This window comes from Micromonospora sp. RTGN7, from assembly GCF_033804645.1.
Classification (GTDB): domain Bacteria; phylum Actinomycetota; class Actinomycetes; order Mycobacteriales; family Micromonosporaceae; genus Micromonospora.
This window is the reverse complement of record NZ_JAPZLF010000001.1, coordinates 286885-344555: the sequence shown is the minus strand read 5'-3', so window position 1 is coordinate 344555 and position 57671 is coordinate 286885. Positions and strand designations below refer to the sequence as shown.

Genomic DNA, 57671 nt, shown 5'->3' with positions numbered 1-57671 from the left:
GAGGACGGGATTGCGGATCAACCGGGCGGCGGTCGCCACGTCAGCGGTCTCGGTCGACACGTCAGCTCCTCTGGTGCGGCTTTCGGCAAACTTCCGGACGTTCGGCCCGGATGCTCGGGAAGTCTCGACCACGGTAACCGTTTATGTCGCCATAGGACAGACCCCTTGACCGGGGCGGAAACAACGTCGTAGCGTGCCGGCCAGCACATCGGTAATTTCGGTGGATCACCGAAACTTCCGAAGATCCAGGTTGGAGCACCGCCGGCTCGATCGGCATCCGAGCCCCCCGTGAGTCCCCGAAGGGATGGATCATGACAGCGCACCTCTCCCGCAGAACGCTGCTCGGCCTCGTCGGCGCCGGTGCCGGCGCCCACCTGCTCGGCGCCTGTAGCGACGACGGGTCCGACGACCCGGGCGGCCCGCAGTCCATCAACTGGTGGCACATCCAGAACACCGAGCCGATGCTGCCGGTGTGGGCGGCGATGGCCACGGAGTACCAGGCCGCCCACCCCGGCGTCACCGTCGACATCCAGCCGCTGGAGAACGAGGCGTTCAAGGCCAAGCTGACCACCGCCACCCAGGCCGGCTCCCCGCCCGACCTGTTCCAGTCCTGGGGTGGGGGAGTGCTCAAGCAGCAGGTCGACGCGGGCCTGGTCAAGGACCTCACCGACGCCGTGCGGCCCTGGATCGGCGGGCTGCTGCCCGCCGCTGTGCAGCCGTTCACCATCGACGGCAAGATCTACGGTGTTCCGTTCGACGTCGGCATGGTCGGTTTCTGGTACAACAAGGACCTCTTTGCCCGGGCCGGCGTCGCCGCCGCACCCACGAGCTGGGCCGGTGTCCTCGACGCGGTCGGCAAGCTCAAGGCCGCCGGCACCGTTCCGATCGCGCTGGGCGGCAAGGAGAAGTGGCCGGCCCACTACTACTGGGCCTACCTGGCGATGCGCATCGGTGGGCTCGGTGCCCTCCAGCAGGCCGCCAAGGACAACAACTTCGACACCCCCGACTTCGTCGCGGCCGGTGACCGACTCAAGGAACTGGTCGATCTGCAACCGTTCCAGAAGGGCTTCCTCGGCGCGGACTACAGCTCCCCGGACGGGCAGGCCGCCACGATGGGCAACGGACGCGCGGCCATGGAGCTGATGGGCCAGTGGGCCCCGTCGGTGCAGGCGTCGAGCTCCACCGGCAAGAAGGGCCTCGGCGACAAGCTCGGCTTCTTCCCGTTCCCCATCGTCGATGGCGGCAAGGGCTCCGCCTCGGAGGCGTTCGGCGGCGGCAACGGTTTCGCCGTCGGCAAGGACGCCCCCGACGCGGCCGTCGACTTCCTCAAGACCCTGCTCACCGTCGACAACCAGGGCAGGGCAGCCAAGACCGGCGCGGTGCTGCCCACGGTCAAGGACGCCGCCACGGCCATCACCGATCCCAACAACAAGATCGTCGCGCAGAACCTGGCCAGCGCCACCGGCTTCCAGCTCTACCTCGACCAGGCGTACCCGCCCGCCGTCGGTCAGCAGGTCAACGACAGCGTCGCCGAGCTGATCGCCGGCACCAAGACGCCCGCGCAGATCGTCAAGGACATCACCGCGGTGGCGAAGAGCCAGTAGCCATGGCCCACCCACACCGATCCGCAGGGCGGCCCGGCCGACGGCGCCGACCGGGCCACCGCGGCACCCTCGCCGCCCTCCTGACACCCTCCCTGGCGCTGTTCCTGCTGCTGGTCGTCGCTCCCATCGTGGTGGCCGGCTACGCCAGCCTCCACAAGTGGAACGGCTTCGGCCTGCCGGAGAACTTCGTCGGGCTGGACAACTACACCCGGGCCTTCGGCGACCCGACCTTCCGCGGCGACCTGTGGCGCGGACTGCTGCTGATCGTGCTGTCACTGGTGATCCAGCTGCCCGCTGCGCTGGGCCTGGCCATGCTCCTGCACCAGCCGTTGAAGGGCCGAAGCGTCTACCGGCTGGTCTTCTTCGCCCCGTACGTGCTCTCCGAGGTCACCACCGCCGTCCTGTTCACCCTGGTGTTCTCACCGAACCGGGGGCTGGGCGACGCGATCTCGCGGTGGCTGGGCGCCGACGCCGGAGCCGTCTTCGCCGATCCGGACACCGTGCTCTTCGCCGTCTTCCTGGTCGTCTCCTGGAAGTACTTCGGTCTCCACCTGATGCTCTACCTGGCCGCCCGGCAGGGCATCCCCAAGGAGCTCCACGAGGCCGCCACCACCGACGGCGCCAGCGGTTGGCAGGCATTCCGGCACGTCACCCTGCCGCTGCTGGGGCCGACGATCCGCATCAGCGTGTTCCTGTCGGTCATCGGCACCGTGCAACTGTTCGACATGGTCTGGGTCCTCACCGGCGGCGGCCCGATCCACGCCTCGGAAACCATGGCCGTGACGATGTACCGGTACGGCTTCGGCCGCTTCGAGGTCGGCTACGCCAGCGCGATCAGCATCATCATGTTCGTCCTGAGCCTCGTCTTCGCCCTCTTCTACCAGCGCGTCGTCCTGCGTCGCGACACCGAAGGCGCGCTCACCAACCAAGGAGTCCAGGGATGACCGGCACGGCGAATCCCGCTCTGCGGACCCGCCGCCTCGTGCTGCACCTCGTCTGCGTCACTGTCGGCGCGCTCATCGTCGTGCCGGTCTGGTTCGGGGTGCTCGGCGGGTTCAAGGACAACGGGCAACTCTCCACCAACCCCCTCGGCTGGCCCGACCCCTGGGTCACCGACAACTACACCGGCATCCTTGCCTCCGAGGTGTTCTGGCGACAACTGGGCAACAGCCTCCTCATCGCCGCGACCAGCACGCTCGTCGTCGTCGGTGCGTCGGCGATGGCCTCGTTCGTCTTCGCCCGCTTCGCGTTCCGCGGCCGGGAACTAGTGTTCACCGTCTTCGCGGTGGGGCTGATGTTCCCGTTCGCGGTCGCCATCCTGCCGCTCTTCGTGCTGCTGCGCGGCATGGGCCTGCTGGACAATCCGCTCGGGGTGATCCTGCCCCAGGCCGCCTTCGGGCTGCCGATCACCATTGTCATCCTGCGTCAGTTCTTCCGCACCATCCCCGGCGAGGTGGAGGAGGCCGCGATCCTCGACGGGTGCACCCCGTTCGGGTTCTTCTGGCGGATCCTGTTGCCGATGGCCCGTCCCGCGCTGGCCACCGTCTCGGTCCTGGCCATCGTCACCAGCTGGAACAACTTCATGCTTCCGTTGGTCGTCTTCACCGACCAGAGCTGGTGGACCCTCCCGGTGGGGGTCCAGGCGTTCCAGGGGCAGTACGCCGACGACACCGCCCGGGTGCTCGCCTACGTGGTGCTCTCCATGATTCCCGCCCTGGGCTTCTACGCCGTCGCCGAACGCCAGCTCATCGGCGGTCTGGCCGGCAGCGTCAAGGGATGACGGATACCCGCTGCGGTAGCCTTCTGCGACCGCAGCCCCAGGCAGGACGAAAGGGCGGACCGTGGACGCCGACAACAGCCGGAACGTCACCATCGCGATGATCGCGCGTCTGGCCGGCGTTTCCGTGCCCACGGTCTCCCGGGTCATCAACGGACGCTCCGACGTCGCCCCCCGGACCCGTGAACGCGTCGAGGAGCTGCTCACCCGGCACGGCTACCGCCGCCGCCCGCCGAGCAGGCGCTCCGATTCCGCCCTGATCGACCTGGTCTTCAATGACCTCGACAGCCCCTGGGCGGTGGAGATCATCCGCGGGGTGGAGGACGTCGCGCACAGCGGTGGCGTGGGCACCGTCGTCTCGGCGATCCACCAGCGCACCTCCTCGGCCAAGCAGTGGCTCGACAACATGCGGACCCGCTCCACCCGGGGGGTCATCTTCGTGACCTCGATGGTGGCGCCACCGTTGCAGGCCGAGCTGCGCCGGCTCAACCTTCCCGTGGTCATCGTCGACCCCGCCGGGGTGGCCCCGCAGGCGGCGTCCACGATCGGCGCCACCAACTGGGCGGGCAGTCTGGGCGCCAACCAGTACCTGCTCGGCCTCGGCCACCGCCGCATCGGGTTCATCGCCGGCCCCCCGCAGCTGATGTGCAGCCGGGCGCGGCTGGACGGCTACCGGGCCGCGCTCGAGGGCGCCGGCGTCGCCGTCGACGACGCACTGATCTTCCCCGGCAACTTCTATCACGAGGCCGGCTACGCCGCCGGCACGCAGCTGCTGGCGCTGCCCGACCCACCCACCGCCATCTTCGCCTCCAGCGACCAGATGGCGCTCGGCGTCTACGAGGCGGTCCGCAAACGGGGCCTGCGGGTGCCCGACGACATCAGCGTGGTCGGCTTCGACGACCTGCCCGAGGTCCGCTGGTGCTCCCCGCCGCTGACCACGGTGCGTCAACCCCTGGTCGAGATGGGCATGCTGGCGGCGCGGACCGTGCTGCGGCTGGCTCAGGGCGAGAAGATCGAAAGCCCTCGTGTCGAGCTTGCCACCGAGCTCGTCGTCCGCGACAGCGCCGCGGCCCCCCGGCGACGCTGACCCCCCATCGCCCCACCGTGCCCGGCGGATCAGCGCGGGTGTGCGGTGGCCGGCGGGCCGAACCCGACGGGGACGCCGGGGGAGTAGAGCACGCTGGCGGGCGCTTCGGTCGGTGCCGGCAGCCCGGCGGCGGTGACCAGTTCGTCGTCCAGGTGCAGCAGCTCGGCCCGGTGTAAGGGCCAGCGCGGATGCCAGTTCGGCAGGTGCAGCGTGCGCCCGTACGCCCGGGTGTGCAACCCCCAGCGGGCGGTGACGAAGTGTTCCAGTGGGGTCGGGTCGGCGATCGGCTCACCCACCCGGACCACCATCCGGCTCGTCGCGCCGGCCGGGCCGGGCCAGCGGCGCCGGCACCGGTAGGTGCGGCGGTCGCCGTCGTGGTCCAGCCGCATCGCCGACCAGAGGTACGGCAGTCGCAGGGTCGCGCGGGCGACCAGCACCGGGATCAGCCGGGACGCGTCGAGCGAGCGGAACACCACGGCCCGCCGGCCGGTGTCGTCGACCGAGTAGAGCCGGACGTTGGTCTCCCAGAAGCTGCCGAGGTACGGCACGGCGGGCCCCCGCCCGAGGCCCACCCCGACCATCCGGAAGCCGATCAGGCCGACGTAGGTCGTTCCGTCGAGGGTGTCCGGGCGGGTGCCGGCGGGCAGCAGCGGCGCGACGAGCTCCGGCGCGACCGCCCAGTGCAGGAAGGTGAGGTGCTCCCAGCGCTGCCGCAGGATGTGCCGGCGGAACCCCTGCCGGGGCGCGGGGTCGAGGGGCTCGATGTGCACGTGCCCATCCTGCCCGCAGGGGAGGCCCGCAACACGCCCCGTCACCTGTCGTCACAGCCGCATCGCCCACCGTCGTGGCGGGTCGTCCGTGCCGGGCCGGACGTGGCGTGGGCAATCGGTCCGTTTTGCTCGCTCTGGCGGGGGTACGGGACGGATACGCATGTAACCACCCATGGAGGTATTCGTCCAGATGAATTCCAGCAAGCCCGCCAAGGCGGTCAAGGATGTCGTGGAGGCCGCTGCGGAGAAGGTGACCGAGGCCCTGACCCCGGACGTTCCCGGTGCGCCGGGCAGCGCCACGCCGACCGTCGAGGAACCGACGACGACGCACGACCCGTTGCCGCCAAGGAAGGAGCAGGGCGCCCCGGAGACCCGTACGCCGACCGGCGCACCGACCGGCGCACCGACGATCGCGAACGGTCAGCAGGGCGCCTTCCTCACCACCTCCCAGGGTGCGCGGCTGCGCGACACGGACCACTCGCTGAAGGCCGGGCCGCGCGGTCCGACCCTGCTCCAGGACCACCACCTGCGCGAGAAGATCACCCACTTCGACCACGAGCGCATCCCCGAGCGTGTCGTGCACGCGCGTGGGGCCGGAGCGCACGGCGTGTTCACCGGCTACGGCACCGCCGAGGAGATCACGAAGGCCGGCTTCCTCAGGAAGGGCAAGGAGACCGACGTCTTCGTCCGGTTCTCCACCGTCCTCGGCTCGCGCGGCTCGGCCGACACCGTCCGCGACACCCGCGGCTTCGCGACGAAGTTCTACACCGACGAGGGCACCTTCGACCTTGTCGGCAACAACATGCCGGTCTTCTTCATCCAGGACGCGATCAAGTTCCCCGACGTCATCCACGCCGGCAAGCCGCATCCGGATCGGGAGATCCCGCAGGCCCAGAGCGCGCACGACACCTTCTGGGACTTCGTCTCGCTGCACACCGAGGCGCAGCACCACACGATGTGGAACATGTCCGACCGGGGCATCCCGCGTTCGTACCGGACGATGGAGGGCTTCGGTGTGCACACCTTCCGGCTGGTGAACGCCGCCGGGGAGACCGTGCTGGTCAAGTTCCACTGGAAGCCCAAGCTGGGCGTGCACTCCCTGGCCTGGGAGGAGGCACAGCTGCTGGCCGGTGTGGACCCCGACTTCCACCGCCGGGACCTCTACGACGCGATCGAGGCCGGCGCGTACCCCGAGTGGGAACTCGGCATCCAGATTTTCCCCGACACCCCGGAGGAGACGTTCTCCGGCATCGACCTGCTCGATCCGACGAAGATCGTGCCGGAGGAGCTTGCGCCGGTGCAGCCCGTCGGGCGGCTGACGCTCAACCGGACGCCGAGGAACTTCTTCGCCGAGACCGAGCAGGTCGCCTTCCACCTCGGCCACCTGCCCCCGGGGATCGACGTCACCAACGACCCGCTGCTGCAGGGCCGGCTCTTCTCGTACGTCGACACGCAGCTCACCCGGCTGGGCGGGCCGAACTTCTCGCAGCTCCCGATCAACCGGCCGCACGCCCCGGTCAACGACATGCTGCGCGACGGCTTTCACCAGCAGGCCGTGCACGCGGGGGTCGCGCCGTACCGGCCGAACTCGCTCGACGGCGGCAATCCCTTCCCGGCGGGCGACGCCGACAACGCGTTCGTCGACGTGCCGGTGACGGTGGCGGAGGCGACCAAGGTACGCGCGAACCCGGTCTCGTTCGACGACCACTTCAGCCAGGTCCGCCTCTTCTGGCTGAGCATGTCGCCGGTCGAGAAGGAGCACATCGTCCGCGCCTACGCCTTCGAGCTCGGCAAGTGCTACCACCAGGCGATCAAGGAACGCCAGCTCCAGAGCCTCGCCAACATCGACCCGGTGCTGTGCGCGCAGGTCGCCACGGGGCTGGGCCTTCCCGCGCCGGAGCCGACCGTGCCGCTCGCCGACGTCGCGCCGAGCCCCGCCCTGTCGCAGGTCGGCCGGGGGTGGCCGACCGACGGTCGCACGATCGGGATCGTCGTGGACGCCGACAGCGACCTCGACGGGGTCGACGCGGTGCGCCGTGCGGTGTTCGCCGCCGGAATGGTGCCGCTGTTGATCGCCCCGCACGGCGGGACGGTGGGTGGCAGGCCCGTGCAGCGGACCTTCGCCACCGCGCGGTCGGTCGAGTTCGACGCGCTGCTGCTGGCCGGGGCGCCGGCACCGGCGCCGGGCGCGATTCCCGCCCGCGACGCGAAGGCCGGCGCGGCGGACTCGGCGGCCGTGGATCCGCGCGTGCTGCTGCTGGTGCAGGAGTGCTGGCGGCACGCGAAGGCGATCGGTGCGTGGGGCGCCGGCGTCGGCGTGTTGGAGCAGGCCGGGGCCGCCGGGACGCTCGGCGTCGTCGCGGGCGACTCCGGAGCCGACGTGTTCACCGGCGTGCGGCAGCTGATGGCCGCCCACCGGGTGTGGGACCGGTTCCCCGCCTCCGTCGCCTGACGGGGCCCATCCGTTGCGTTGTCGAGGGGCCGTCCTCCGCGTTCGCCGGAGGATGGCCCCTCGGCCGTCCCGCCAGCCGCGTCCACCGGAGAGCGGCCTGCTGGCCGACCCTCCGTATTACCGGATTGTTACCTCTCTGCGCCTGCCCGTGCCTTGCGATCGCCTCTCGTGCGGAATACGTTGCCTCCAACAACAAAACTAAGTGAAGATTCTTCCCTTCCGGAGGCATCGATGACGTTGGTGAGGTGGTGCGAACGATGAGCGACGTACCCATCCTCCTGGAGATGCGCTCCATCACCAAGGAGTTCCCCGGAGTCAAGGCCCTCGCCGACGTCAACCTGGTGGTGCGCGCCGGCGAGATCCACGCCATCTGCGGCGAGAACGGCGCCGGCAAGTCCACCCTGATGAAGGTCCTCAGCGGGGTCTATCCGTACGGCACGTACGAGGGCCAGATCTTCTACCAGGGCGCGGAGACCCGCTTCTCCGACATCCGCGCGAGCGAGAACGCGGGCATCGTGATCATCCATCAGGAGCTCGCGCTCATCCCGGGCATGTCGATCGCCGAGAACATCTTCCTCGGCAACGAGCCGCGCAAGCGGGGTGCGATCGACTGGAAGGCCGCGAACCGGATGGCGCTGGAGCTGCTGGCCCGGGTCGGCCTGACGGAGGACCCGGACACCCTGATCAAGGACATCGGAGTCGGCAAGCAGCAGCTGGTGGAGATCGCCAAGGCGTTCGCCAAGGACGTGAAGCTGCTCATCCTCGACGAGCCGACCGCCGCGCTGAACGAGGCAGATTCCCGGCACCTGCTGGACCTGCTGCGCGGCTTCCGCTCCCGGGGCATCACCTCGATCATGATCTCGCACAAGCTGAACGAGATCGAGGCGATCGCCGACCAGATCACCATCCTGCGCGACGGCAGGACGGTGGAGACGCTGGACGTCCAGGCCGGCGGCGTCGATGAGGACCGGATCGTTCGCGGCATGGTCGGCCGCGAGCTCAGCAGCCGGTTCCCGGAGCACACGCCGAAGATCGGCGAGGTCTTCTTCGAGGTCCGCGACTGGAACGTCCGACACCCGATCTCCGCCGAGCGCCAGGTCTGCAAGAACGAGAACTTCGTCGTACGGCGGGGCGAGATCGTCGGCTTCGCCGGGCTGATGGGCGCGGGGCGCACCGAGCTGGCGATGAGCGTCTTCGGCCGCTCCTACGGGGTGTACGAGTCGGGCACGATCATCAAGGACGGCAAGCAGATCGTGCTGAAGTCGGTGGCGGACGCGATCGCCCACGGGCTCGCGTACGTCAGCGAGGACCGCAAGGCGATCGGCCTCAACCTGCTCGACGACATCAAGACCTCGACGGTGGCCGCCAAGCTGTCCAAGATCTCGCGCCGGGGCGTGCTCGACGAGGTCGCCCAGTACCGGGCCGCCGAGGCGTACCGCAGGGAACTGCGGACCAAGGCCCCGACGGTCGACGAGGGCGTCTCCAAGCTCTCCGGCGGCAACCAGCAGAAGGTCGTGCTGGCGAAGTGGATGTTCACGGACCCGGACCTGCTGATCCTCGACGAGCCGACCCGCGGCATCGACGTGGGCGCCAAGTACGAGATCTACGGCATCATCCAGCGGCTCGCCGACCAGGGGAAGGGCGTCGTCGTCATCTCCTCGGAACTGCCGGAGCTGATCGGGCTCTGCGACCGCATCTACACCGTGTTCGAAGGCGCCATCACGGGCGAGATCGCCCGGGCGGACGCAAACCCGGAGATCCTCATGAAGCAGATGACCTCGACGAAGAAGATGCAGACACGATGAGCCGTATCAAGGACCTTCAGAAGAACCTGTTCGGAGGCACGACCTCCAACGCCCGCCAGTTCGGGATGATCTTCACACTGGTCGCGATCGTCGTCCTGTTCCAGATCCTCACCGACGGCCTGACCCTGCGATCGGACAACCTGATCGCGCTGTTCCAGCAGAACTCGTACATCCTCATCCTGGCCATCGGCATGCTGATGGTGATCGTCGCCGGGCACATCGACCTGTCGGTCGGCTCGGTCGCCGCGTTCGCCGGCATCCTGGTGGCCAAGTCGATGTCCGACTGGTCGCTGCCCTGGCCCGCCGCCATCGCCTTCGGCCTGATCATCGGCGCGGCGATCGGTGCCTGGCAGGGCTTCTGGGTGGCCTACATCGGGGTGCCGGCGTTCATCGTCACCCTGGCGGGCATGTTGCTCTTCCGGGGTGGCAACCAGTTCATCGGCAACGCGGACACGATCCCGGTGCCCGAGAGCTTCCGGGTGATCGGCTCCGGGTTCCTGCCCGAGGTCGGCCCGAGCACCGGCTACAACAACCTGACGTTGCTACTGGGCCTGGTCGCGTGCGCGGCCGTGGTGTGGCGGGAGTTCCAGGCACGCCGGACGCGCCACGAGATGAACGCCGACCCGACCCCGATGTGGGTGTCGATCCTGCGGCTGGCCGTGATGATCGGCGTGATCGTCTTCGCCTCGCTGCGCTTCGCCAGCGGCCGGGTCGGCACCAGCTTCCCGATCTCCGGCATCATCCTGCTGGCGCTGGTGCTCGTGTACTCCTTCTACACCCGCAACACCGCCGGCGGCCGGCACATCTACGCGGTGGGCGGCAACTCCCGGGCCGCCGAGCTTTCCGGCGTGAAGCTCAAGCGGGTCAACTTCTTCGTCATGATGAACATGTCCGTGCTGGCCGCGCTGGCCGGGATGATCTTCGTGGCCCGTTCGGCGGCCTCCGGGCCGCAGGACGGCAACGGCTGGGAACTGGACGCGATCGCCGCGGTCTTCATCGGTGGGGCGGCCGTCTCCGGCGGCATCGGGACCATCAGCGGCTCGATCGTCGGTGGTCTGGTCATGGCCGTGCTCAACAACGGCCTGCAACTGATGGGCGTGGGCACCGACCGCGTCCAGATCATCAAGGGTCTGGTCCTGCTGCTGGCCGTCGCGATCGACGTCTACAACAAGAGCCAGGGGCGGTTCTCCGTCATCGGAAGCCTCACGCGTGCGTTCCGCCGTGACGGTTCCGGCCCCCCCACCGCAACACCCAAGGTGGACGGCAAGCCGGCCCCCGTCAAGGTGTCCGGCTGACGCCCACCGACCTTCTCTTCCCGTATCACCTCCGTAGAAGGGCACTACTTCATGCGTAACTTCCTCGGCAAGTCGGTGGCCATCGGCGCCATCGCGGCGCTGGCTCTGACCGCCTGCGGCTCCGGCCGTGACGAGGAGTCCGGCGGCGGCTCCGAGGCCGCCAAGGGCTTCGCGGCCAACTCCCTGATCGGCGTGGCCCTGCCCGCCAAGACCTCGGAGAACTGGGTCCTCGCCGGTGACCTGTTCACCAGCGGCCTCAAGGAGGCCGGCTTCACCAGCGACGTGCAGTACGCGGGTGCGTCGACCACGGTCGCCGACCAGCAGGCGCAGATCACCGCCATGGTGACCAAGGGCGCCAAGGCCATCGTCATCGGCGCGACCGACGCCGCGCAGCTGTCGACCCAGGTCGCCGCGGCGCACCAGGCGGGCGTGAAGGTCATCGCCTACGACCGGCTGATCACCAACACCCCGGACCTCGACTACTACGTCGCGTTCGACAACTTCAAGGTCGGCCAGCTCCAGGGCCAGGCCCTGCTGGACGGCATGAAGGCCAAGAAGCCGAACGGCCCGTACAACATCGAGCTCTTCTCCGGCTCGCCGGACGACAACAACGCCGGTGTCTTCTTCAACGGCGCGATGGACGTGCTCAAGCCGGAGATCGACAAGGGTAACGTGGTCGTCGCCTCGAAGCAGGTCGACGTCAAGCAGACCGCCATCCAGGGCTGGAAGGCCGAGGGTGCGCAGGCCCGCATGGACCAGCTGCTGACCTCGACCTACGGCAGCAAGCAACTGGACGGCGTCCTCTCCCCGAACGACACCCTGGGCCGCGCGATCATCACCTCGATCAAGGGTGCCGGCAAGTCCGTCCCGATCGTCACCGGTCAGGACTCCGAGGTCGAGTCGATCAAGTCGATCATGGCCGGCGAGCAGTACATGACGATCAACAAGGACACCCGGAACCTGGTCAAGCAGACCATCACCATGGTGAAGGCCCTCCAGGCCGGCGATGCCCCCGAGGTGAACGACACCAAGTCCTACAACAACGGCAGCAAGGTCGTCGAGACGTACCTGCTCCCGCCGATGGCCGTCACCAAGGCCAACGCGGCCGAGGCCTACGCCAACGACCCGAAGCTCGCGCCGCTCACCAAGTGAGCACCGTGAGGTAACACCGACGAGGGGTCCCGGAGTCCGTTCTCCGGGGCCCCTTCGTCGTGAACGGCAGTCCCGCACGACGCCGAGCCGATCCGCCGGAGGGAGACCCGACCGTGGCGACACCCACCCGGTCCGGGCGGTCCGGGTTCGCTCGCGACCCGGAGCCCTCCCGGCCCGCGGGGCCCGGCGTCACCCAGGAGGAGACCCGCCGACGCAACCTCGGTGCCGTGCTACGTCACATACACGTGCACGGCCCGACGTCCCGCGCCGAACTGACCAGCTGGCTCGGACTCAACCGCAGCACGATCGGAGCGCTCGCGGCCGACCTGGCCTCCGCCGGTCTGGTCACCGAGGAGGCACCGTCCAGCGGCCGCCGCGCCGGCCGGCCGTCGCTGGTGGTGAGCCCCCGCTCCGACCACGTGTACGCCCACGCGCTGAGCGTCGAGGCGGACCGGCTGCGGGCCGCCCGCGTCGGCCTCGGCGGCCGCATCCTCGACCTGCGGGAGGTCGACCGGCCCGACGGTATGTCGGCCGTCGACGCCCTCGGCCCGCTGATCGGCCTCATCCACGACATGGAGCGCTCCGTGGCCTCCGGCGCGCTGTTGGTGGGCGGCGCGGTCGCGGTGACCGACACCGCCCGCGACCGCGACGGCCGGATCCGGATCGGCGGACCCGACGAGACGCTGCGCGCCGCGATCGAGGCCGAGCTCACCGTGGGCCCCGGCTTCGTCGCCGGCGACCTGGCCGACATCGCCGCCGTGGCCGAACACGTCCGGGGCGCGGCGGCGGGCGTGGACAGTCTCGTGTACCTGCACGGCGGCCTCGGGGTCAGCGCCGGGATCATCATCGGCGGCCGATCGGTGGCGGGCCACCGGGGACACGGCGGCAAGGTCGGCCACATGGTGGTCAACCGGGACGGGCTGCTCTGCGGGTGTGGCTCACACGGCTGCTGGGAGACCGAGATCGGCGAGGCCGCGCTGCTGCGCCACGCCGGCCGGGAGTCGGGCGGGCCCGCGGCGGTCGTCGAGGTCCTGCGCGCGGCGGGCAGCGGCGAGCCCACCGCCGGTGCGGCGGTCCGGCAGGTCGCCGACTGGCTCGGCTTCGGCGTGGCCAACCTGGTCAACGTCGTCAATCCGGACGCCGTCGTGTTCGGCGGCTCACTGCGCGACCTCTACACCGTCGGGGCGGACACCGTTCGACGCCGCCTGGACGCGATGGTGCTGCCCGCCTTCCGCGAGCACGTGCGGCTACGGGTGGCGGCGCTCGGCCGCGACGCGGTCCTGGTCGGCGCCGCCGAACTGGCCTTCGGCAGACTGCTGGCGGACCCGCTGAACGTCGGGGTGGCCGCCCCGACGGGGGACGGTGTCGTACCGGCGCGCTAGCTATCGGCGTCGGTGGGGGCAGCCCGGGGGAGCGCGGTCCGGTGCGCGGGGGCCGCCTGGTCGAGCGCGGTCCGGATCGTGTGCAGCAGCGGACCGGCCGGATCCTCGATCCAGTGTTGGACCGCCACGCGCAGGGTGACCAGGAAGGTGGCCGCCAGGACCCGGGACCGCAGCGGCGCGTCCGGGTCGGTCAGCCGGAGCGCGAGTGCCGTCGACAGCTCGCGTTCGACCGTCGTGTAGGCCGCCATCTGATGGGTCAGCAGGTCCGGGCGCCCGCGCAGCTGCCGACGTTGGGCCAGCCAGGACGGTGTCGGGTCGCCGTACATCTCGGTGGTGAGTCGTTCGGCCGCCCGGCTGAGCACCGTCCACGGCTCCTCCTCGACGGGCTGGTCCCGGATCAGCTCCAGCAGCCGGCGCAGCCGCACGATGTCGCCGTGGAAGAACGCCTCCTCCTTGCTGGAGAAGTAATTCGAGAACGTCCGTCGGGAGACGTTCGCGGCGTCGGCGATGGCTTCGACCGTCACCCGGTCGAGCCCCTCTGCGGCGGCGAGGCGCAGGGCCGCCTCGTGCAGGGCGAGACGGGTGGCCGCCTTCTTGCGTTCCCGCAGCCCAGTGGGTTCGGCCATGGGGCAACGGTACGCGGTGGTGATCCACTTCTCAATGCGCAAACTTGCTCGGCGGGCAAGATTGTCGGATAGTTGCGTGCGGCAACCATCACCCCGCCGGGAGGCACGCGTGGAAACCACCGCCCGTGAGCTCGGGGCGCGGCTGTACGACCTGCTCAAGAGCGTGCGGCTGATCAAGCAACGCCGGGTCGACGACCGGCCGGCGGTGCCGATCGGCCTGTTCGGCATGCTCATGCAGATCGAGCAGCAGCCCACCGGCTGTCACGCCCGGGAGTTGGCCGTCCGCACCGGGCTCGACCCGTCGACCGTCAGCCGCGCCGTCGCATCGCTGGTCGCGCACGGCATGGTCGAGCGGGACGCGGACCCCGCCGACCGGCGGGCGAACTGTCTGACAGTCACCCCGGCCGGGGTGGTCGCGCTGACCGACACCTACGACTGGTACGCCGAACTGCTCGACCGGGCGCTCGCCGACTGGAGCCCCGACGAGGTGGCGACGCTCTGCGCTGCCCTCGGCCGGTTCACCCGCGACGTCGAGAACGCCCTAGAAACCCACGACAATCTGGAGGACGCGCGATGAGCGCACCCACCACCACGGCCGAACCCGCGCCGATGACCCACCGGCAGACGCTCGAGGCGCTCAGCGGTCTGCTGCTGGTGCTCTTCGTCGCCATGCTGAGCAGCACCGTCGTCTCGACGGCGCTTCCGAAGATCATGGGGTCGCTGAACGGCTCGCAGATCCAGTACACCTGGGTGGTCACCGCCACCCTGCTCACCGCGACGGCGACCACCCCGATCTGGGGCAAGCTCGCCGACCTGTTCAACAAGAAGACGCTGGTGCAGGTCGCCATCATCGTCTTCCTGGTCGGCTCGGTGGTCGCCGGCTTCTCGCAGAGCGCCGGCCAGCTCATCGCCGCCCGTGCGTTCCAGGGCATCGGCATCGGCGGCCTCCAGGCCCTCGTCCAGGTCGCCATCGCGGCGATGATCCCGCCGCGTGAGCGTGGCCGCTACAACGGCTACCTCGGCGGCGTGATGGCCTTCGCCACTGTCGGCGGCCCCCTGCTCGGCGGCCTCATCGTCGACACGTCCTGGCTCGGCTGGCGCTGGTGCTTCTTCGTCGGCGTGCCCATCGCCGCCATCGCGCTGGTTCTGCTCCAGATCACCCTGCGCCTGCCCACCGTCCGCCGGGAGAACGTCAAGATCGACTATCTGGGCGCGAGCCTGATCGCCGCCGGCGTCAGCCTGCTGCTGATCTGGATCTCGTTCGTCGACAGCTCGTTCGCCTGGTTCTCCTGGCAGAGCGTCGCCATGGTCGGCGGCGCGGTGCTCCTGCTCGCCCTGGCGACCTGGGTCGAGTCGCGGGCGGCCGAACCGGTCGTTCCGCTCGGCATCCTCCGCGAGCGCACCACCGCCCTCGCGATCCTCGGCAGCCTCGCGGTCGGTATGGCCATGTTCGGCGGCGCCGTCTTCCTGGGCCAGTACTTCCAGATCGGGCGCGGCTACAGCCCGACCGAGGCCGGCCTGCTCACCATCCCGATGATGGCCGGCGTCCTCCTTTCGTCGATCGTCGCCGGCCGCATGATCACCAAGAGCGGCAAGATCAAGCCGTACATCCTCGCCGGCTCGATCACCCTCGTGGTCGGGTTCAGCCTGCTCGGCACGATCGACCACCAGACGTCGCTGGTCCTGGTCGGCGTGGCCATGTTCATCGTCGGCACCGGCGTCGGCATGACCATGCAGAACCTCGTCCTCGCCGTGCAGAACACCGTCTCGCTCAAGGACATCGGGGCGGCCAGCTCCACTGTCGCGTTCTTCCGCTCCCTCGGCGGCACCATCGGCGTCTCGGTGCTCGGCGCCATCCTCGCCCGTCGGGTCGGCGATCGGATCACCCACGACCTGACCGCCGCGGGGATCCCCACCTCGGGCGGCTCTGGAAGCAGCACCCTCAACCTCGATGCGCTGCCCGAGCCCGTGAAGAACATCGTCCGCGCCGCGTACGGTGACGCGACCGGGCACATCTTCTTCATCTCCGCCGCCATCGCCGTCGTCGGCGTCATCGCGGCACTCCTGCTCAAGCCGACCACACTGCGCAGCAGCCTCGACCTGCCCGACCCGGCCAGGTCGGCGGCCGGCGCCGCCGACACGATCGACGACGCCCCCGCCTTCGACCAGGTGAGCGTCGGCAGCGAAGGGACGAGGCGCCCGCCCACCGGCGTTTGAGGCAGGGAACCCGGGGCCGCCGACGGCCCCGGGGTGCCCTGCGCCGGCACGGGCCGCGTACGAGGGATCCGTCCCAGCGAGGCCGTCACCAGCGGCCGTGACCGAGTCGAGGATCTGTGCAGACTGCCGAGGCCACACCGGTCCGGCTGGCGGCTCCCGGCCGACGGCCCGGCCCGCTGCGCCGGGCCATCCGCGAGCTGGCGCTCGTCGCCGTGCTCTTCGGGGCGTACAAGTTGGGGCGCCTCGCGGTGGTCGGCCGGGCCGGAACCGCGGTGGCGAACGGGGAATTCGTCTGGCACCTGGAGCGGCTGCTCCGCCTGCCCAGCGAGGTCGCCCTCCAGCACCCCGTGCTCTCCGCCGAGCTGCTGGCGCGCCTGGCCAACAGCTACTACGCCTACGTGCATTTCCCGGCGACGATCGGGTGTCTGCTCTGGCTGTACCTGCGCCGCCCGGCGCACTACCGCTGGACGCGTCGGGGGCTCGCCGCGCTCACCGCGGCGGCGCTGGCACTGCACCTCCTCGTTCCGCTGGCACCGCCACGGCTGACCCCGCTGACCGGCATGGTGGACACCGGCAGCCGGTACGGGCCCGCCGTCTACGGCCCGCCCGGCACCGACGAGGTGAGCAACCAGTACGCTGCCATGCCTTCCCTGCACGTCGGCTGGGCCATCGCCGTCGGCGTCGCGCTCGTCGCGACCACCGCCGGACGGCGGCGCTGGCTGTGGTTGGCGCACCCGATCGTCACGGCGCTGGTCGTCGTCGTCACCGGCAACCACTACTGGCTAGACGGCATCGTGGCCACCGCGATGCTCGCAATCGTCCTGATGCTGCTGCCCGCGCCCGCCGACGGCGACCGGCCGTCCGGTCGCTCGTGGGGCTGTCCCCGAGGCCGTCCGGATCGGCCACCCGGGTCGACCCGGTGTCGGGTGGGGGCGCCGGCCGGCGGGTGGCGGCGGGCCCGTGAGCGACGGCGCGTCGTGAGGGGGGCCGCCGCCACCCGCCGGCGATGAGACGAGTAATGTTCATCACAAATCGAACCTCATTCACCTCGGTCTCGCAAGGAACGCGCTCGCGAGGCGGATTCCCTTTTCCGGTAGCCCCCGCCGGGCCGCCGGCACCCCCGAGACACCGTCCTCATCGGATACGCATCGCTCCCGGATTTGTACGGAGGGTGATGATTGTTGGCTGGTTGTGATCGGTGAAGGACCGTTCCGGGCACCGTTCGGGCTCCGGGCTTTGTGCCGATCACTACCCTGTTCGATGACCCTGTGCCTGGGGGCACCCAACGACAGCGATAAGGGCTTCAGATGACCGACAGTCACTCTCCGTACGGTGGGCAGCCGAACCCGAACGTCACCCCGTGGAGCGGGCCACCGGCGCCGCCGGCGCCGCCGGCCGGTTACCCCGCATACGGGCAGCCAGGCCAGCCGCCGCAGTACGGCGCCCCCGTCCCGCCGCAGAAGTCGAACCGGGGCTTGGTGATCGGGCTGGCCGTGGGTGCCGCCGTGATCGTCCTCCTCGCGCTCTGCGGCACCGGCGTCGGGCTCTTCCTCGTCGGCGGGGACGACAAGGACCCGCAGCCGATCGTCTCCGCGCCCGTGAACCCCACCACCGCCAACCCCCAACCGAGCACGGACACCTCGACCGCCCCGGAGCAGTCCCAGTCGCCGGAGCAGCCGAACAACGACAACGCGGTGACCGCCCGGTACTCCAGCGACCTGTCCTCGGTCTGCGACGGCAGCCCGATCCTGAACGCGACGCCGTACAGCGGCCCGTCCGGTGCCAAGGCCTACGCCTTCGCCAACTCCCCCGAGCGGCCGTCGTACTGGTCGTCGAAGTCGGTCAGCTCGAACAAGCCGTACTACGCCAAGTCGGCCGATTTCGAGAAGGTGTCCGTGGTCGGCTGCCTGAAGGTCATCGAGGGCAGCGAGGGCACGCCCAAGAGCTGCGAATACAAGGACAGCGCGGGTAAGGTCGTGACGGTCTCCCTCATCTCGTCGCGCTACACGATGACCTTCTACGCGGCGAAGACCGGCGAGAAGATCGGCGACGGCGGCACCGTGAACGCCCCGGCGAACCGTTGCCCGAGCTTCATCTCGTACAACAAGACCACCATGAAGTCGTACGCCGCACCGGACAGCGGCACCATCGAGGCGGCCGTGGACAAGTTCCTGTCCTGAGTCGACGGGTGCGCAACGGGGAGGGACGGAACACCGTCCCTCCCCGTTGCGCGGTCAGCCGCAGCTCGGTGTGCGTCATGCCGTCGGTGAAGCCGAGCGCGGCGTGGGTGTCGCGCAGCACGGCGAGCAGCTGCGGATCGGTCAGCAACGGGTCGGCGCCGTCGACGAGGTGGCCGACCTCCTCGCAGTACGGTGCGAAGCCGAGCTGCTTGTGGCCCACACAGATCGGCAATACCTCGCCCCGGAACACCGCCGCGTCGACGCTGATCTCCGGCCCGTCGGCGTACTCCTCCCAGAGGATTCCCCAGTCGTCGGCGGGGACCTCGGGCAGCGCGGCGTGGCCGGTGTCGGCGATGGCGAACCCGGCGGCCACCTCCCCCGGCGAGCGCACCACCGTGACCCCGATGCTGCCGCCCAGCGCGCGGGGCTTCAGCACGGCCGGGTAGCCGGTCGACCGGCCGGCGGCCAGCGCCGCCTCGACGTCGGCGACCGGCAGCGAGCGGGGCTGCGGCACGTTCCGGGCGGCCAGCGCCAGCCGGGTGCGGTGCTTGTCCCGACAGCGGGCCACCACCTCGGGATCGCCGCCCGGCAGCCCGAGCGCCTCGGCCACCCGCGAGGCGCCCAGGATCCGGGTCTCGTCCCAGCAGACCACCCCGTCGATGCGGTTCTCGGCCGACACGGCGTGGGCGGCGGCGGTCATGGCAGCCACGTCGAGGGTGTTCAGCACCGTCCAGCCGTGCAGGTACCCCGTTCCCAGGCCGGTTCCCGGTCGCAGAACAGGTGCACCCGGTATTCCTGGCTGATGCTGTTGAGCAGGTACTCCCGGAACCACTGGCCGCCGGGGGTCACCACCAGAAGCTGGGGTCTCATGCCGGTTCTCCTTCGTCGTGGCGGGGGCCGGTGGCGCAAGCGGCCGGGCCCGCCCCGCGCGGCCGCGCGGCGAAGGGACTGTCGGCAGGCCGGTCACTCATGGCGGATCCTCGAGGCCAGGGCGGCTCCGGGCGGGCCGCCAGCAGGTGCGTCAGTAACTGGGGGAGCGCCGAACCACGGGGACACCGTGCACGTTAGCGGCTCCGGTCCGGCCGCGCTGTCCGCTGTCTCGCAGTCACGGCAGCTCCCGACAGGACCGTCGTCGGCGACGGCCGTCCCACCGTTCTGCCGATGGCCGTCCCACCGTTCTGCCGGCGGCCGTCCCACCGTTTCTGCCGGCGGCACCCGGCGGTCGGGGACGGCACCGGTCCCGGGTGGCTACCCTGACCCCAGCTCATCGAAGTTCGTCCGTGCGTCGGGGAGGTGGGACGTGGGGGAGCCCGGTCGGGATGCGCTCGTGGCGTTCGTCGACGAGCTCGCCCGGCTCCGGACGTTGGCCGGGGGACCGTCGTTGAACACGCTGGTCGCGGTCGCCGCCGGGCTGGGGCGGCCGCTCGCCCGGTCCACCCTCAGCGACAAGCTCAACGCCAAGTCCCTGCCCGAGTGGGACTTCGTCGTCGCGTACGTCGGCGCCTGCCGCGCCCACGCCGAGCAGGTCGGCGCCCGGCTGCCGACGGAGCTGACGGAACTCCCCCGGTGGGAGGACGCGTACTGGTGCCTGTTGCGGGCGGCGGACGCCGCGCGGGCCGGCGACCGGATCGGCGGCGCGGCCCGGGCCGAACTTGGCCGCCGGGCCCGGGCCCCCCCGGCCGCGCCGCCCGCCGAGTCGGCCGGCGGGGACCGGCGCACGGCCGGCCAGTGGGTCGTGCCCCGGCAGTTGCCCGCAACGGCGCCGCACTTCGTGGGGCGCACGCCCCAGCTCGCCGCGCTGACCGCGCTGCTGGCCGACCCGGCCGCCGCGCCGGGCACGATGCTGATCTGCGCGATCGGCGGAACGGCGGGGGTCGGCAAGACGGCCCTCGCCGTGCACTGGGCACACCAGGTGGCCGACCGGTTCGCGGACGGGCAGCTCTACGTCAACCTGCGCGGGTTCGACCCCGGCGGGACGACGACGAGCCCGGCGGAGGCGCTGGATGGCTTCCTGGAGGCGCTCGCGGTGCCGCCCGAGCGGATCCCGACCGGGCTCGCCGCCCAGGCCGGGCTCTTCCGCAGCCTGCTGGCCGGCCGGCGGATGCTCGTGCTGCTGGACAACGCGCGCGACGCCGACCAGGTGCGACCGCTGTTGCCCGGCTCGCCGGGCTGCCTGGTGCTGGTGACCAGCCGGCACCGGCTGCCGGGCCTCGTCGCGGTCCAGGGCGCCCACCCGCTCGCCCTGGAACTGCTCTCCGCCGCCGAGGCCCGCGAGCTGCTGTCCCGCCGACTCGGCGCGGCCCGGGTCGTCGACGAGCCGGACGCGGTGGACCGGATCGTCGGGGCGTCGGCGGGACTGCCGCTGGCCCTGGCCGTCGTCGCCGCGCGGGCCGCCACCCAGCCGGAGTTCCGCCTTGCCCGGCTCGCCGACGAGTTGGACGACACCCGGGGCAGCCTCGACGGGTTCTCCGGCGGGGAGGCCGCCGTCGATGTGCGGTCGGTGCTGTCCTGGTCGTACCAGGGTCTGGAGCCTGCGGCGTCGGCGCTGTTCCGGCTGCTCGGGCTGCACCCCGGCCCGGACCTCTCCGTCGCGGCCGCCGCCGCCCTCGCGGCCACCACCGTCGCGCGGGTGCGGGGGCCGCTGGCGACCCTGACCCGGGCGAACCTGCTCGCCGAGCCCACCCCCGGCCGGTACGCCCTGCACGACCTCCTCGCCGTGTACGCCGCCGAGCTGGCCTGGAGCACCGACCCCGAACCCGGGCGTCGGGCCGCGCTGGGCCGGCTGCTCGACCACTACCTGCATACCACCCACGCCGCTGACCTGCTGCTGCACCGGCATCGCGACCACATCGACCTGCCGGCGGCGGCCCCCGGCGCGGCGCTGCCGCAGCTGCGCGACCGCGACGAGGCGTGGGCCTGGCTCACCGCCGAGCACCGAGTGCTGCTCGCCGCCGTCGCCCTAGCCGCCGGCAACGGCTTCGAGCTCCATGCCTGGCAACTCGCCTGGAGCGTCAACACCTACCTCGACCGGGTGGGGGCCTGGCAGGACCAGTCGACCGCGCAGCAGTTGGCGCTGCGCGCCGCCGCGCAGGCGGGCGACCGCAACGGCCAGGCCCGGGCGCACCGCAACCGCGCCGTGGCGTGCCTGCGGCTCGGCGCCCACGACGAGGCCCGGGCACACCTGGAGCAGGCCCTCGCCCTGCACGGTGCGCTCGGCGACCACGTCGGCGGCGCCCGAACCCAGCTCAACCTCGGCATCCTGGCCGAACGGCAGGGCGACCACCGGCAGGCCCTCGGGCACGCGCAACGCGCCTTCGATCTGTTCGAGACTGCGGGTCACGTCGATGGTCAGGGCAACGCGCTCAACAACATCGGCTGGTACCACATCCAGCTCGGGGATCACCGGCGCGCGCTCGACTACTGCCGGCGGGCCCTCGCCCAGCAGCAGCGTGCCGGCAACCGGTACTGGGAGGCCCACGCCTGGGACAGCCTCGGCTACGCGCACCACCACCTCGGCCAGGCCGCGGAGGCCGTCGACTGCTACGAACGCGCGCTCGCGCTCTGGCGGGAGGCCGGCGAGCGCTACTTCGAGGCCACCACGCTGACGCACCTCGGCGACACCCGGCAGGCCGCCGGGGCTCCCGGGGCCGCTCGCGCCGCCTGGTGCCGGGCGGTCGACATCCTCGACCCGCTCGGTCACCCGGACGCCGACCAGGTCCGGGCCAGGCTGGACGCCGTTGCCGGGGCGCCCCCTGAACCCGCCCGCGCCGGCCCCCAGAACCCCGACGTCGGGTTCCTGCCCGACGCGGGCCGGCCGGGCGGACCCGGCGCAGCGACCGATGCCCCAGCCTGAACGATGACGCAAGCGCCCGTCGTCCGGCGGATTCCCGGACGCCGGACGACGCCCGGGCCGGTGTCGGTGCGGGTTCTACCTGCTCAGCGGCACCGGCACCGGGAGCGGGCAGGGGCGTGTCCGGGTGGTCACCCGACGAACATGAGCACCCCTACTCATTCGCCCGCCGGGGACGTTGGGCAAGCTCAACGCATGATCGAGCCCCCGTCAGCACCACGACCCGCCCCGGGACGGGTGGGCATCACCGCCGTCGGCGTCAGCCTGCCAGAACAGGTCGTGCCCACCGCCGAGCTACACCGACGCATCGCCGAGGCCAGCGGGTTCGACCTGCCGTCCGGGCTGCTGTCGCGGATGACCGGGATCTCCGCGCGGCGGATGGCCGGCGACGGGGAGTACGCCTCCACCCTGGCGGTCCGCGCCGCCCGGCAGGCGCTCGCCGCCGCCGGCCGCGAACCGGAGGAGCTGGACCTGCTGCTGTTCGCCTCCGCCAGCCGCGACGTCGTCGAGCCGGCCACCGCCCACATCGTGCAGGCGGAGCTGGGCGGTCACGCCCACGCCCTCGACGTCACCAACGCCTGCAACAGCTTCCTCAACGGAATCGACCTGGCCCGCTCCGCGATCCTCGCCGGCCGGGCGCGACGCGCCCTGGTGGTGACCGGTGAGACACCGACCCGGGCGATGCGCTGGCAGCTCACCGACCTCGACCAGGCCCGCAGCGCCTTCGCCGGCTACACCTTCGGCGACGCCGGCGCCGCCGTGCTGGTCGAGCCGGTCGAGCGCGGCGGGATCATCGACGTCGACACCGAGACCTGGTCCGAGCACTGGACGGTGGGCGGCATCCCCGGCGGCGGCTCCCGCCACCCCCGCGGCGACGAGCACACCTACTTCACCGGCGACGGGCGGGCGCTGCGCGACGTCTTCGAGAAGATCGGCCCGGACATCCTGCACCGGGTTCGGCACCGCACCGGGCTCGACTGGGCCGACTACGCCCGGATCCTGGTCCACCAGGTCACCCTGCCCTACCTGGACCATTTCATCGAGGTCACCGGCGTCCCCCGGGACAAGCTGGAGATCACCGTGACCGAACTGGGCAACCTGGCCAGCGCCACCCTCGGCGTCCAGCTCGCCCGAGTCGACCCCGGGCTGCGCCCCGGCGACCGGGTGCTGTTCATCGGCCTCGGCGGCGGCGTCAGCGTGATGACGATGGTCTGGGAGAAGTCGTGACCGCGCTGTGGGTGGTGGTGCCCGCCTACAACGAGGCCGCCCGGATCGACGCCACCCTCGACGCGCTGTCCCGGCAGACCGACCTCGACTTCACCCTGCTGGTGGTCGACAACGCCTGCACCGACGGCACCGCCGAGGTGGTGCGCCGGTTCGCCGCCCGGTCGCCGGTGCCGACGTGGCTGATCGAGGAGCGGCAGCGGGGCGTCGGCGCCGCCGTGGACACCGGTTTCCGGCACGCGATCGCGCACGGGGCGGTGCTGCTGGCCCGTACCGACGCCGACTGCCTGCCCCGTCCGGGCTGGGTGGCCGCCGCCCGCCGTACCCTCACCGCCGGCGCGGCCATGGCCTGCGGCCGGATCGAGGCCCGCCGTGACGAGCACGGGCCGTTCGGCCGGGCCGTGTTCCGTGGCCTGGTCGCCGTCGCCAGCACCTTCGGCCGGCTGCGCCCCGCCCACCGTGGCCCCGGCTACCGGGCGCCCTACCGGATGCACGCGGGCAACAACATGGCCATCACCCCGGCCACCTACCTCGCCGTCGGCGGCATGCCCCGTCGCCCGTCGCCGACCGACCGGGACTTCCTCAACCGGGTACGCCGGCACACCGACGCGATCGTCCACGACCGGACGATGGTGGTGGAGAACTCGACCCGCCGGCTGCGGGCGTACGGGCTGCGCCGCACCGCCGCCTGGTACCTCGACCGGGGCAGCGGCCGGCTCTCCCCGGACCCCCGCTGACCCCGTACCCCCACCAGGAGAGCGAGTTCCCGATGCTCGACGAGTTGGCCGCCGCGCTGCGCCGGCACCCGGACCGTCCGGCGGTGCTCACCTCGGGCCGGTCCGGCCGGCCCCGGGTACGCGCCACCCGTGGCGAGCTGGCCGACCTCGCCGACGGGTACGCCGCAGCCCTGCACCATGACGGCCTGGCCGCCGGGGACACCCTCGGGGTGGCGGTCCGCCCCGGCCCCCGGGCGCTGTCGGTCATGCTCGCCGCGCACCGGCTCGGGCTGCGGGTGGCGGTGCTCGACCCCAGCGCCGGCCCGGAGGTGCTCACCGCGCGGCTGGCCCTGGCCCGCCCGGCCCTCGTCGTCGCCGACGCGGCGGCGCAGGCGGTCGCCGGGTGGGCACGTCCGCTGGCCAGCCGTGCCCTGTTGGCCCTGCCCCGCCTGGCCGACCTCGGGCCGGTGCGCACCGTCGGCCCCCGGCTGCCCGGCTGCGCCCCGTCGCTGCGCCCCCGGTCGGGGCCGGCCCCCGACCACGGTGGCGACGAGGGCGACGCGGTCATCATCTTCACCTCGGGCACGACCAGCCGACCCCGGGCGGTGGTCCACCGGCGCTCCGGGCTGGACGCCGGGATGCGCGCCGTCGCCGACCTGGTCCGACCGCGCCCCGACGAGCCGGTTCTCGGCGGCATGTTCTTCGTGCTCGTGCCCACCCTGGCCAGCGGCGCACCCGTCGCCCTGCCGGCCCGTTCCGCCCGGGTGCTGGCCCGGCAGGTGGCCCGGCTGCGCCCGCAGGCGAGCTACCTCACCCCGCCCCAGCTGCGGGCGCTGCTGGCGCACCGGCCCCGACTCTGCGGGCGGTTCTACAGCGGCTCGGCGCCGGTGAGCGCCGCCCTGCTCGACCGCACCCGCCGGGCCGGTGCCGAGCAGGCATGGGGGGTGTACGCGCTGACCGAACTCTTCCCGGCGGCCGCCGTCGAGTCGAGTGAGAAGGCCGCCTTCACCGGTGCCGGGGATCTCGTCGGGGCGCCGCTGCCGGGCGTGCGGACCCGGGTCGGGCCGGAGGGGCGGCTGCTGCTCGCCGGGCCCGGCCAGGCGCACCGCTACCTCGGCGAGGAACCAGCCGACTGGGTGGACACCGGCGACGTCGCCCGGCTCGACGGCCACCGGATCGTCCTCGCCGGGCGGAGCAAGGACATGATCCTGCGGGGCGCGGAGAACATCTACCCCGGCCTGTACGAGCCAGCCCTGCACATCCCCGGGGTCAACCTGGCGGTCCTGGTCGGCGTGCCGGCCGAGGACGGCGACGAGCGCCTCGTGGCCGTCGTCGAACCGGAGCCGGGTGCCGACCCACGGCGGCTGCGCCGGGCCCTCGACCCGGTCGTGGCGGGGATGGGCGCCGCCCGCCCCGACTCGTTGGTCTTCGCTCCGGTGCCGACCACCGGCCGCTCCCGCAAGCCGGACCGGGCCGCCGCGTCCACCCTCGCCGCCGCCGCGACCGCCCGGCACGCCCCGGCGGGCGGTCGCCGTCGTGGCTGACCGGCCGGACGACACCCGCGCCGGTGGCGACGCGGACCGGCGGGCGGTCGCTTTTGTCGTGGCTGACCGGCCGGACGACACCCGCGCTGGTGGCGACGACGCGCCCCGGTGGCGCCCGACGCCGAGCCGGGGACGACGCCGGGACCGCCGGGTCTACCTGCGGCGGTATCCGGTGCTGTTCACCCTGCTCGCCGCCACCCGACGCTGGCCGGCGGTGCGGCTGGGGCGGATGCTGGTGGTGCACGACGCGGACGGCTACCGCGATGCGCTCACCCGGATCCCGTTGGACCGGGCCGCCACCGGCACCGTCGGCGGCACCGCCCACCGGCTCGGCGCCGACGGGCTCCTCTTCGACCAGCAGGGCCCCGAGCACCGGCAGGCCCGCCGCGCCCTCACCGACGGCCTCGGGCCCGCCGGGGTGGCCCGGCTGCGTCCGGTCTGGACGGCGGTGCTGCGACAGCGGCTGGCCCCACTGGGGGCCGGCGAACCGGTGGACCTGGTGCCGGTGATCGCCGAGCTGGCCGGCGCCACCACGGCGGCGCTGCTCGGGGTGGACGCCGACCCGGTCGCGCTGGCCGCGGCGGCCCGCCGCGCCGCCGCCGCGACCGCCGCCGAGCAGCTCCCCGGCCCGCGCCCACCCGGGCGGGCCCGCGCTGCCCGCCGGGCCGTCGCCGACCTGACCGCGCTGCTCAACCTGCCGCCGGAACGCGCCGGCCTGGCCGGCATGCTGGCGTTGGCCGCGGTCAACACCACCGTGGCCGGTATTCCGCGCGCGGTCGCCTGGTGCGCCGACGACCGGTTGTGGGACCGGGCCGACTCGGCCGACACCCGGGACGTCCTGGTCGACGAGCTGCTGCGGGTCACCGCCCCGAGCCCGGTGCTGCCCCGGGTCGCCGCCGGGGCTGCCACCGTGGCCGGCTGCCCGGTCCGGGCCGGGGACCGGCTGCTGCTGGTCGCCCGGCACGCCGCCGGGGCGCACCGGGCCGGCCCGGACTGCGCCGCGCCGGCGCCGGCCCGGACCGCGCGGCTGGTCTTCGGCGCCGGCCCACACTCCTGCCCCGGGGCCCGGCTGGCCCGCGCGCAGCTCGCCGACACCCTCGCCGCGCTCGCCCCGCACCGGCCGGTCGTGGTGCGGGCCCGCGCCGACGGGCACGCGGCGCTGCCCGGCTGGGCGCACCTGGTGATCCGGGCGGGCCGGTGAACCTGACCGGGGCCGATGATCCGGGTGGGCCGGTGAACCTCGCCGGGGCCGAGGTGGCGGTCACCGGCGCGAGCGGCTTCTGCGGGGCCGCCGTGGCCCGCGCCGCCGCTGCCGCCGGGGCCCGGGTGCGCTGCCTCGGCCGGCGGCCCGGCCCGGTCGGCCGGCATGTGCCGTGGGACGCCACCCGCGACGTTCCCGACCTCACCGGGGTCGACCTGGTCATCCACCTCGCGGCGGCGGTCGGCGACCCGGTGCCCGGCCGGGCGGCCGAGCGCGCCTACCGGGCGGTCAACGCCGACGGCACCGCCCGGCTGCTCGACGCCGCCGCCGGCCGGCCGCTGGTCTGGGTGAGTAGCGCCAGCGTCTACCGGCCGCAGGCAGCGGCCCTGGTCACCGAGGACCACCCGGTCGACGGGCAGATCTCCGCGTACGGGCGCAGCAAGGCCGCGGGGGAGCGGCTCGCACTGGCGGGCGGTGCCGTCGTGCTGCGCCCCCGCGCGGTCTACGGGCCCGGTGACCCGCACCTGCTGCCCCGGCTGCTGCGGGCACGGCGTGGCGGGTGGCTGCCGGTGCCCGGCCCCGACGTACGACTGAGCCTCACCGCCGTGGAGAACCTGGCCGACGCCGCCCTGGCGGCACCGGGTTGGCCGGCCGGCCCGTACAACATCGCCGATGCCCTGCCGTACTCGCGGGACGCCGTGCTGCGCGGGGTGCTCGCCGCGACGGGCATCCCGGGGCGGCTGCTGCGCGTGCCGGTGGGGCTGGCCGACGCCGCCGCCGCGACCGCCACCGGGCTGTCGCGGTTGACCCGCCGCGCGCCGGCGCTGACCCGGTACGCCGTCGACCAGCTGGCCCGGGAGATGGTGCTGGACATCGGTCGGGCGCGTGCGCAGGGGTACCGGCCGCGCCGGACCCTCGCCGACCACCTGGCCCGGCTGGTAGCCCAGGGCTATTGCGTTGCGGGGTAGCTGCTGGTCACGGCAGCGATGAGGTCGTGAGGTCGGCGGTTGGCGTTTCGGGTGGCGCGGGCGATGTTGGTCGCGCCGGTGGTGCGGTGATAGCCAATCGCGATGTTACGTAGCGTGGCGGTGACAGCGGGTCCGGTGCCGGTTCTGGCTTGGTGGAGATCTTCACGGAAGGTCACATCGCGGATGTGCTGGATTTCGAGGCGGCAGCGCTGCGTGAACGCCCGCCGTCATCCAAGTCGGTCAACGATGATGTCGCGACCATCGCCTTCGAGGTGATCGAGGTATGCGCGCCGGCCGGCCATCGTCATCACCAGTGCCAGGGTCGGACCGGAGACCGTTGCGCCCTCTCCCGCCCGGAACGGGCCGTCCGTGGCTGTCATCCGTAGCCCTGATGCGAGGGTCTTACTGGGAACGGTGAAGTTGCGTCGGGCGTAGAAATCCGCCACTGCCGTGAGCGCCCGGACGTCCGGCTCCGTGCTGATGCCCAGGGGGCACCGGATGTCCTGGCTGTGGACAAGTAGTTCACCCAGGTAGGCGGCCGTGTCTGCGGTCGGGGCGACCGTCGCCTCAACAACGGCCTCAAATCGGGTGAGCGTCTGCGCGGGGGTAGGTCCCAGGTGCTCGAGTAGGCGACGTTCGTTGTGCACGGCGGGGCGGAAACCGGCGAGCACGATACTGCGGATCCATCGCCACCTACCGGTTGTGGCGGTGGCGGTCAGGTGGGCGACGACGTGTTCCACGTCCCAGCCGGTGCACAGGGTCGGTTGGTGCCATTGTGCGGCGTCGAGACCGGACAGGTCGTCGGCCAGGGAGCGGCGCGCGGCGTGGACGAGGCCCCAAAGCCCTGCGTCGGTTGCGTGGGTCATGACAAGCACCTTCCGGTCACGGTCGTCGATCCGTGTGCTACCTAATCAGTAGTGAACACTACTGTAAAAGTAGTACCGTGTGTAGATGGTGTCCCGGCGGAGCTACGGCTCGTACAACGACGGCTGTGCGGCTGCGCATGCACTGGACCTCATCGGCGAGCGATGGACGATGATCGTGGTGCGTGAGCTGCTGCTAGGACCAAAGCGCTTCGCCGACCTGCAGCGCGACGTCCTCGGTATCGGGCCGGGCATCCTCACCCGGCGACTCCATGAGCTGACCACTCACGAGGTTGCCGTGCGACGTCGTCTGCCCGGCCCGGGCCGGGCAGACGTCTACGAACTCACCACCTGGGGCCGTCAACTCGAGGTCATCAACTCGGCCCTGTCGGCATGGGCTGTGCAATCACCCTCGATGCCCTTCGATGCCGACATGAGCCCGGACACGCTCGTCCTCGCGATGCGCGCCCACGCCCGTCCCGTTGCGAACCACCCCGACCTGCGGACGGTGTCGCTGGCGCTGACAGACTCCCGCCAGGAGAACCTCTCGCCCGTGCACTACCACGCCGCCATGACGGCCGACGCCACCGTGATCGACCGGGTAACCGAACCTGGCCTGGCCGACGCGGCCATCGCTGCTTCCACCCGAGAGTGGAAAGCCTGCATCATCGGCGGCACCCCGATCACACGGCTGCCCGGCATCTCGGTCACCGGTGACACGAGCATCGCGGAACTCCTGGTAGCCGCGACCTCGCTGCGCAGCGATGACGGTGTTTGAGCGTTGCACTGGTCCGACCGGGCATCGCAGTGGGCGTAGGCCGCCGGTGACGACGAGATGGTGGCGTACATGCTCGTGCGAAAGAGCAACATCGCCACCCTTGACAGCGACCCGGCCGCCGTCATCGGCCTGGCCGCCGCCGCCCAGCGGATACGAGGCGACGTCAGCCCAAAGTTGATCGCGCTGGCCAGCCAGCAGGAGGCCCAGGGCTGGGCGCAACTCGGCAACGTCGACAGATTCAACGGCTGCCTCGAATAGGCGGCAGACCTGCTGCAGTTAGCAGCGCCAACGTAAGCAGATTCAGGGTGGTGACGAACGCCGACGGAAGTATCAGCCTGCTCGCGCACTCCACTGGGCGGCCCGTCGTGAATAAGTACGTCAGCGTCGCCAATGCCGGAGCCGGCGCCCTGATCGCCAGCGCGACGGTCATCGGGGCCTGGGAGAAGTTTGACCTCACCACCCCGGCGGGAGCGCCCCTCGTGGCCGTAGCACGTTGATAATCGGCACTCGAATGGATTGCCGTAGATGACTCGCCGTGACACGGGTCGGTGGGTGGCTTCAGTGCCGCCCACCGGTCCCTCTGCCTTAACTGGCATTGGATGGTGCCGGCGGGAGCGTTGAAGTGCGATCGCAGGGTAATTCGCAGGTAATGCGGTCGTTCGACGGCAACCGTGACGGCGGCTCCCTCGCCTCTGCCAACAGAACTGTAGCCGCAGCACTACGAGAACTAGTGCGGCGGGCCCAGTTCACTCCGATTGGCTGGTTGTTCAATTGAGATTCAAACGTAACCGGTAGTCACGGATTCTCTCAGCTAGGGCCCTCCGGGCAGTCGGTTCGTAATCAAGCACCACCAATGGTGTATCGCCGGTGGCGCAAGCGCCATAGATCTGGTCAGTCACGTCCTCGGTCAAAATATGGTCAAAGTGAAATGACCCCTCGAACGCGAGCCAGGCCACAGAATTACCCTGCTCGCATGCCATACGCAAGCAGGACTCCAGGTGCTGCTTAAGATCCGCAGGTAGCAACTCGAACTCAAAATCATACTCGTGGACCAGTTGCAAGTGGGCGTCAGGGCGGTCATCCTCCAGGCGATAAGTCCTGATCCTCCTCGGGGCGTCGTTTCCCCACGCCACCGCGAGATCAAGGGCTTCCTGATTTGTAGAAATGAGGAACAGGCTGACTACGGGAGTGGTTCCGTCCCAGTGGATCGCATCCAATACGCGGTTCATTCAATACCTTCCAGACCCCACGCTGCCATCTTGCTCGCATTGGGCGCGAATGCGGTCATCGCGCTCCCCTGGTAGGGCCCCTCCTTTGCTACGAAAACGACGACGATCTTACCATCGAACCTTCCTGCAAAAGCCCGAGTTCGTAGGTCACCGAGCCGCCAGTCGAAGGTCTTGCCCGGGTTCGTCAATACTGGCGATTCTTCGTTCTCAGCCCAGTCCGTGGACAGCCCTTACCGAACGGCCGAGGTTAGGCAGCGCAGTCACCGGTTGGTCAAGTACTCAGGCGAGTCGGATGCGCGTTCGGTAATCGCGCAGTCGTTCGTTGAGGGCCTCCCTGGCGGATGGTTCGTCGTCAAGGACGACCAGTGGCAGATCGCCGGTGGCGCAGACCGTACCGCCGCGGTCACCGTCGCCATCAAACGCCACATCCTCACCGGCCTGGCCTGAGATCCGGTGGCATTTCGGGGAGGCACAGAGGCGCCGGGTGCGCGGGGGTGGGCCGTCGGCCCGGGAGGCGGCGGGTGCCGGGCCCCCGGGCCGACGGTGGGGTCACCGGACGGTGCAGGGGACGCCGTTGAGGGTGAACGAGGCCGGTGGCACGTTCGGGCCGCTGTACGCGCCGACGAAGCCGGCGCTCGTGGCGCCCCCGCCCCCGGCCAGCCGCCGGTTGTCGGCGGTGCTGGTCACCCGGACGGTCCGGCCGACCTGCTCCCAGGTGCCGCTCCACCCGCTGCTGACCTGCTGCCAGCCGGTCGGCCAGGTCCAGGTGAGCGTCCAGCCGTCGATGGGGTCGACGCCGGTGTTGATGATGTCGACCGCGCCGACGTAGCCGTTGCCCCAGTCGTTGGTGTTGGCGAAGCGCACGGCGCAGGTGCTGGTGGCAACGGCGGCGGTGGTGAAGGTCAGCGGCGCCGACGACCAGGAGACCCGGCCGGCGGTGTCCCGGGTCACCACGTTGACCGTGTACCTGGTGCTGGGCACGAGGTTACCGACCGTCAGGCTGGTGCCCGAGGTCTCGCCGAGCTGCTCACTGACCGTCCCGTGCTGCCGGTACACCTCGTACTTGGCGATCGGGCTGCGGCCCGGGGTGGCCGCGGGCCAGGAGATGGTCGCGCCCTGGTCGGTGACGGCGGAGGCGGTGGGCGTTCCCGGCGCACTGGGCTGCCCGGTGACCGCGGTGGCCGGGCGCAGCACGAGGGTGGTCAGCGAGTACGCCGGCAGGACCCGGCTGGTGGCGCTGCCGGACTGCCCGCTGGCGATCGCGGTGGCGCCGTTGGCGTACGTGTAGACCGTCGGCGCGGCGCTCGACGGGGCGAACCCGGCGTAGTCGATGGTGACCGGGTGCGCGTTCTCCGGGTCCTTGTTGACCAGCAGCACCGCGAGGTCGCCGTTGGCCCGGCGGGCGGCGTGCGCGGTGACCAGCGGCGCATCGGTGCCGGCGCGGACGAGCTGGTCACCGGCCCGGACGAAGAGGTTCATCATGGACAGCCCGTGGTACGGGGCGAACGGCGTGTTCAGCGGCGGCTCGCAGGCCGACTCGTCGGCGGTGCAGCTGCCGCTGGAGAGGATGCCGAAGTCGCCGTAGTCGGTCTGCCCGGCCACCTGTGAGACGGTGCCGATGCCGTTGTGCACGTTCCACCACTGCACGGTGAAGATGCCGTTCTCCAGCAGGTCGCTGTAGGCGTCGGCGAGGAAGAGCGCGCCCGGCTGGGTGGTCCGGCCGTTGTCGACGTTCAGCTCGGTGAAGCTGATGCCGATGCGCTCCGCGCCCGGCCCGGCGTACCGGGCGATCTGCTGGCGCAGCAGGTAGGCCGCGTCGTCGATGTGCGCGGTGCGCGCCAGCGACTCGGCGGCGCTGCCACCCGGGTACCAGTGCACGTCCACGAAGTCGATCTTCGGGCCGGCGAGGGAGAGGACGGTGGCGTTCCACGACCCGGGGTCGCTGCCGGCGGTGATGGCGTCTGGCCAGTTCCCCGGCATGGTCAGCACCGCGCCGACCTTGATGGTGGGGTCGACCGCCTTCATCGCGTCGGCGTAGTCGATGACCAGCCGGGCGTACTGGGTGGCGCTCTTGTCGGGGTGGTCGTCGGCCTCCCAGACCGACCCGTAGTGGCCGTTGCCGTAGTTCTCGTTGCCGACCGCCCAGTACTTAGCGCCGTAGCCCTTCGTGGCGTTGGCGTAGCGGACCCAGTCGGCAGCCTCCGCCGGGGTGCCGGTGCCGTAGTTCGCGATGATCATCGGCTGGGCGCCGACCCGCCGCGCCCCGGCCATGAAGGTGTCGAAGTCGGTGTTCGGGGCGACGTACCCGCCGGGAGCGGTGTGGGTCTTCCAGTGGTAGATGTCGGCGTACGAGCCGCCGGGGTAACGCAGCATCTTCACGCCGGCCGCGCGCAGCAGGTCCGACGTCTGGTTGGTGCCCAGGTTGGTGTCCCAGATGGCCTGGTTGACGCCGAGCGCGGTCTCCGGCACGGTCGCCAGCCCCGCCCGCGCGTTGACGGCGACGGCGACCGGGTCGACGGCCGCGCCGGCGCTGGTGGGGGCGAGCACGGTCAGCGCCCCCGCGACCAGCAGCAGGCTCGCCGCGAACGCGCTACGGCGATGCCGGTGGGGCCGCGACCGGCGCGGCGGTGGGAGGTGCTCTCGATGGCCGGAACTGCTCAGGATGTTCATGCGGGGTTCCTTCGTGGACCACGACGGAGACTCACCCGGGCCGGGGGCGGCCAGGTCACACCTGGGTACGCGGCGGGGCCGGGCGGACTCGTGAACGGACGCTGCTGGTGTCGTCGTGCCTGCCGTCGTCCCCCGCAGGCCGTGGCGGCCCTCCGGTTGCCCAATGGACGACGCTCAGCCCCGCGCGGCTGACTATCGACGCCCAAGAATGTCATGCCGGTCGCCGGGCGTTCAAGGTTGTTCTGTCGTGGACCCGCTCACTCCCTGAGCCGCCGACCGGGCCGGTCGGGTGGGTCAGGTGTTGACCGGGCGGCGGGCCACCAGCAGGACGTGGGTGACCGGCCAGTCCAGCGGCCGGCCATCCACGGTGGAGAGGGCGGCCACCGGGGCGAGGCGGTTGGCGGCGATCCAGTCGTTGCGCGACGGCCCGCTGGCCGGGTCGACCTCGAAGCCGACGTCGGCCAGGAGCGCCTTCCAATCGGCGTACTCCAGGCCGCAGAACTGCTCCTGGGTCTCCGACAGCCAGTTGTCGGTGTAGTCCTTGCGGGTCAGGAAGTCCATCGCCGCGCCCAACATCAGCTCCACGACCGCCCCGTCCGAGCCCGCCGAGCCGGGCCCGTCCGGGCCCGGCACCGGCCGGTAGGCCAGCGGGAACCGCCAGTCGACCGCGAACTGGTCCAGCCGGGCCCGCGTCGACAGCCCGGCGACGTGGGCCGCCGCCTCCTGCGGTGACAGCGACGCCAGGTCGGTGCGGGGCCGGGCCGGGTTCGCGCCATCGGTGGTCGCCAGGCGCAGCCGTACCGTCCGGTCCTGGCCGTCCGGCCCGCATACGTCACTGTTGATCCACACCCCGCCCGGCACGGTGTGGTCGTAGATGGCCCGCACGAAGCGGCGCAGCGAGGCCATCTGCTCACCGTACGACCAGATCTCGTGGGTCAGCGCGAAGGTCATCGTGGTGTCCACCGAACGCGGCGCGAAGACCGCCCCGCCGAGCACGTTGCGGCGGTAGAAGAAGACGTTGGGATTGGTGAAGAAGCCCTGCGCCTTCTTGTGCACGCACTCCTCGAACAGTTGCCGGGCCACCTCCACGCCGATCAGGTCGCTCTCCCGCAGGGCCGGCTCCCGGTCGGCCAGTTCCAGCACGGCACCGGCGCCGCAGCCGATGTCGACGATCCGGCCCGGCCGGACGTGCTCGCGCACCGCCGCCCACTTGCGCTGCGCGGCGTCGGCAAACGCCTCGGCGTACGTCCGGTAGTCGCGGGTCGGGGTCAGACCGCCCTCGTCGCCGACGACCGGGTCGTTGACCACCGCCCGAACCAGGTCGTCGAGGCGGTAGCGGGCGTACACGTCGATGGTCGCCGGGTGGGCGAGGCCCCGCCACGACGGGTCGCCCGCGGCGAGCCGCAGCAGCACCTCCCACGGCCGGGCGGGCGTCGGCTCGACCTCGGCCTCCACCCCGGCGATGGGGAAGCCGAGCCCCTCGTAGAGCGCGGCCACCTCCGGGGTGGAGCAGGCGACCACGGTGTCGGCGGGGCTCAGCTCCAGGCCGGTGGCCGCCGCCACGTTCTTCAGCGTCACTTCGGCGAACCGGTCCGTCGCGGCGGTGTCGAAGACCGGGACGACCACCGAGAGTAGCCCGGCCAGGACGCTGAACCGCTCGATCGCCGCCTCCCGGCGGTGGTAGGGCACCGGGTTGCGCCGGGTGTTCTCGTGGTTGGCGGAGGTGACCGCCCAGACCACGGTGGCTTCGTCGTCGCTGCGGTGGTCCCCGGTTTCGTCGGCTCCGGCTGCGGCGAGCCGGCGCAGGTACTCCGCCTGGAACCGGGTCAGCAGATGGTGGCGTCCGGGAAAGAGCAGGTAGCGGGGCATGTCATCTTCCTAGCTGACTCCGCTCGGGCACCCCGCGCAGGGGCACCCCTGAGTGATCGACCAGTCGGGCGCGGGCCGGCGGGGGAGTCATCCGGGAGCTGCCCGGCTCTCCCACGTGAGACGATCTTCCCGGCGGAGCGCCCGCGCGACGCGTTCGCTCCCGCCACGGCACGTACGGCCTGCTGGGCCGGCACCCCGGCGTAGGCTGGCGGCGTGGATCAAGAAGACCGGATCGCCCTATTCCTCGACTACGAGAACCTCGCGTTGGGGGCGCGCGAACACCTCGGCGGCATGGCCTTCGACCTGCGCCCCATCGCCGACGCCCTCGCCGAGCGTGGCAGGGTGGTCGTCCGCCGGGCGTACGCCGACTGGTCGTACTTCGACGAGGACCGCCGGATGCTCACCCGGTCCCACGTCGAGCTGATTGAGATGCCGCAGCGGATGGGTGCCTCCCGCAAGAACGCCGCCGACATCAAGATGGCCGTCGACGCCATCGAGCTGGCCTTCGAGCGCGCGTACGTCTCGACGTTTGTGATCTGCACCGGCGACAGCGACTTCACCCCGCTGGTGCACAAGCTGCGGGAGCTGAACAAGCGGGTCATCGGCGTGGGCGTGGAGAAGTCCACCTCCGCGCTGCTGCCACCGGCCTGCGACGAGTTCCTCTACTACGACCGCCTCGAAGGCGTCGACGCCCCGCCGACCCGTGGCCGGCGCGGCCGGCCGGCCCGGTTGCCCAACGCCGAGCCGCCGCCGGTGGAGCCGGTGGAGCAGGAGCCGGAGCCCGAGCCGCAGCAGGCAGCCGAGGAGTCGGCCCGCGACGCCGACACCCTCGCCGTCCTGGTGGCCCAGACCGTCGCCGGCCTCCAGGGCAGTTCCGGCGGCGAGGTGACCGCCTCGACGCTCAAGCGCACCCTGCTGCGCAAGGACCCGACCTTCAGCGAGTCCGACTACGGGTTCCGCACCTTCGGTGAGCTGCTGCGGCACCTCGCCGCGCAGCGGGTGGTCGAGCTGGCGGAAGGCCCGGCCAAGGGCGACCCCGAGGTGTCCCTGCCCGAACACGGCGACCAGGAGGTGGCGTTCGGGCTGGTGCGCTCCGTGGTCCAGGACCTGGCCGGGGCTGACGGGGCGGTGGCCCTGTCCGGGCTGAAGAACCAGCTCCGCCGGGTCCGGCCCGACTTCAGCGAAAAGAAGCTCGGCTACCGCGGCTTCCTCCAGTTCTGCAAGGCGGCGGCGACCGCCGGCGCCGTCCACCTGGAGTGGAGTGCGGAGGCCGACGACTACCTCCTCACCGCGCCGACGGTCTGAGGCGGCGACCGGGCGGGATGGGCGGATCGTGCGGGATCGATGTTAAGGGCCTGCACGGCGCGGCGCCGGGCCGGTAGCGTGGGCGGGTGCCGCCGCAGATTCCCCACGCCGATCCCGGGGTTCCGGACACGAGGGGGCCGCTGAGGTACATCTGGTGGTTGGTGCGCTGCCAGCCCTGGCGGGTGCTGCGGGGCAGCGCGTTCGGCACGGCCTGGATGATCGGGTTGGCCGTCCGGCCGTACCTGATCTCCCGCGCCGTCGATGACGGGCTGCGCGCCGGCGACGACGCGGCCCTGGCGTTCTGGGTCGCGGCGATCGTCCTCGCGGGCGTGGTCCTGGCGTGGCTCGGCATCATGCGGCACCGCACGATGACCTTCGTCCGGGAGGACGCGACGGCCCGCTCGGCGGCGGTCCTGCTACGCCAGTTGGCCCGGATCGGTGCGGTGCTGCCGCGCCGGCTCGCCGCCGGGGAGGTGGCCACCGTCGGCGGCTCCGACATCGGCCACACCTCGCACGTGTTGACCCTGACCGGGCCGGGGGTGGGCGCGGTCGTCGCGTACGCGGTCATCGCCGTTGTGCTCTGGTCGGTGTCCCCGTTGCTCGCTGGGTGCGTGCTGCTGGGCGTGCCGGCGATCGCCCTTGTCGTCGGGCCATTGCTGCGCCGCCTCGACCGGGCCGAGTCGGCCTACCGGCAGCAGCAGGGCGACCTCACCACCCGGGCCGGCGACATCGTGGCCGGGCTGCGGGTCCTCGCCGGGGTCGGCGGCCGGGGACTGTTCGCCCGCCGGTACGCCGCCGGGTCCCGGCGACTGCTGGCCGAGGGCTACCGGGTCGGGGCCGTCAACAGCTGGATCGACGCCCTGACGGCCGGCATGCCGGGGCTGTTCCTCGCGGCCGTGGTGTGGCTCGCCGCCCGGATGGCCGTGACCGGCGAGATCACCATCGGGCAGCTCGTCGCCGTCTACGGTTACGTAGCGACCCTCATCGTGCCGGTCTGGTTCCTGCTGGAGGGCGGCTACCAGCTGATCCGAGGGCGGGTCGCCGCCGGCCGGATCGTCACCCTGCTCAGGCTGGCCCCCGACGACGTGGGTGGCGGTCCGTGCGACGATGCCGGGCCGATGGCCGCGCCCGCCAGCACCGCGTCGCCGGCCGTGCCCGCCACCCGTCGGCCCGGGACCAGGGCCGCGCCGGCCGGCCCCGCCGACCTGCACGACCCGGCCAGCGGGCTGACCGTGCCCGACGGCCGGCTGGTCGGCGTCGCCGCCGCCGACCCCGGCGAGGCCGTCGCGCTCGCCGACCGGCTCGGCCGGTACGTCGTCGGCGACGTCACCTGGGGCGGCGTGCCGCTCACGGCGGTCCCGCTCGACCAGGTACGCGCCCGGATCCTCGTCGCCGAGCACGACTCCTACCTCTTCGCCGGCACCCTGCGTGACATCCTCCGCGCCGGCCGCCCGACCGACCGAGCAGGCCGGGTCCGCGACCGGGCTGGGCGGGCAAGTGGCGCCGACCGGGCAAGTGGCGCCGACCGGGCCGGTCGCGCGAGCGGCGCCGACCGGGGTGACGACCATCCGGCCGGCACCCCTGGCGGTGACGCGCGGTTGACGGCGGGCCTGCGCGCCGCCTCGGCCGAGGACGTCGCCGACGGCCTGCCCGACGGCCTCGACACCCCGATCGGCACCCGGGCCCGCACCCTCTCCGGCGGCCAGCGGCAGCGGGTCCGGCTGGCCCGGGCGCTGCTCGCCGAACCAGAGGTGCTGATCCTGCTCGACCCCACGTCGGCCGTGGACGCGCACACCGAGGCCCGGATCGCCGAGCGGTTACGCGCGGCACGGGCCGGCCGGACCACCATCCTGCTCACCACCTCGCCGCTGCTGCTCGGCCACGCCGACACCGTCGCCCACCTGCGCGCGGGCCGGATCGTCGCCACCGGCACCCACGCCGAGCTGCTCGACCGCGACCGGGGCTACCGGGCGCTGGTGGCCCGCGACGGCGACGCAGCGGATCTCGACGCCGCGGATCTCGACCCATCCGCCGGGGCCGAGGGGGCGCTGCGGTGACTGGGCTGCCGGTCGCGGACCGGGCCGCCGTACGCCGGGCCACGGTGGGCCTGCTCGGTGAGGACCGGCGGGCGGTCGCCGTCGTGCTGGTGCTGCACGTCGCCGCCACGGTCGCCGGGCTGGCCGCGCCGTGGCTGCTCGGCCGCATCGTCGACCAGGTCAGCGCGGGCACCGGAGCGGCCACCGTGGACCGGCTGGCGCTGGCGATCGCCGGCTGCGTGCTGGCGCAGGCGCTGATCTCCCGGTACGCCCAGTACGCCGGCCACCGGTTCGGGGAGCGGGCCGTCGCGCGGCTGCGCGAGGAGTTCGTCCGGCGGACCCTCGCCCTGCCCGTCTCCGTCGTCGAGCGCGCCGGCTCCGGGGACCTGGCGACCCGCAGCTCGGTCGACGTGTCCACTGTCGGCACCACCGTCCGCGACGTCGTGCCGACCATCGTCATCGCGTCGGCGCAGCTGGCGCTGCTGTACGGGGCGGTCTTCCTGCTGCACCCGCTGCTCGGCCTGGTCGCCCTGGCCGGGCTGCCGTCGATCTGGTGGGTGACCCGCTGGTATCTGCGTCGGGCCAGCCCCGCCTACCTCGCGGAGGGGGCCGCCACCGCCGAGCTGACCGAGACGCTGACCACCACCGCGGAGGGCGCCCGCACGGTGGAGGCGCTGCGGCTGGCCGACGAGCGGATCGCCCACGGCACCGACCGCATCGCCCGGCTCTGGGGTGCCCGACGGGCGACCCTGGCGCTGCGGACGGTCTTCTTCACGGTGGTGGAGGCCAGCTACCCGCTGCCGGTCGCCGCAGTGCTGCTCGCCGGCGGGTACCTGCTGTCCCGGGGGACGGTGTCGCTGGGGGAGGTGGTCGCCGCCGCGCTCTACCTGCAACAGGCCATCGATCCGCTGGACCGGGCGCTGCAGTGGACCGAGCAGGCGCAGCGCGGCATCGCGTCGTACGCCCGGGTGCTCGGCGTCGGCCAGGTGCCACCGGAGCCGCCCGGCTCGGTCTCCGCGCCGCCGGGGCAGCGGCTCGTCGCGCGCGGGGTGCGCTTCGCGTACGCCGACGGCCGCGACGTCCTGCACGGCATTGACCTGGAGGTACGCCCCGGCGAGCGGCTGGCCGTCGTCGGCCCCTCGGGGGCGGGGAAGTCGACCCTGGCCCGGCTCTTCGCCGGCATCGACGCCCCCCGCGAGGGCGAGGTGAGCCTCGGCGGTTGCCGGGTCACCGACCTGGACCCGGCCGAGCGGCGTCGCCGGATCGCCCTGGTCACCCAGGAACACCACGTCTTCATCGGCTCGCTGCGCGACAACCTCGCCTTCGCCGCGCCCGACGTCTCCGACGAGCGGATGCGCGCGGCGCTGACCACCGTGGGCGCAGGCTGGTACGCCGACCTGCCCGAGGGCCTGGACACCCCGCTCGGCGACGGGGCCCGGCAGCTCGGCGCGGCCGAGGCCCAGCAACTCGCGCTGGCCCGGCTGCTGCTCGCCGACCCGCACACGCTGATCCTCGACGAGGCGACCGCCGCGCTGGACCCGACCACCGCCCGGCGCACCGAGCGGGCCCTCGCGGCGGTGCTCACCGGGCGGACCGTCATCGCCATCGCGCACCGGCTCAACACGGCGCACGACGCGGATCGAGTGGCGGTGATGGAGGACGGCCGCATCACCGAGCTCGGCAGCCACGACGAGCTGGTCCGCGCCAGCGGGGCGTACGCGGCACTGTGGCACTCCTGGCACCACTGACCGGGTGATCCGGCAGGTCGCCGAGTAGGGCGGTGCGCTGCGAAGCCGACGGCCACCCGATTCGCCGTGCCAGCCGCAGCCCCTGTCACAGCCACGATGGACGGCAGGCGCCATCCGAATCGGATCAGGCGTCGGTGAGCGCCTCAGCAGGCACAAGGCATGCGATTCGGAACATCGACGAGCAAGTCGAAGCGGCTGACCCCTGCCGCGCCAACCGCAGATCGAGCAGCCCCCCACCCCCACCCCCACCCCACCCCACCCCCACCCCACCCCACCCCACCCGCGCCGATCTTGCAGTTGCGGCCCGGGCGAAGGGGGCACAAGGGGTGTATCGAGGGCCCGAAGTGCAAGATCGCGGAATGGGTGGGACGGCGACATGTGGTATGCCGGGCCCGTCCTGATCCTTGCCTGGAGATGCCGTGGTTACGGGCCGCACGAAGCAGCGGTGGGCACGCGTGGTGGGACGCGCGCACTCCTCACGGAGGGCTGCCTATTCTTCCGTGTCCTGGAGACTCGGTCGGTAAGTGCTGATCCAGCGCTTCACGTCCTCGGTGCGCCAGATGCGCCCGACCGGCAGGACGGCCCCCGGGGCGGGGAAGGACTTCGAGTTGGTGATCTGGTAGGCGCGTGTACGGGAGACGCCGAGCATCTCCTGCACTTCCTGGCTCGCTACCAGCCGTACCTGTCGACGCTGACCAGTTGGCCAGTTCGTCCGTCGAAGTACTCGACGTGGTACCGGTCCGAGAGTTCCGTGGCGAGCAGCCGGGCCAGCTCGTAGCCGTTGCGGTAGAAATCCTCTTCCTGGCTCGAGCTGGAGAACCCCGAGGCCGTCGGATCATCCGGGTCGAGGGTGTCGTCGTACGCCTGTGCCCAGCGCAGCAGCGAACCCGCCAGACTGTCCGAGATCGACAGCTCGCCCGGGTTGATGTTGCCGACTCTGGCGGCTCCGGTCAGCCAGGTCGGGAAACTCTCGTAGTCCGCCATGACCCGCACGGTTGGAACGCTAGTGTCCAACTGGGTTCGCCCCCACAATGAATCCGTTGTTGCCGACGGAGACGGCGACCTTGTAGACCCTACCCTCGACCAACACCTCGTGGATCGGGCGTGTCCGTTGCATGCCGACAATTTCACCCTCGGTAACTGCAGCAAACACCAGCTTCGCAATGCTCTCCTCCGGAACGCCGATGGCGGTGAAATCGTTGGCGTGGCGGCTCGTGATGTGGGCAAGGCCGGCACGTGTGTTCCCAATCTCCAGGAAGACGATCCTTCCGTTCGGGTCTCGGCCGATCGCTACTATCGCCTCCGGATTATGTTTCACGCCCTGCTGGCTCAGCTCGGTCAACAGCTCTTGCTTCTCGTTCCGGCCGCCTCGATGCCTCGGCGATCCACTGCCGGTGGTCAACCGCCCGAGCGCCTGCTTCAGCTTCTCGATTAGCTCACCGAGTCGCCGGATCAGCGGCATCAAGCGCCGTAGGCTCGCCAGCAACCCCCGTAGCAGCCGGGCGATCCGCGCCGCCCACGACGCCACCAACGTCGTCACCTGCTCCACCACCAGAGGGGCGGCGAACCCTCCGGTGACGACCAGTTCGCCCGCGTACACGATCAGTCGCGAGACGCAGGTGGCGATGGCGTCGCGGACCAGCAGCCGGACGGCGGCGACCAACCCGGCGGCTCCTTCGGTGATGGCCGCGAGGGTGTCGGCACCCTGGGCGAGCCCGGTGATGGCCTGCTGTTGTTCGCTCGCCCAGGTGCGGTAGGCCGGGCCGGCGCTGCCGCCCCAGCCGGCGACGTCGGCGCGGACGGTGCCGGCCAGTTCGGCGACCTCCTCCCGCAACGAGGCGGCGACGTTGCGCCAGGTCTGGGCGTGAGCGGTGATCTGCGCGGGGTCGCCGGCGAGCCAGCCCAGTGCCTCGCTGAGCGGCTTGACGTGCTCGATCAGCCAGGCGATGCCGTACTGGAGCAGTGCGCCGACCGGGTCGGAGACGAAGGCGAGGGCGTCCAGGCCGACGCTGACCACGCCCAGCGTGCCGTCGATCCAGCTACCGTCGCGTACCCCTTGGGCGATGAGCGCGATGTCCTCGCAGATCCAGATGCCGGCCCACGCGTCGGGCGGGGTGTCGGCGGCCGGGGCGATGAGGGGATTGGCGGTCAACGGCTGTCCCGTACGCGCTGCAACAGCCGCTCGGCCCTGGCGTCGGAGGCCCGGTAGCGCTCGGCGCCGGTGCGCAGTCTGCCCGCGGTGTCGCGTACTGAGCCGGCGGCGGCGTCGACACCGTGGACGAGGGTCTGCTGGAGACCGTCGAGCAGGAGCGGCATCACGGCGCAGAGCTGCCCGTACGCCTCCGCGCCCAACCGGACGCGTTGGCCGGCCTGGCCGGCCGTGTCGAGGTTGCCGGCGCTGCGGTCGAGGCGTGCGGCGTGACGGTTCAGGTCGGCGGGGTCGACCTGAATGCCCTCACCGCCGGGCATCCGGTGTGCCCTGGTCCGGATCGAGCCGGCGCCGGTACGAGTCGACGAGCGCCGCCGCTGTCGGGTCGTCGACATCGAGCGTCCGGGTGGTCACCTCGGTGACCCTTCTGAGGAGGTCGGCGCGGGCGGCCCGGGTGGTGTCGAGGATCTGCCGAGCGGTGTGGGCCGCGGCGTCGCGCCGGGTGCGTTCGTCGAGCCGTAGGTCGACCAGTAGACCCGACGAGTCGACGGTGACCTCGACCGCCCGGTCGGGGCTGGAGGCCGTACCGGTCAGCGCCTGGACCTGCGCAGACAGCGTCCTGGCCCGGGCCGCTCGGGCCGCGAGGGACGACTCCCAGTCGTCGAGCCGGCGCGTCGCCTCGTCCAGCGCGGCCTCGTCCGACCACACGAGCCCTCCCCAATGGACGTTCACCTCAATTGGCCCGTCAATTTTGCCGCCACGTTACCAACCGGTGGCGCTGCGTGGTGTCCCGGCGGGTGGGGTGCGCGGCTCCGGCGCGTCCAGCGCGCGCAGCGGGATCGGCAGCAGGTCGGCCTTCTGAAGGGCGAGCGCCACGCCGTAGAGCGAGAGACTCTTCCCCGACCCTGGATCGCCCAACAGGAGCACCGACTCGCCCCGCCGTAGGCGTACCACCAGCGCCGCGACGGCCCGCTCGCCCGTCTCGGTGTCCCGCTCGTGGTACGGAACCAGCCGACTGGGCACGAACAGGTCCATCCGATGCAGCTCGGCCAGGCTCAGATCGAGGGGGTATGCGGTCCGTCGCCGGCCGAGCCGGGCGACCAACCCCGTGGAGAGTCGCGTCAACCGCTCTCGTTGCTCCCCGTGCCGGTCATCAGCCAGGGCCGCCGCCTCGATCGCCGTCCGGCCTGGTGGCGGAACCTCGGGCGGCGGTGGCTCCGGCGGGTGGGTCTCGGCGTCGTTCGGGTCTCCCGCGTGGCCTGCGGCGTCGTGCCGCGTTCCGCCCTCCGGCAACGCGGCCAGTAGCACGGTCAGAGCGATCAGAAGCAGCGCCAGTACGCCGAGTGAGTGCCACGGGTGGGTGCGGACGAGCTCCAGCCAGCCGGGCCAACGCTGCTGAGCCGACGCCTCGTTGGTGATTAGCCCCGTCAACACGGTCGCGGCGGAGAGGACGCCGGTGACCGCGACGGCCACCACCACCCGGGGTGTCCTCATCATTGGCATCCCTCATCACCAGCCGCTGATGGTCAGCTGATCGCGGTGCCGGACCGACTCGACCGCTATGGGCGCACGGTGACCGGATCCTGACTCCAGGCTATCGCCTCTGGCGCAGGCCGACTGGCCGAGATTCCACGGCTGAGGCCCGGTGCCGTCGTCGCCATCAGAAATCGAAGCAGCGGTGACTCCCTCGCGCCGGCGAACCAGCCGTTCAATCGGCCGGCGCGCCGGGCGGGTCATGCCAACTCGTCCCTTTGCTCTGCTGCAGCCACCGCTACACCAGCACGCGCGGCCGCTTCAGGTCGCGGTCCAGCACGAGCGGACGGCAGGAAGCGTCGGTCACGCTCCGCGAGCGTTGCATTGGGGGCAGCAGAGCAAAGGGAGCCGAGTAGGTATCCCCCCAGCCTGGCGACGACGGTTGCTGCCTGGCCTCCCTCCCTCGCAACCCTCCGCCGACAACCCCGTTCTCCGTCGGGGTAGGACTTCGTGGCTCGCCTGCTGATTGCGGAAAGCTTGCTGGGAGGTTTCCGTGCGATCACTCAGGCGATCAGCGCACGGGGTGGGCGGGGCTCGCCGCGACGACAGGCCGGAGTCGGCGGGCCCGGCTTCTCAGGGGGCGCCGGTCAGCCCACCACCGAGCGTAGCGGGATCCCCTCGGCCCGCAGGGCCCGCACCAGGTCGCCGAGGAACGGGTGCTCGTCGACCTGGAGACCGTCCGGGTTCGGGACCACCAGGTGGGCCGAGCCGTCCGCGACGGAGAACCGGGCGGTGTCGGTGAACCGACCGACGACCGCCCTCGTGCGGGCCAGGTCCGCGGCGGCCACCTCGACGGTGAACGGACGCCACTGCCCGCCGAGGTTCTCCGCCAGTGCGGCGGCGGCCGCAGCGGCGCTGGCCGGGTCGACGCCGGTCGCACGCTGCGGTGCCGCCGGGGCAACCCCGCCCGGGGTGCAGCAGCGCGTTGGCCACCAGGTGCAGACCGTTCTCGTTGTACGCCCGGAAGAGCGGGTTGTACGCGAACAGCACCGCCCGTCCGGCCCCGGTCGGCTCGTCCACCAGCGCGGCCGTCCCCTTGAGCGCGTCGCTGCCGACGGTGTAGCCGTTGGCCCAGAAGGTGTCGCCGGTCGGGTAGCTGAGCATGTTCGTGCCGGTGCTGCTCGGGCTCAGGATCGGGTTGTTGTTGTTGAACTCGAAGTCCTCCGCCGGACGGCCCAGCGCGACCGGGCTGTCGTCGTCCACGTCGACCCGCAGGTGCGAGCCGATCACCGTGTATCCGGTTGGCTGCGGCTTCTCGGTGGTGGAGGTGAGACCGGCGGCCCGGGCCACCCGAATCCCTCCGGGGCCCGCCCCGAGGAGGCGTCAGCGCGGCGACGCGTACGCCAGCGGCAGCGCCGCAGGCTGCCCGTCCCACGTGCCGGTCAGCCGGGCCCCGCCCAGTCCGGTGTGGCCACCGACCAGTCGGACCACGGAAAGCTCGACGGAGTCGGTGACGATGCGGGTCGGATCGCCGTCGTCGACCCGGTCGAGCGAGCCGACCTTCGGGACGTCGGACTGCCCCGCGCCGTCGGCGACGATCCCCATGCTGAGCGCCCGGTGCTCACGCCGGCCGTCCACCTCGAAGTACTCCTCCGCCTGGCCGGTGCCGGCGAGAATCGCCCCGGCCAGGGCCGCGGCGTAGACCGGGTCGCCGCAGGCGTCGTACACCCAGCGCCGGCCCAGCGCCGAGTGCTCACAGGTGCCGACGAGCCAAGACCCGGCACCGTCCAGCGGCGCATCACGGTAGGTCAGCGGCACCTGGTGAACCGGCCCGCTGCCGGCCCGGACCAGGATCGTCTCGATGCCCACGTCGCCGGCGGGGTCATCGAAGCGGTACCCCGCGACGCGCTGCACGTCGGCGCCGCCCTCACCCCGGAACCAGGGGCGCCCGGGGAGCCAGGCCGACAGGAGCTCCAGCTTCGTGGGGCGCAGTGTCGCGCGGTGCATCAATGCCATGCCGCCAATCGTAGGGACGGCCGCCCGTCCTGTCCGACCCGGCCGGCTGGTAGTGCCTGCTGCACCCCGGTTCGGCAGGTCTCGGGAGTGACCCCGGCCGGGGCCGGCTGGTCTGCTGGGGACGGCGCAGAAACCGGCCCGAAACCGCTGGCCGACCCGCCTTTCCCGAGCCGAATCGTCTCCCCAGGAGGAACAGTGACCACCGCACCGCCCCCCGCCCCCGGCGGCTTCCGGCGCCTCGTGCACCGCCGGCCGCTGACCACCTTCTTTGCGCTGGCCTACGGCCTGAGCTGGGTCGCGTGGATCCCGTACATCCTCTCCGACAGCGGCCTCGGCTGGATCTCGTTGCCCATTCCGGAGGTGCTGGGCACCACCCAGCTCATCGGCATGCTGCCGGGCGCCTACCTGGGCCCGGTCACGGCCGCGCTGCTGGTGACCGCCGCCGCCGACGGGCGCGCCGGGCTGCGGCACTGGTCGCGGCGCCTGGTGCGCTGGCAGGTGGGGTGGCGCTGGTACCTGGTGGTGCTGGCCGGGGTGCCCGCGGTGGTCCTGCTCTCCACCTTCGCGCTGCCCGATGCGTGGGGCCAGGCCCGGATGGTCGGCGTCATGGTCTTCGCGGCGTACCTGCCGATGTTGCTCCTGCAGTTCGTCACGACGGCGGCGGCCGAGGAACCTGGCTGGCGCGACTTCGCGCTGCCCCGCCTGCAGCGCCGGTACGGCGCGGTCTCCGGCACCGTGCTCCTCGGCCTGCTCTGGGGCGGCTGGCACCTGCCGCTGTTCCTCACCGAGTGGGGCGGGTACCCGAACCTGTCGTGGGTGTACCCGGTCGAGTTCGTGGTCGGCTGCGTGCCGCTGAGCCTCGTGATGACCTGGGTGTTCAACAAGACCAGGGAGAGCCTGCCGCTGATCATGCTGCTGCACGCCGGCATCAACACCACCTACACGCTGGTCTGGTCGGAGGTGTTCCCGAATCTCGACCCCACCGCGGACACGCTGCACGTGCAGCTCATCGGGTCGACCGTGGTGGCCCTGCTGCTGATCGTCGCGACCCGCGGCCGCCTGGGCCTGCGCGCCGAGCAGCCCCAGCCGGAACCGGCCCAGCCGGAGCAGCCCCGCCCGGAGCAGCCCCAGCCGGAACCGGCCCTGCCGGACGGTCAGGAACGACGCGCGGTGTCGTCGAGGTAGTGCAGGACGGCGGCGACGCGGCGATCCGTCCGGTCGGTGGGGGCGAGGTCGAGCTTGGCGAAAATGCTCCGGATGTGCTTGTGCACCGCACCGTCGGTGACGAAGAGCCGCTGCGCGATCGCCGTGTTGCCCAACCCCTCGGCCATCAGCGCCAGCACATCCCGCTCGCGCGGGCTGAGGCGCTCCAGCCGGGTGTCGGGGCGGGTCCGGGCCAGCAGTTGCGCCACCACGTCCGGGTCGATCGCCGTCCCGCCGCAGGCCACCCGGTGCAGCGCCGACAGGAACTCCTCCACCCGGCCCACCCGCTCCTTGAGCAGGTATCCGAGCCGGGCCCCACCCTGGGCGAGCAGGTCGGTGGCGAAGGCCTGCTCGACGTACGCGGAGAGCACCAGCACGGCGAGGCCCGGCCGGCGGCGGCGGGCCTCGACGGCGGCGACGATCCCCTCGTCGGTGTGCGTCGGCGGCATCCGCACGTCGACGATCGCCACGTCCGGCTCGTACTTGTCGACGGCGGCCAGGAACGTGGCCGCGTCCTCCGTGGTGGCCACCACGTCCAGCGACTCGGCGCGCAGCAGCAGCGCCAGCCCCTCCCTCAGCAGCGCGTCGTCCTCGGCGATCACGATCCGCACGGCAGGCTCACCTCCACAGTGGTCGGACCGCCCGGCGGGCTGGTCAACGTCAGGGTTCCGTCGTGCGCCTCGGTGCGGCGGCGGATGCCGAGCAGCCCCGAGCCGAGGCGCTCGCCCGCGCCGCCGTGACCGTCGTCGGTGACCGTCAGCAGCAGCCGGTCGCCGGCGCGACGCACCAGCACGGTGGCCCGCCGCGCCCCGCTGTGCCGGGCGATGTTGGTCAGCGCCTCGGCCACCACGAAGTACGCGGTCGCCTCCACCGAGGCGGCGCAGCGACCGGGCACGTCCGCGTCGACCCGCACAGGCACCGGGCAGGTCGCGGCCAGCGAGGCGAGCGCGTCGGGCAGGCTGCGGTCGGTGAGCACCGGCGGCAGAATACTGCGCACCACGGCCCGCAGCTCGGCCAGGGCCTCCTCGGCGGCGCTCTGCGCCCGCTCCAGGATGGCGTCCGCGCCGGCCGGGTCGCGGGCCACCGCGCGCCGCGCCGCGCCGAGCAGCACGCTGACCCCGACGATCCGGTTCTGGGTGCCGTCGTGCAGCGCCCGCTCGATGCGCCGCAGCTCGGTGACGTGCGCGTCCAGCGCGGCGGCCCGGGTCGCGGTCAGTTCGGCGACCCGCAGCACCAGGTCGCCGCCCGGTTCGGGCGCGAGCAGCCGGCGACCGGGCACCTCCTGCAACCGGGCCAGGGCGGGCGTGGCGAAGAGCACGAGCACCAGCCAGCCGACGCCGAGCAGGCTCACCCCGAGGGCGCCGACGGTGTCGCGGACCACCGGGAACCCGATCGACGCCGTCGCCTCGCCCTCCGGCAGTAGCCGCCACCACAGCGGAAACGAGCCGTCGCGCAGCACGTTGATCGGCAGCACCAGCCCCAGCAGCCCGAGGAACAGCCCCAGCGTCGCGTGCGTGACCAGCCAGGGCAGCTCCCGCCGTACCCCCCGATCGGTCGCGGCGGCCCGCAGGCTTCCCGGCGGCGGCCCGCCACCGGGAAGCTCCGCGCCGGGGCGGGAGAGCCGGTGGCGTTCCCGATCGGCGACCAACCGCAGCACCCGCAGCGCGTACGGCACCGCCGGCAGTCCCACCCCGACCAGGCAGGCCGCCGCCGTGAACAGCAGCAGCACCAACGCCACCAGCGCCAGCACGGCGGTGCCGAGCCCGCCGACAAGGCGCTCCAGGGCATCCAGACCGGCGCGTACGCGGGCAGAGACGTCCCGCCGACGCGCGGTGTCCGGGCCGGTGTTCTCTGCGCCCATCGCCGCCTCCCCTCACGCTCCCGTGGTGCGGACAGCAGCGACAGTAGGGCACCGGGCGTTCACGCCGGCCGGGCCGGGGGCGGGAAGTACAGCCTGCTGTACCCGAGTCGTCCACCTGACGGGATCGTCCGCGGCCGCCCCGGCTCGTAGCGTCGTTTGTGCCGGTCGGGAAAGCGACGAGGCCGGTTCTGCGCAACGACCGAGGAGGACACCGTGACGGATCTGTACCGCAACATGGACAACGAGTCGACGCCGCAGGCCGGGCTGCTCGCCCGCGCGACGAGCGACCGCACCCGCCTGCTGCTCTGGGTGGCGCTGGTGGTCAGTGTCGTCCTCAACATCACGTTTTCGATGGTGAACACGTTCCTGGGGGCGGCGTTCGGGATCGCGGTGTTGGCCTGCGCGTGGGCGCTCGTCGTCCGCTACCGGCGCGGCCGCTGACGCCGGTGCCGGCCGGCGGGCGAGCAGGCGCGACCGAGTCCGCGAGCCGCGTCGTACCGATTGTCTAGCCTTCCGCTGCTGTCGATCGATTACGGGAGTTGTTGATGCGCGAGTTCGTGTTGCCGGACGAGGGCGCCTGGGTGCTGCCCGCCTCGTGGGGCAAGACCATCCATCACCGCCGGGGTGGTCACCCCGCGCCGAGGCGGGCCATCCCGCCCGACGCGGCCGAGCGGCTGCGCGCCCGGCTGCGCTCCGACAAGGTCTCGCGACGCTTGGAGAGAGTGTGGTCGCGCGAGGTGGTGTTCGATCCGGTGCTGCTGGCCGAGAGCCAGCGTTACCTGCGCGGCTGGCGCGAGGGCGACGGCCCCGGCGACGAGATGAACCCGGTCGTGGCCGGGATGGTCGCCCTGCTCCTCGGCTGGGACGACGAGACGGCGGCCTGTTCCGTCGACGTGTGGACGTTCCAGTACGGGGTGGAGTTCGCCGCCCGCGTCGTCGGGGAGATGACCCGGCTCGTCGCCGAGCGCGCGATGTGGTCGCCCAAGCCTGACGCGCGACACGAGTCCCTGTGGCGTGACGACGATCGCAACGCTCTCGTCCCCACCGCTCGTCTGCTGCGGGCCCGCCTGGCGGTGGCGACCGACGGCGAGTACGAGCGGGCCTGCGAGATCCTCGGCGGGTACCGCACGTCGCCGATCGGTCGGGTGGTGACGTCGTATGTGGTACCGACCCAGGTGGCGTGGGTCGACGAGGACTGCGCCGCCGCCGCGGGCTGGTCGGCCGAGGAGCAGGGGGGGTGCTCGACGTGGGGCAACCTCTGCAGACTGAGAGGGCTGTTGGTCCTCGCCGCCAGCACGGTGCGTCATCTCGAACTGCTCCGTGACCACGTCGCCTCGCCCCCGTTCCTGGAGCACATCACCAAAGATCCGGTGGTGTCGGTGGCCACCGTCCTGGACGCGGTCGGGTTGGCCGCCGTTCCGGTGCTGTTCGGGCCGGTCTACGGCGAGTTGCTCGAGCTGCGCAGCAGGTGGGATCGCCCTGATGGGCTCGTGAACGCCGGCGTGCGAATGCTCTCGCTGATCCCGACCGGGGACGCGTTCCGGCTGTTGTGCCCGGCGGCCCTCGCCGGGGACCGGGCACGTCCCGGTGCGCTCCTGAGGTCCGTGGTGATGTCGCGATATCCGGTGTTGGCGCTGCGGATCCTCGGCGAACTCGCCACGGCGGAGCCCACACCCATGCGCCCGTACAACGATAAAGACGAGACGCTCGTCAACCCGCACGAGACGGCGATCTACCGGGATCTCGTGGGCGCGTTGGTGCTGGCCGACCCGCGGCTGTTGCCGGCTGCGGCCGAGGCACTGCCGGCGGCGGTGCGGGCCCAGGCGGAGGAGATCGTGGCGACCGGCGGCGCGGGGATCGGCGAGGGCTGGCTGGGCCTGCTGGACGGCTCCGGCCGCTGGGGCCCCCGCAGGTTCGACAGCAGCGAGGAGGAGAAGCGGGCGGTGGCGGCGCTGGCCTCGGTGCCGACGGACGAGGCGTTCGGTCACCTGGTGGACCGGGTCGGGCGCACGTACTTCCGTCCGGCGTTGCTGACCGCGGCCAAGCGCGACCCGCGTCGTGCCCTGCGGGTGCTGCTGGCGAAGTCCGCCGCTGCGGCGGATGCCGACGAGACGGTGTCGGAGCTGCTCCGTAACCACGTGCTGGCGTATCCGGAGGCGGCCGCCGAGTCGCTGCCGGCCCTCGACGAGAGGGAACGGGCCCGGGTGGAGGCCCACCTCTCGAGCGCGGCGGAGGGCCCGGCGGGCGTGATGGTGCCGGTGCTCGCGGGCCCGCCGCGCCGGCCGGACGGCAAGCCGATGCGGGTGCCCGAGGTGCCGGAGTGGCTGGTCGTCGCGGCCCTGCCCGAGGTACGGCTGCGCGACGGCGGCGAGGTGCTGTCCCAGGACGCGGCGCGCGGGTTGTGCGCCCTGCTCGCCGTGTCGAAGATCAACGCGCCGCACCCCGGGATCGCCGAGGTACGGGCGCTCTGCGAGCCGCACGACCTCGCGGCCTTCGCCTGGGGCGTGCTCGAGCAGTGGCGGGCCGCGCAGTATCCGAACGCGAGCAAGCTCGCGATGGTGGCGCTGGCGGCACTCGGCGACGACACCACCGTGCCGGCGTTGACGTCGCTCTTCCCGCTCTGGGCGACCGGCAGCAGCCTGCGGGTGCGTACCGGCATGGACGTGCTCGTGGCGATCGGGTCCGACGCCGCCCTGACGGCCCTGCACCGGTTGTCGAGCAGGGCGAAGACCGAGGGTTTCCGTCGGTTCGCCGAGGAGCGCATCGACGCGGTCGCCGAGGCCCGTGGCCTGAGCCCCGCGCAGCTCGCCGATCGGATCGTGCCGCACCTGGGCCTCGACGCCGACGGCCGCACGACGCTCGACTACGGCCCCCGGCGGTTCACCGTCGGCTTCGACGAGCAGTTCCAGCCGTGGGTCATCGACCAGGACGGCAAGCGTCTCGCCCGGATGCCCCGCCCGACGGCCGCAGACGACCCGGCGTCGGCGGCAGCGGCCCAGCGGCGCTTCAAGGAGCTGAGGAAGGACGTCAAGGACATCGCCGCGGCGCGGACCCGCGCCCTGGAGGAGGCGATGGCGGTGGGTCGGCGCTGGACCGGCGAGGAGTTCCAGCGGCTCTTCGTGCACCATCCTCTGATGTGGCAGTTGGCGTGTCGCCTGTTGTGGGCCACCTTCGACGGGCGGGGCGAGGTCGTGACCACGTTCCGCGCGGCCGAGGATCGCACCTTAGCCGACATCGACGACAAGACCTTCGTGCTCGACGAGGCCGCGACGGTGGGGTTGCCCCACTCCTGGCACTTCGCCGCCGACCGGGCGGCCTGGACGACGATCTTCGCCGACTACGCCATCACCCAGCCGTTCCCGCAGCTCACCCGGGAGTTGATCAGCCTGCCCGGGGCCGAGGCGGACGCCGACGAGCTGAGTTCCTTCGTCGGCACGGAGGTCGAGGCCCGCAAGCTGTACGCGCTGACCGCCGGGAGTTGGCGGTTCAACGACCACCGGAACGCGGTGCTGCGCGACTGGCCCGATGACCGCACCGTCGAGATTGAGTTTTCGCGCGGGTTCCATTGGCAGGAACCCGACGCGGCCCAGCGGATGAACTGCGTCCGAATCTTCCCGACCAGCTGTCCGTCGAAGGCGGCAGTCTGTTCCTGCTGTCCCAGGCCCGCCGACCCCCGCCCGACGGGCGACCCGGAGGCCGAGCGGGCCCGCGCCAGGTTCGCCGACCTCGGCCCGATCGGCGTCTCCGAGGTCGTACGCGACCTGCGCTACCTGGCGGGCTAACCGGCCGCCGCGACAAGGTCCGGCTCGGCGTCACAGGCATTCGTCGGTGACGTCGAGCCGGATCTGGGCTTCCACCCAGGCCACCGCCGCCGCGCCGCCCGGCTCCGCGCCGAGCGCGGCAGCCAGAGCGTCGAGGCAGGCGCCGGCCCGGGGCAGCCCCGACCGGGCCAGGGCGGAGGCCGCTTCGGCGAGTCGACCGGGCAAGGCCACGGGCGCCTGCCGAAGGCCGTGGTGCGCGGCCTCCGCCAGCAGGGACAGCGCCGCACCGACCGCCGCCTCGACCGGATCGGGGCGGCGGGTCGACTCGTCGGCGTCGAGCGCGGTCGACCCGCCCCCGGGGGCCAGGTCGACGACGATCAGATCCGAACCGGCCACCACCGCCAGCGGGTCGACGACGATCCCGCCCCGCGTGCGGCGCAGGATTCCGCTGACGTAACGAGGCCGGCCGTGCACGCCGTTGAGGGCGTCCGCGAGCGCGTCCAGGGCGCCCGGGCACACCGACCGGTAGCTCGCCGAGACGGTGGCGCGCGTACCGGCCTCGTCCTCGATCACCGTGGTGAGCCGCTGGTCGCCGGGGAGGTAACCGACCGAACAGACCCGGCCGATCGCCACCGCCCGGACGAACTCGGCCGCCACCCGGGGCCGGACCAGCCGGGGCGCGAGCTCACCCATCGCCCGGTACTGCTCGGCGAGGTCGCGGACCAGCAGGGCCGGGGGGAGCTCGCCCCACCCGTCGCCGAACGGGAGGACGGTGGACCTGGCCCCCCGACCGCCGACCAGCCGCACCGTCCGGCTGGCGCTGCGGACGGCCGAGCCGCTGATCATGCTGCCGGCGGAGAGCGCGCCCAGGGTGGCCCCGCCGACGCGCTTGCGGCTGAGCTCACCGCCGGTCAACGGGTGGCCCTCCGACGCCTTCCAGCCCTGCCGCAGCATCAGCACGGACGCGGTTTCGGGGTGGGCGAGGTACACGTCCGCGACCCGCTCCTCGTCCGGCCCCGCGCCGCCGCTGACCCGGCATCCGAGGCTGACCAGGCGCACCTGCCGCAGGGGCGTGCTCGCCGCCTCCCGGGTACCCAGCGTCCAGGCCGGGGGATGGGCGGCCCGGCCGGTCGCGGCCCGATGCCGGGCGTGCAGCTCGGCGATCAGCGCCGCCGTGGCCTCCGGGCGGTACCGGGCGCTCCGCGAGCGGTACGCGGCGAGCTGGTCGGCCAACTCCTCGACGGCGAGCAGCGGCCACCGCAGATTCGCGGCGTCCAGGTCGCGCCGCACGTGGGCGATCGTCGCAGCCAGGGCCGTGCCGGTGTGGACGACCCCGTCGAGCAGGATCTCCTCGGTGAGCGCCAGCGCGGGGCCGAGGGCGGCGTCGGACCGGGGCGCGACGCGGCCTCCGCCGACCTCGAGCAGCGCCTCGGGGGCGTCGGGCGCCCGCTCGTCCGCCGCGCGGAAGGCCCAGACGGCCAGCGGGACGAGCCGGTCGGCCGCCACGTCGGTCGCGTCGGTGTGGACGTAGGCCAGCTCGTGGGGGACCAGGAACCGGACGTAGCAGGCCGCGAGCTCCACGGACGGCACCGGGTCCACCGCGGTCGGCCGGCGTACCCGGGCGGTGAAACCGGCCCGCAGCGTACGGCGGGCGGCCTCGAACGCGCGCGCGCCGACCAGGCCCCGCAGCGCGTCGTCGGTGAACTCGCCCGGCGAGCAGACGGTCACCGGCGAGCCCGCTTGCGGCGGCCCGGGGGGTGTGGCGCCCGGCAGCCCGGGCGGTGCGTGCGGCGGCCCGGGCGGTGTGGCGCCCGGCAGCCCCGGTGGTGTGGCGCCCGGCGGCCCCGGTGGTGCTGCGCCCGTCGGCGTGCCAGGGTCGGCGAGCCGCTGGTAGGTCAGCACCAGGGCGACGACGTGCCGGCAGGTGGCGGTGGCCGCGCACGTGCAGGTGGCGGCCTCCAGGCCGGCCCCGGCGGGCAGCGCGACCCGGACCCCGTCGGCGTACTCGCCGCTGACCATGCCGTCGGCGCCGACCACAGGCGTCGGCCCGGCACCGTCGTCCACCTCCCTGGTGGCGCGCTTGACCAGGCCGCGGTTGGTCAGCGCGGCCAGCGCGTCCGGCGTCAGGGCCAGCAGGTCGGCGCGGCTCACCGCCCCACCTGCTCCGCGACGAAGGCGGCCAGCTCGCCAGGGGTCATCGCCCCGACGCGGGCGCCGACATCGGCGAGCCGCTGCGCCAGGTCCCGGTCGTAGGCCGGGTTCGCGTCCTCGTCGAGGGCGGCGAGCCCGAGCACCCTGCTGCCCTGCTCCACCACGCGACGCACGGTGCGCACCAGTTCGTCGGCGTCGCCGCCCTCGTAGAAGTCCGTGATCAGCGCGACGATCGTCCGCCGCGGGTTGTCGATCAGACCCGCGCCGTACCGGGCCGCCCGCGCGATGTCGGTGCCGCCGCCGAGCTGCACCCGCATCAGCAGCTCGACAGGGTCCTGCACCTGCGCGGTGAGGTCGACGACCTCGGTGTCGAAGGTGACCAGGTGGACCCGCACGCCGGGCAGCCCCCAGAGGCACGCCGCGGTCACCGCCGAGTGGATCACGGAGCCGGCCATCGAGCCGGACTGGTCCACCAGCAGGATGACCTGCCACGGGCGCAGCCGGCGCTGGTCGCGGGAGACGAAGTACGGCGTCTGGACGTAGAGCTTGCGCTCCTGCGGCTGGTAGTGGGCCAGGTTGGCGCGGACGGTGCGGCCGACGTCGAAGTCCCGGGCCAGCTTGAACCGGCTGCTCCGCCGTGACCGCGCCCCGGAGAAGGAACGCCGCACCTCGGCGGCCAGCCGGTCGACCAACTCCCTGACCACCGCGTCGACCAGGCGCCGGGCCAGGAGCAGCACGTCCGGCTTCATCAGGTACTTCGTCCGGAGCACCGCCCTGAGCAGCGTCGGGTTCGGTGCGATGCGTTCGAGCACCGCCGGGTCGGTGACCACGTCCTGGACGTCGTACCGCTCGACGGCGTCCCGCTGCAGCCGCTCGATCGTCTCCTTCGGAAACAGCCGGGTGATGTCGTCGAGCCAGTCCACGGTGGTCATGACCGACGGCCCGCTGCCGCCCCGCCTGTCGCCGTCCCGCTCGTCGCCGTCCCGCCTGTCACTGCCCCGCCGGCCCGCGCCGCTGGCGCGGATGTCCCGGTGGGACAGGTCGGTGTCCCGGTCGTAGAGCCACCCCAGCGCGGCGTCGCGGTCCGCGGCGTCGGCGCCGAGCGGGCACCCGCCGAGGCACGGCTGACCGGCGGGGCCGAGCACCAGCCGCCAGCGTTCCAGCGCCGGTTCCGGGTCCGGTGCCGCGGGGCCCCCTGACGGGTCAACAGTCACGCCACCGCTCCGCTCTTCCCGTCCAGCAGGCCACCCCGGGCCAGCATCGCGTCGACCTGGGCTTCGAGCGCGCGGCCCCGCCGGAGCTGTGCGTCGCCGACGTCTTCGCGCGACACGGACCGGCCGGAGGACGTGAGCCCCCGTCGCTCGAGGAGTTGCCGGGCGATCAGCTCCCGCTCGCGGGGCGGGAAGAACGCGAAGGCCTGCCGCAACCCGGGCAGGGCGAGCAGGAAGTCGTGTTCGGCCATCGCCGCGACAACCTCGTCGAGGACCCCGACGACGTCCTGCTCCCCGTCGAGCACCCGCTCCCTGGCCAGGGCGAAGAGGCCGGCCAGCCAGTCGCCCAGCAGCGTCGGCGGCGCGGCGCCGCGCACCGCCCGGGCCACGTCCGCCCACGGCCCGCTCCGGTGCAGGCTCGGCCCGGCAAGCGACCAGCAGAAGCCGAACCCCGCACCGCGCAGGTCGGTGGGTGCCGCGTCGTCACGCGCGAGCCGCGACATCACCGCGACGGCCGCGCCCGGGCTCAGGCCGAGGGCGGGGCCGGCGTGCACGATCGCGTCCCTGACCGCGACGACGGCCGCGAGTCGGCCCACGTCCGCGCCGGCCGCCGGACCGCGCACCCCCTCCAGCAGCCACAGCAGGCGGGCTACCCCCGCGGCGAGCGCCGCGCCGAGGGGCGCGGTGCGCGCCGTGCCCAGCAGCCGGTCGTGCCGCCAGAGGTCGAGCACCGTGGCGAGGACCCGGCCGAGCCCGCCGACGTCGACGGCCCGGCCGATCGCCCGGCCGATCGCCTCCAGCACCCGCGCGGGCAGCTCGCCGACCCCGCAGAGCGCCGCGTCGAACAGCACCGCCGCCAGTTCCTCGATCCCGCCGTCGGCCCGCCCGACCCGTTCCTCGAGGGCGGCGGTCGCCGCGTCGAGCAGCGTCGCACCGTACGCCCCCGCCTCGATCAGGGGCGGTGCCGGCAGCTCGGTGCCGGCGTAGCGCCACTGCTCCGCCAGCACGGGATCGACCCCGGTCGCCGGGCCGGACCGGCGGTCGAACCCGGGGATGGTCAGCACCCGCAACCGGTGCAGGACCCGGCTGCGGGCCAGGTCGCGCTCCACGGTCAGGTCCAGGCGCACGTCGCCGGGGTCGGCCAGGCCGTGCCGCTCCAGCTCCGCGGTGACGTCGTGCACCAGCGGGGGCGCCGGGGTGTCGGGGTGCAGCCGGCCGACCCGGTCGCCGCCGAACACGGCGATCATCTCCGCCACGGCGGGGTGGGTCCCGGGCGCACCCCGGCCCCGCCCGGCCCGCGACGCCCGCCCCGTCCACGGCGGCGCAACGTCCAGCGGCTCGCTAACCAGGGCCGTGAGCAGGCCGTCGAGCACATCCATCCGGGTGGGGTGGCGGTGACCGCGCAGCCGGGCCAGCCCCGCCACCGTCGCCCGGGCGACGACGAGGTCGGCGGTCGACACCACGTGCCTGCGCTCGCGCAGCCGTTCGACCACCGCCG

The 57671-nt window shown here is 72.5% G+C and carries 51 protein-coding genes (2 of these 51 only partly in view); 29 read left to right on the top strand and 22 right to left on the bottom strand.

The genetic code is table 11. From position 1 onward, the window contains the following. Positions 1–60: the beginning of a glycoside hydrolase family 43 protein gene (locus SNR22_RS01480; RefSeq protein WP_320064441.1), read on the bottom strand. The gene continues 1566 nt to the left of window position 1, outside the view; 60 of the gene's 1626 nt are visible here — the first part of the coding sequence; the start codon lies at positions 58–60; the stop codon falls past the left edge of the window. Between the two features lie 251 nt (positions 61–311). On the opposite strand from SNR22_RS01480, the gene SNR22_RS01475 reads away from it, so the two are divergent. From SNR22_RS01475 to SNR22_RS01460, 4 genes are all read left to right on the top strand, one after another. Further along, positions 312–1604 (top strand): extracellular solute-binding protein, encoded by a 1293-nt coding sequence (locus tag SNR22_RS01475; RefSeq protein WP_320064440.1) that lies wholly within the window; start codon positions 312–314, stop codon positions 1602–1604. A 2-nt stretch (positions 1605–1606) separates the two neighbouring features. Further along, positions 1607–2548 (top strand): sugar ABC transporter permease, encoded by a 942-nt coding sequence (locus SNR22_RS01470; RefSeq protein WP_320064438.1) that lies wholly within the window; start codon positions 1607–1609, stop codon positions 2546–2548. Continuing rightward, complete coding sequence (locus tag SNR22_RS01465) at positions 2545–3384, top strand: carbohydrate ABC transporter permease (RefSeq protein WP_320064436.1); 840 nt, start codon at positions 2545–2547, stop codon at positions 3382–3384. Before SNR22_RS01470 ends, SNR22_RS01465 begins: the two co-directional genes overlap by 4 nt. Positions 3385–3445: 61 nt before the next feature. Then, a complete protein-coding gene (locus SNR22_RS01460) occupies positions 3446–4468 on the top strand; it encodes a LacI family DNA-binding transcriptional regulator (protein WP_320064434.1) in 1023 nt (340 codons plus the stop codon). A 29-nt stretch (positions 4469–4497) separates the two neighbouring features. Here SNR22_RS01460 and SNR22_RS01455 read toward each other — a convergent pair whose 3' ends face one another. Continuing rightward, positions 4498–5238 carry a DUF2071 domain-containing protein gene (locus tag SNR22_RS01455; protein ID WP_320064433.1) on the bottom strand — a complete coding sequence of 247 codons (741 nt, stop codon included), beginning with the start codon at positions 5236–5238 and terminating at the stop codon, positions 4498–4500. 190 nt (positions 5239–5428) lie between these two features. Between SNR22_RS01455 and SNR22_RS01450 the strand changes: the two genes are divergently transcribed. From SNR22_RS01450 to SNR22_RS01430, 5 genes are all read left to right on the top strand, one after another. Next, positions 5429–7690: a catalase gene (locus tag SNR22_RS01450; RefSeq protein ID WP_320064431.1), complete on the top strand. Its 2262-nt coding sequence runs from the start codon at positions 5429–5431 to the stop codon at positions 7688–7690. A 257-nt stretch (positions 7691–7947) separates the two neighbouring features. Continuing rightward, positions 7948–9495, top strand: a complete 1548-nt coding sequence (gene mmsA / locus SNR22_RS01445; RefSeq protein ID WP_320064430.1) for a multiple monosaccharide ABC transporter ATP-binding protein — start codon at positions 7948–7950, stop codon at positions 9493–9495. Next, entirely contained in the window at positions 9492–10790 is a 1299-nt protein-coding gene (gene mmsB / locus SNR22_RS01440; protein WP_320064428.1) for a multiple monosaccharide ABC transporter permease, read from the top strand. Before mmsA ends, mmsB begins: the two co-directional genes overlap by 4 nt. Positions 10791–10841: 51 nt before the next feature. Next, positions 10842–11942 carry a sugar-binding protein gene (locus SNR22_RS01435; RefSeq protein WP_320064426.1) on the top strand — a complete coding sequence of 367 codons (1101 nt, stop codon included), beginning with the start codon at positions 10842–10844 and terminating at the stop codon, positions 11940–11942. Positions 11943–12055: 113 nt separating this feature from the next. Then, positions 12056–13324: an ROK family transcriptional regulator gene (locus SNR22_RS01430; protein WP_320064425.1), complete on the top strand. Its 1269-nt coding sequence runs from the start codon at positions 12056–12058 to the stop codon at positions 13322–13324. Here SNR22_RS01430 and SNR22_RS01425 read toward each other — a convergent pair. Further along, on the bottom strand, positions 13321–13950 hold the full coding sequence (locus tag SNR22_RS01425; RefSeq protein ID WP_320064423.1) for a TetR/AcrR family transcriptional regulator: 630 nt from the start codon (positions 13948–13950) through the stop codon (positions 13321–13323). The two genes, SNR22_RS01430 and SNR22_RS01425, sit on opposite strands and share 4 nt — an antisense overlap. A 109-nt stretch (positions 13951–14059) precedes the next feature. On the opposite strand from SNR22_RS01425, the gene SNR22_RS01420 reads away from it, so the two are divergent. The 4 genes from SNR22_RS01420 to SNR22_RS01405 all read left to right on the top strand — a co-directional run bounded on the left by SNR22_RS01420 (position 14060) and on the right by SNR22_RS01405 (position 18347). Beyond that, positions 14060–14527, top strand: coding sequence for a MarR family winged helix-turn-helix transcriptional regulator (locus tag SNR22_RS01420; RefSeq protein ID WP_320064422.1), 468 nt, complete (start codon positions 14060–14062; stop codon positions 14525–14527). Beyond that, positions 14524–16167, top strand: coding sequence for an MDR family MFS transporter (locus tag SNR22_RS01415; protein ID WP_320064420.1), 1644 nt, complete (start codon positions 14524–14526; stop codon positions 16165–16167). The genes SNR22_RS01420 and SNR22_RS01415 overlap by 4 nt, the downstream gene beginning before the upstream one ends. A gap of 116 nt (positions 16168–16283) precedes the next feature. Beyond that, positions 16284–17177, top strand: a complete 894-nt coding sequence (locus tag SNR22_RS01410; protein WP_320064418.1) for a phosphatase PAP2 family protein — start codon at positions 16284–16286, stop codon at positions 17175–17177. A 297-nt stretch (positions 17178–17474) separates the two neighbouring features. Further along, positions 17475–18347, top strand: a complete 873-nt coding sequence (locus SNR22_RS01405; RefSeq protein WP_320064417.1) for a hypothetical protein — start codon at positions 17475–17477, stop codon at positions 18345–18347. On the opposite strand, the gene SNR22_RS01400 is transcribed toward SNR22_RS01405, so the two are convergent. Next, the gene (locus SNR22_RS01400; RefSeq protein ID WP_320064415.1) at positions 18259–19074 is read right to left on the bottom strand and encodes an ATP-grasp domain-containing protein; all 816 of its coding nucleotides are present in this window, start codon (positions 19072–19074) and stop codon (positions 18259–18261) included. The two genes, SNR22_RS01405 and SNR22_RS01400, sit on opposite strands and share 89 nt — an antisense overlap. Next, the gene (locus tag SNR22_RS01395; protein ID WP_320064414.1) at positions 19068–19217 is read right to left on the bottom strand and encodes a hypothetical protein; all 150 of its coding nucleotides are present in this window, start codon (positions 19215–19217) and stop codon (positions 19068–19070) included. The genes SNR22_RS01400 and SNR22_RS01395 overlap by 7 nt, the downstream gene beginning before the upstream one ends. Before the next feature lie 430 nt (positions 19218–19647). Here SNR22_RS01395 and SNR22_RS01390 point away from each other — a divergent pair, with 430 nt between their 5' ends. From SNR22_RS01390 to SNR22_RS01365, 6 genes are all read left to right on the top strand, one after another. Continuing rightward, positions 19648–22200 (top strand): ATP-binding protein, encoded by a 2553-nt coding sequence (locus SNR22_RS01390; RefSeq protein WP_320064413.1) that lies wholly within the window; start codon positions 19648–19650, stop codon positions 22198–22200. A 192-nt stretch (positions 22201–22392) separates the two neighbouring features. Further along, the gene (locus SNR22_RS01385) at positions 22393–23424 is read left to right on the top strand and encodes a ketoacyl-ACP synthase III (protein ID WP_320064411.1); all 1032 of its coding nucleotides are present in this window, start codon (positions 22393–22395) and stop codon (positions 23422–23424) included. Then, positions 23421–24158, top strand: coding sequence for a glycosyltransferase family A protein (locus SNR22_RS01380; protein ID WP_320064410.1), 738 nt, complete (start codon positions 23421–23423; stop codon positions 24156–24158). The genes SNR22_RS01385 and SNR22_RS01380 overlap by 4 nt, the downstream gene beginning before the upstream one ends. A gap of 32 nt (positions 24159–24190) precedes the next feature. Further along, a complete protein-coding gene (locus tag SNR22_RS01375; protein ID WP_320064409.1) occupies positions 24191–25681 on the top strand; it encodes a class I adenylate-forming enzyme family protein in 1491 nt (496 codons plus the stop codon). After that, positions 25674–26882, top strand: coding sequence for a cytochrome P450 (locus tag SNR22_RS01370; RefSeq protein ID WP_320064407.1), 1209 nt, complete (start codon positions 25674–25676; stop codon positions 26880–26882). The genes SNR22_RS01375 and SNR22_RS01370 overlap by 8 nt, the downstream gene beginning before the upstream one ends. Then, positions 26879–27850, top strand: coding sequence for an NAD-dependent epimerase/dehydratase family protein (locus tag SNR22_RS01365; protein WP_320064406.1), 972 nt, complete (start codon positions 26879–26881; stop codon positions 27848–27850). Before SNR22_RS01370 ends, SNR22_RS01365 begins: the two co-directional genes overlap by 4 nt. Positions 27851–28077: 227 nt before the next feature. On the opposite strand, the gene SNR22_RS01360 is transcribed toward SNR22_RS01365, so the two are convergent. Further along, on the bottom strand, positions 28078–28716 hold the full coding sequence (locus tag SNR22_RS01360) for a maleylpyruvate isomerase family mycothiol-dependent enzyme (protein ID WP_320064404.1): 639 nt from the start codon (positions 28714–28716) through the stop codon (positions 28078–28080). 85 nt (positions 28717–28801) lie between these two features. Here SNR22_RS01360 and SNR22_RS01355 point away from each other — a divergent pair, with 85 nt between their 5' ends. From SNR22_RS01355 to SNR22_RS01345, 3 genes are all read left to right on the top strand, one after another. Then, complete coding sequence (locus SNR22_RS01355) at positions 28802–29491, top strand: helix-turn-helix domain-containing protein (protein ID WP_320064403.1); 690 nt, start codon at positions 28802–28804, stop codon at positions 29489–29491. A 69-nt stretch (positions 29492–29560) separates the two neighbouring features. Continuing rightward, the gene (locus tag SNR22_RS01350; RefSeq protein ID WP_320064402.1) at positions 29561–29749 is read left to right on the top strand and encodes a hypothetical protein; all 189 of its coding nucleotides are present in this window, start codon (positions 29561–29563) and stop codon (positions 29747–29749) included. Between the two features lie 50 nt (positions 29750–29799). Next, positions 29800–29988: a hypothetical protein gene (locus SNR22_RS01345; RefSeq protein WP_320064401.1), complete on the top strand. Its 189-nt coding sequence runs from the start codon at positions 29800–29802 to the stop codon at positions 29986–29988. A gap of 270 nt (positions 29989–30258) precedes the next feature. On the opposite strand, the gene SNR22_RS01340 is transcribed toward SNR22_RS01345, so the two are convergent. Continuing rightward, positions 30259–30720, bottom strand: a complete 462-nt coding sequence (locus SNR22_RS01340) for a hypothetical protein (RefSeq protein WP_320064400.1) — start codon at positions 30718–30720, stop codon at positions 30259–30261. 267 nt (positions 30721–30987) lie between these two features. Between SNR22_RS01340 and SNR22_RS01335 the strand changes: the two genes are divergently transcribed. Further along, positions 30988–31167 (top strand): hypothetical protein, encoded by a 180-nt coding sequence (locus tag SNR22_RS01335; protein ID WP_320064399.1) that lies wholly within the window; start codon positions 30988–30990, stop codon positions 31165–31167. Positions 31168–31269: 102 nt separating this feature from the next. On the opposite strand, the gene SNR22_RS01330 is transcribed toward SNR22_RS01335, so the two are convergent. Together SNR22_RS01330 and SNR22_RS01325 are read right to left on the bottom strand one after the other, a co-directional pair. Beyond that, positions 31270–33390 carry a cellulose binding domain-containing protein gene (locus SNR22_RS01330; protein ID WP_320064397.1) on the bottom strand — a complete coding sequence of 707 codons (2121 nt, stop codon included), beginning with the start codon at positions 33388–33390 and terminating at the stop codon, positions 31270–31272. Between the two features lie 294 nt (positions 33391–33684). Further along, complete coding sequence (locus SNR22_RS01325) at positions 33685–35259, bottom strand: class I SAM-dependent methyltransferase (protein WP_320064395.1); 1575 nt, start codon at positions 35257–35259, stop codon at positions 33685–33687. 213 nt (positions 35260–35472) lie between these two features. On the opposite strand from SNR22_RS01325, the gene SNR22_RS01320 reads away from it, so the two are divergent. The 3 genes from SNR22_RS01320 to SNR22_RS01310 all read left to right on the top strand — a co-directional run bounded on the left by SNR22_RS01320 (position 35473) and on the right by SNR22_RS01310 (position 40348). Further along, a complete protein-coding gene (locus tag SNR22_RS01320; protein WP_320064394.1) occupies positions 35473–36564 on the top strand; it encodes an NYN domain-containing protein in 1092 nt (363 codons plus the stop codon). Positions 36565–36650: 86 nt separating this feature from the next. Continuing rightward, complete coding sequence (locus tag SNR22_RS01315; RefSeq protein ID WP_320064393.1) at positions 36651–38621, top strand: ABC transporter ATP-binding protein; 1971 nt, start codon at positions 36651–36653, stop codon at positions 38619–38621. Then, complete coding sequence (locus SNR22_RS01310) at positions 38618–40348, top strand: ABC transporter ATP-binding protein (protein ID WP_320064392.1); 1731 nt, start codon at positions 38618–38620, stop codon at positions 40346–40348. The genes SNR22_RS01315 and SNR22_RS01310 overlap by 4 nt, the downstream gene beginning before the upstream one ends. Before the next feature lie 490 nt (positions 40349–40838). On the opposite strand, the gene SNR22_RS01305 is transcribed toward SNR22_RS01310, so the two are convergent. The 8 genes from SNR22_RS01305 to SNR22_RS01270 form a co-directional block, all read right to left on the bottom strand. Then, positions 40839–41006 carry a DNA-binding protein gene (locus SNR22_RS01305; RefSeq protein ID WP_413775568.1) on the bottom strand — a complete coding sequence of 56 codons (168 nt, stop codon included), beginning with the start codon at positions 41004–41006 and terminating at the stop codon, positions 40839–40841. Positions 41007–41017: 11 nt separating this feature from the next. Next, positions 41018–41332: a hypothetical protein gene (locus SNR22_RS01300; RefSeq protein WP_320064391.1), complete on the bottom strand. Its 315-nt coding sequence runs from the start codon at positions 41330–41332 to the stop codon at positions 41018–41020. A 19-nt stretch (positions 41333–41351) separates the two neighbouring features. Beyond that, positions 41352–42500, bottom strand: coding sequence for a WXG100 family type VII secretion target (locus tag SNR22_RS01295; RefSeq protein ID WP_320064389.1), 1149 nt, complete (start codon positions 42498–42500; stop codon positions 41352–41354). Continuing rightward, complete coding sequence (locus SNR22_RS01290) at positions 42497–42817, bottom strand: type VII secretion target (protein WP_320064387.1); 321 nt, start codon at positions 42815–42817, stop codon at positions 42497–42499. The genes SNR22_RS01295 and SNR22_RS01290 overlap by 4 nt, the downstream gene beginning before the upstream one ends. Then, positions 42804–43205, bottom strand: coding sequence for a YbaB/EbfC family DNA-binding protein (locus SNR22_RS01285; RefSeq protein ID WP_320064386.1), 402 nt, complete (start codon positions 43203–43205; stop codon positions 42804–42806). Before SNR22_RS01285 ends, SNR22_RS01290 begins: the two co-directional genes overlap by 14 nt. Before the next feature lie 54 nt (positions 43206–43259). After that, entirely contained in the window at positions 43260–43991 is a 732-nt protein-coding gene (locus SNR22_RS01280) for a hypothetical protein (RefSeq protein ID WP_320064385.1), read from the bottom strand. A 626-nt stretch (positions 43992–44617) separates the two neighbouring features. Beyond that, entirely contained in the window at positions 44618–44818 is a 201-nt protein-coding gene (locus SNR22_RS01275) for a hypothetical protein (protein WP_320064383.1), read from the bottom strand. Positions 44819–45353: 535 nt separating this feature from the next. Next, positions 45354–45986, bottom strand: a complete 633-nt coding sequence (locus SNR22_RS01270; RefSeq protein ID WP_320064382.1) for a CG0192-related protein — start codon at positions 45984–45986, stop codon at positions 45354–45356. 195 nt (positions 45987–46181) lie between these two features. Between SNR22_RS01270 and SNR22_RS01265 the strand changes: the two genes are divergently transcribed. Next, positions 46182–47171, top strand: a complete 990-nt coding sequence (locus SNR22_RS01265; RefSeq protein ID WP_320064380.1) for a CPBP family intramembrane glutamic endopeptidase — start codon at positions 46182–46184, stop codon at positions 47169–47171. Here the strand turns inward: SNR22_RS01265 and SNR22_RS01260 are convergent. Both SNR22_RS01260 and SNR22_RS01255 read right to left on the bottom strand, forming a co-directional pair. Further along, complete coding sequence (locus SNR22_RS01260) at positions 47141–47800, bottom strand: response regulator transcription factor (protein ID WP_320064379.1); 660 nt, start codon at positions 47798–47800, stop codon at positions 47141–47143. The genes SNR22_RS01265 and SNR22_RS01260 overlap by 31 nt on opposite strands. Then, positions 47788–49050, bottom strand: coding sequence for a sensor histidine kinase (locus tag SNR22_RS01255; protein WP_320064377.1), 1263 nt, complete (start codon positions 49048–49050; stop codon positions 47788–47790). Before SNR22_RS01255 ends, SNR22_RS01260 begins: the two co-directional genes overlap by 13 nt. 213 nt (positions 49051–49263) lie before the next feature. Between SNR22_RS01255 and SNR22_RS01250 the strand changes: the two genes are divergently transcribed. Then, complete coding sequence (locus SNR22_RS01250; RefSeq protein ID WP_320064376.1) at positions 49264–49491, top strand: hypothetical protein; 228 nt, start codon at positions 49264–49266, stop codon at positions 49489–49491. 104 nt (positions 49492–49595) lie between these two features. Beyond that, a complete protein-coding gene (locus SNR22_RS01245; protein ID WP_320064375.1) occupies positions 49596–52832 on the top strand; it encodes a DUF4132 domain-containing protein in 3237 nt (1078 codons plus the stop codon). A 30-nt stretch (positions 52833–52862) separates the two neighbouring features. Here SNR22_RS01245 and SNR22_RS01240 read toward each other — a convergent pair whose 3' ends face one another. The 3 genes in view from SNR22_RS01240 to SNR22_RS01230 are tightly spaced (each overlapping or abutting the next) and all read right to left on the bottom strand, a layout consistent with a single transcriptional unit that may run on beyond the window. Beyond that, positions 52863–54962, bottom strand: a complete 2100-nt coding sequence (locus SNR22_RS01240; protein ID WP_320064374.1) for a hypothetical protein — start codon at positions 54960–54962, stop codon at positions 52863–52865. Continuing rightward, on the bottom strand, positions 54959–56176 hold the full coding sequence (locus tag SNR22_RS01235; RefSeq protein WP_320064372.1) for a VWA domain-containing protein: 1218 nt from the start codon (positions 56174–56176) through the stop codon (positions 54959–54961). The genes SNR22_RS01240 and SNR22_RS01235 overlap by 4 nt, the downstream gene beginning before the upstream one ends. Beyond that, positions 56173–57671, bottom strand: the 3' portion of a protein-coding gene (locus tag SNR22_RS01230; RefSeq protein WP_320064371.1) for a DUF5682 family protein. 874 nt of this gene lie beyond the right edge of the window; 1499 of the gene's 2373 nt are visible here — the last part of the coding sequence; the start codon falls outside the window, past its right edge; it ends in the stop codon at positions 56173–56175. Before SNR22_RS01230 ends, SNR22_RS01235 begins: the two co-directional genes overlap by 4 nt.

Bases quoted from the DNA above. Each gene is read 5' to 3' on its own strand.
- SNR22_RS01475 (WP_320064440.1), top strand. From the start codon at position 312: ATGACAGCGCACCTCTCCCGCAGAACGCTGCTCGGCCTCGTCGGCGCC.
- SNR22_RS01470 (WP_320064438.1), top strand. From the start codon at position 1,607: ATGGCCCACCCACACCGATCCGCAGGGCGGCCCGGCCGACGGCGCCGA.
- SNR22_RS01465 (WP_320064436.1), top strand. From the start codon at position 2,545: ATGACCGGCACGGCGAATCCCGCTCTGCGGACCCGCCGCCTCGTGCTG.
- SNR22_RS01450 (WP_320064431.1), top strand. From the start codon at position 5,429: ATGAATTCCAGCAAGCCCGCCAAGGCGGTCAAGGATGTCGTGGAGGCC.
- mmsA (WP_320064430.1), top strand. From the start codon at position 7,948: ATGAGCGACGTACCCATCCTCCTGGAGATGCGCTCCATCACCAAGGAG.
- mmsB (WP_320064428.1), top strand. From the start codon at position 9,492: ATGAGCCGTATCAAGGACCTTCAGAAGAACCTGTTCGGAGGCACGACC.
- SNR22_RS01435 (WP_320064426.1), top strand. From the start codon at position 10,842: ATGCGTAACTTCCTCGGCAAGTCGGTGGCCATCGGCGCCATCGCGGCG.
- SNR22_RS01425 (WP_320064423.1), bottom strand. From the start codon at position 13,950: ATGGCCGAACCCACTGGGCTGCGGGAACGCAAGAAGGCGGCCACCCGT.
- SNR22_RS01415 (WP_320064420.1), top strand. From the start codon at position 14,524: ATGAGCGCACCCACCACCACGGCCGAACCCGCGCCGATGACCCACCGG.
- SNR22_RS01405 (WP_320064417.1), top strand. From the start codon at position 17,475: ATGACCGACAGTCACTCTCCGTACGGTGGGCAGCCGAACCCGAACGTC.
- SNR22_RS01395 (WP_320064414.1), bottom strand. From the start codon at position 19,217: ATGAGACCCCAGCTTCTGGTGGTGACCCCCGGCGGCCAGTGGTTCCGG.
- SNR22_RS01385 (WP_320064411.1), top strand. From the start codon at position 22,393: ATGATCGAGCCCCCGTCAGCACCACGACCCGCCCCGGGACGGGTGGGC.
- SNR22_RS01375 (WP_320064409.1), top strand. From the start codon at position 24,191: ATGCTCGACGAGTTGGCCGCCGCGCTGCGCCGGCACCCGGACCGTCCG.
- SNR22_RS01360 (WP_320064404.1), bottom strand. From the start codon at position 28,716: ATGACCCACGCAACCGACGCAGGGCTTTGGGGCCTCGTCCACGCCGCG.
- SNR22_RS01355 (WP_320064403.1), top strand. From the start codon at position 28,802: ATGGTGTCCCGGCGGAGCTACGGCTCGTACAACGACGGCTGTGCGGCT.
- SNR22_RS01350 (WP_320064402.1), top strand. From the start codon at position 29,561: ATGCTCGTGCGAAAGAGCAACATCGCCACCCTTGACAGCGACCCGGCC.
- SNR22_RS01340 (WP_320064400.1), bottom strand. From the start codon at position 30,720: ATGAACCGCGTATTGGATGCGATCCACTGGGACGGAACCACTCCCGTA.
- SNR22_RS01330 (WP_320064397.1), bottom strand. From the start codon at position 33,390: ATGAACATCCTGAGCAGTTCCGGCCATCGAGAGCACCTCCCACCGCCG.
- SNR22_RS01325 (WP_320064395.1), bottom strand. From the start codon at position 35,259: ATGCCCCGCTACCTGCTCTTTCCCGGACGCCACCATCTGCTGACCCGG.
- SNR22_RS01300 (WP_320064391.1), bottom strand. From the start codon at position 41,332: ATGGCGGACTACGAGAGTTTCCCGACCTGGCTGACCGGAGCCGCCAGA.
- SNR22_RS01290 (WP_320064387.1), bottom strand. From the start codon at position 42,817: ATGCCCGGCGGTGAGGGCATTCAGGTCGACCCCGCCGACCTGAACCGT.
- SNR22_RS01280 (WP_320064385.1), bottom strand. From the start codon at position 43,991: ATGAGGACACCCCGGGTGGTGGTGGCCGTCGCGGTCACCGGCGTCCTC.
- SNR22_RS01270 (WP_320064382.1), bottom strand. From the start codon at position 45,986: ATGGCATTGATGCACCGCGCGACACTGCGCCCCACGAAGCTGGAGCTC.
- SNR22_RS01255 (WP_320064377.1), bottom strand. From the start codon at position 49,050: ATGGGCGCAGAGAACACCGGCCCGGACACCGCGCGTCGGCGGGACGTC.
- SNR22_RS01245 (WP_320064375.1), top strand. From the start codon at position 49,596: ATGCGCGAGTTCGTGTTGCCGGACGAGGGCGCCTGGGTGCTGCCCGCC.